The sequence below is a fragment of the Affinundibacterium flavidum genome, from assembly GCF_014284175.1.
Lineage (GTDB): Bacteria > Pseudomonadota > Gammaproteobacteria > Burkholderiales > Burkholderiaceae_D > Undibacterium > Undibacterium flavidum.
The window spans coordinates 286,168-343,838 of sequence record NZ_JACOGA010000002.1 but is presented as its reverse complement, the minus strand read 5'-3'; the positions used below and the strand labels follow the sequence as shown (position 1 = coordinate 343,838).

Sequence of the window (57,671 nt, the reverse complement as noted above, 5' to 3'; positions counted from 1 at the left end):
GAGTGTGGTGAAAACCGAATACGCGCCGAATGGTGCTTTGCTATACGGCATGTATAACGGTGTCGATATCCGCGCTGAATCCCGTTTCGATCAGCTATCGACCACCTTCACGCAACCGACTTTAAGTCTCGACCATCAGTTCAGTCAAACTCTGCGTATGAGTGCCAAGCTCGGGCGCGCTACCTCTAAGTTTGCCAATCCTGTGCAAACCACGACCACATTGGATGCGATCAATGTGAATGGTTATGCGCTGGATTTCCGCAATAATGATCGTCTGCCTGTGATTACCTATCCGTTTGATCCTGCTTCCAGCACGGGCCCTATGACCTTGGCATCGGTGCCACAGGTAACGAGCGGGACACAGGCCGCAACCGTTGCCAATACGACGACCAGCGAAATCCGCATCCGGCCACAAGGAGCGAATAATCGTAATGATGTCGCGCATCTGGATTTCGCTTGGGATGCGATCGAAGATAAGCTCACATTGCGCGCAGGTGTTGATGTGAAGAAGTACACCTTTGACTCCTATGAATCACGCCGCGTCAACCAAAATGACACGATCTTTGCACCAGCGGCAGGCACGACGATCGCGAGTTTAACGACGCAACTCACGGGCTTCGGACGCGGGCAAAATTTACCAACGGGCACACCAACTTCATGGTTGATTCCTGATCTGAATGCGATTGCGAAAGCCTATGATATTTACTGTAATTGTCTAAAGAGTGGACCAGCAGGTGGCCCTGGCGATTTCACTTTATCTTCGATCACGAATGGCAATGCGCGTGGCAATAACCGCGCTGTGACCGAGAATGATAAGAGCGCGTTTGTGATGGGTGACTTCACGAATAATATCGCGGGCTTCCCAGTACGCGGCAATTTTGGCGTGCGCTATGTGCAAACCGAGCAACTTGCTACTGGCTATCAAGCCAATGCTGGCGGCACCGAAGTGACGGTACGTAATTCGTATAGTAATACTTTGCCGTCGGTGAATGTCGCCTTGAATCTGACCAAAGACTTCATTGCCCGCTTTGCAGCCGCCAAGGTCATGGCACGTCCGCAACTTGGTAACCTCAATCCTGGCGGTACTATTTCCACCACCGGTACTTTGTCTGTGACCAGTGGTAATCCTTTATTGCAACCGTTCCGCGCGAATACTTTTGATTCCAATTTTGAGTGGTACTTTGGCAAAAATGCTTTTCTCGGTTTAGGTTTATTCCAAAAGAATATCAATACCTATATTCAAAGCATACGCACGAACGTCGCCTTTAAAGACACGGGTTTGCCTATGTCTTTGTTGCCAGCCAACTTCACGGGGGAAGAAGTATTTCAAGTGACCGCGCCAATTAATACCAAGGGTGGCAAATTGAGTGGCTTTGAATTGAACTATCAACAGCCATTCACTTTCTTGCCAAGTTGGGGCAAGAATTTCGGTAGCTTGCTTAACTACACTTATGTGAAATCCAAAATTGAATATGTCGTGTCGCCAACCAGCGCGGTGACGATTACCGATGACTTGTTAAATCTGTCGCCAAAATCTTGGAACGCGACGCTGTATTACGATGATGGTGCTTTTAGTGCGCGTGTCTCTGCATCTAAACGCTCATCTTTCCTGACCCGTGTTCCTGGTCAGAATAATAATGATGTTGAAGGCAAAAATAGTACGCTCAATGTCGATATGTCCGTCACGTATAAAATCAATGACAAGTGGGAAATCAGTTTTGAAGGTTCTAACTTGACGAATCAAACCAACGACCAGTTCATCAGCCGAGCCCGCGATAGTGTTGTGGTCAATAATGTGACTGGACGTGAATTTTTACTCGGAGCGCGGTATAAATTCTGAGTGTTGCCTTAGATTCGCTAACAAGACGTAACGATGGCGCGGCTTAACGAATGTATTGTTAAGCCGCGCATTTTTTTTACCAAAATAAATTGCACGAGAAAGTAGTGATGAACAGATACACATTATTATTCACAAGCTATGGGCAAATTTGCCGGACTTTGTTTGCAGGTGTCAGCCTGATGCTGCTGGCAGGCAATGCTGGTGCGGCCGATTTGTTTGTCATGCAAAAACAATACGCTTACCCCGCGACGATGTCATGGGTAGAGTCAATACAAGGTGGTCGCGGTGGACAAATCATACGCGTCACGAATTTACAGAAAGAAGGCGCGGGTTCTTTGCGTGCCGCACTCGATACGAAAGGACCACGGATTATTGTCTTTGAAGTTGGTGGTGTGATCGATCTTGAGCGCAGTGTTTTACAAGTGGCTGAGCCGAATGTCACTATCCTTGGTCAAACAGCACCAGCACCCGGTATTACTCTGATCCGTGGCGGGATTAATATCCGCGCACCGCAAACTATCATCCAACATCTGCGCGTGCGTACTGGCGTTGACGGACAGACTAAAGCGAGTGGCTGGGAAGTGGATGGGATCAATGTCTCCGCTGCGCACCATGTCTTAATCGATCATTGCAGTATCAGTTGGGCGATTGATGAAAACATGTCGGCATCGGGGCCGCGCTTTAAAGGTGAAACGCCCGATGACTGGCGCAATGGTACGAGCCATCATGTACTGTTCTCGAACAATATCGCGGCTGAGGGCTTGGCAGAAGCCAGTCATAGCAAAGGCGAGCATTCGAAAGGCAGCCTGGTACATGATAATGTCACGCAGATTGTTTTTTACCGCAACATCTGGGCGCACAATGTAGAACGTAATCCTTTGCTCAAAGGCGGTGTGCAAGCATCCGTCGTGAACAATCTGATCTACAATCCGCGCGCTAAAGCAATTCACTACAATCTGATGGCATTGGAATGGGGTGAGCATGCGTATCAATTGGGTAAATTAAATGTGGTCGGCAATGTGATGCGCGGTGGTCTGTCTACAAAAAAAGGACTGCCTCTGATGAGCCTCGGTGGTGATGGTGATTTAGCGTATTTTGAAAAAGATAATATCGCGGTCGATCAATTCGGTATGCCTTTGCCGATGTTAGGGCGCTATGGGCAGACACGTGCACAACTACTCGTGAAAGAGACGCCGATTGACTGGCCTGAGGGTTTGCAGGCAATGCCCGCCAAAGATGTCGAGACAGAATTGCTGCGATATGCGGGCGCTCGTCCTTGGAATAGGGATGCGGATGACATCCGTATTCTGTACTTCATCGCCGAAGGTCGTGGGACGATTATCAACGACGAACGCGAAGTCAGTAGCTATCCAAAAGCGAAGTTGGTACAGGCCAAGTTTAATGAACAAGATTGGGATATGCTGAATGGAATACCAAAGGCAGTATTGAGATGAATTTGTATAATTTAATTCGTGTCAATTTGAACGCGGGTGCGGATGGTTTTTATGCATGAAATGAGTGTAGTAGGCTGGATTATTTGCGCTATCGCCATCCTGATTACAGGTATTTCTAAATCCGCATTTGGCGGCGCATTAGGCGGTGTTGGTGTACCTTTAATGGCAATGTTTTTGTCGCCGCGTTTAGTCGTTGCGGTCTTACTACCGATACTCTGCGTGATGGATGTATTCGGCGTGAAAGCTTATTGGAAAAAGTGGTCGGTCGCCGAATTGAAAATCATTTTACCTGGCGGGATAGCCGGCATTGTTCTGGGCGCCTTCGCTATGGGCGTATTTTCAGATAAGCATATCAAAGGCATGATAGGCGTCATTGCCGTGGCGTTTATGTTGGATAGAATGTTTCAATTGCGCCAGCGCCTGCGTTGGCAACATGAACCTGGTAAATTATTTGCTCGCATTTGTGCAACGGTATCCGGTGTGACCAGTACGGTAGCGCATGCGGGTGGCCCGCCGATTTTAGTTTATCTGATGGCGAAAAATTTGGCGAAGGAGCAGTTCGTGGCGACTACGGCGGTGTTTTTTACCGTGGTGAATGCAGGCAAATTATTGCCGTATATTGCACTTGGATTTTTTACTCTAGATAGTTTGCAAATCGCTGCTTGCCTGGCGATTTTCGCACCACTCGGTGTATGGATGGGTTTGCATGTATTGCGTGTGATTCCTGAGCGCTATTTCTATTCTTTGGCAACAGCTTTGTTGGGAATTTCTGGTATCAAATTGATTTATGATGCGCTGTGATTTTTCACTAAGGAACTGTCCTTCAATTTCAAATCTCCAACATCAGAACCGTGCCACGTATTAGGTGCACGGCTCGATGATGCCTAACAAAAATTAAGTCGACAAAGTTTCGGTATAAGTTTTGCCGTTAATCTTAATATTTTCTAATTGCAGATTCTGCACATGATGCAAGAACCATGGAGTGTTTTGATTACGCACCGTCCCAAAATCACAGTTGCGTATGCTGACATTTTGTATCGGTAAAATCGCTTGTTTAGTTTTGCCGTTATAGCTAGACGCGACAGGCCCTAATAAGACGAAGGCTTGATAGCCTGAATAATTGCCACCATCGATATTCACCGTGCCGACTTTCACGTTCGAAATGTGAATGTCTGAAATCATCGGTGGACGCGTGCGGACGCTATCGTCAGCGGGGGCATAATCGCAGTCAATAGTGATTACGGCGCCTGCGCTGGATGAAACCGTCTGTGCTGGGATTTGCGAGTCAGGCAAAGGCTTATAGAAACTTGCCATCGTTTTTACCCCATTCGGTATCGTGATATTGCGTACGTAAAAATGGCGCAAAAATCCACCGCGATTCATATTCGTTTTCATACGTATCGCCGTATTGAGAGGATCTTTATCCCAGTGCGTATTACGGAATTCTAAATCTTGTGCGTAGATGTGTTCTATACCTGCCGCCATTTCGCTGCCTAAGGTGACAGCGCCATGTCCGCTATTCATTACGCAATGCTGGATGACGATATTGCGTGTTGGGCCAAATTGCGTATCGCGGTTTTTGCCAGATTTAATGGCGATACAATCGTCGCCAGTATTGAAGGTGCAATGATCAACTAACACCGTATCGCAAGCTTCAGGATCAAAGCCATCACTGTTCGGCCCCATGCTGTCCATATTTACTTTGCTGATGTGGACATTGCGGCACTTGACGGGATGATGTAACCAGAAGGGGGCGGCTTGGATTTTATAGCCTTTTAGTTCGACATTGGTGCAGCCAATCAGCTCTATCATGCAGGGACGTAGATAATGGCCGACGCCAAAAATACGGGCTGAAGTCGGAATGCCGAGTTCAGACAGTACTGGCAAAAAGCGCGAATCGGTACGCCATTTATCACCAACGCCTTGTACCAGTTTTTTTGCTTCTTCTGTGAGTGATGGTGCTAGTTGATCGAGATTTTCTGGATTGTTGGGATTCACATTCACTTCAGAATTGGCGATAGCTCTCTTCGGATTTTTTCTGCCTTTCCATTCCCACCAATTAGAGGAGCCATCTTCAAATAAAGTACCGCCCTGACCATCGAGAATACTGCTCCAATCTTCGCCTGTGATCGCAATATTATTTTCACCATAGGCGTACACCATGGGCGAATAATTTAAGCAGTCATTGCCTTGCCAGCGCGAGATCACCAGTTTGCCATTTTTGCCGCAATCGATATCGCCATACTTTGCATAGTCAGCTGGATTGGCGCTGAAGAATACATGGGCGTTCGCTGCCAGATGCAAGTGTACGTTTGAACGTAAACGGATGGGGCCGGCGCAGTACCAATTTCCCGCAGGGATCAGAACACGACCACCACCCGCTTTATTGCAGGCCTGTATCGCTTGATTGATCGCTGCGTAGCAATCATGTGAACCTGCTTTTGGTGTTAATACATTGCCTTCAATTGCACCTTCAGTATCGGATGCGATTTGCGCATTGACGGTAATGACTTCGCAGGTCTTTGCGCCAAATTTTGTAATCGGAAAATCACGCTTGGCGAACTTGATTGGTTTGGAGAATTGTTTAACGATGTTCGCTGCACGTTGCCATGGATCGCTTTCTGCTGCGGTTGTTAGTTGCGATAGGCTGAGTGCTGGAATTCCGAACAGGCTGGCGGCGCTGGAGAAGCGTAGTAAGCTGCGGCGTTTTACATTGATAGAGTTCGAGTTGGTCATATTTTTGAGTAATTAATTTGTTGAGTATGTAGTGACGCTTTAAACACCCTTCTCCCGCAAGCGGCTAGTTGTAGGAGCGGGGGCAGGGGATGAGGGGAGTTCAGATTAGCTGCGAAAGTATTCATGCGATTAATACGTCAGTTTTTTTGGTCTTGGCTGATAGTGAAAATTTTCATTGCTGAACCACCCTCACCCTAACCCTCTCCCGCTTGCGGGAGAGGGGATTGTTACGCGTTCATTTTGATTCTGACGGTATGAGAAGCGTATCTAAAGACTTTAATCTCTACCGCAATGAATCCGCTTACTTCTTACTACCACTCAAACTAACTTTAATCGGATCCTGATAACGCGCAGCCATCTTACTCAGATACGCATCCCACTCTTCCTTAGTCTTGATATCACCCCAACGTTCCCAATTCGCACCGGCGTAATAGGTCATGGTTTTGCCGCTAGTCACCGGTGCCAAAATTAAGTGATTCAAATTATCTTCGGCATACTCATTGGCAGTCGGCAAAATAATCGCAGTACCGAATGCGCCTTTGGTCGTTTGCTGTATCCATTGCGAAAGTGACGTCGATTTCAAATTCTTTTCTACAGTGATTTTTGGTTCTTGCCCTTTATCTGACGGCGTTTTATTCAAGCCCACCGCAGCAGTTAATGCCGCATTACCCGCGTAGTGAAATGTGTTTTCTATTTTGTCGAGATAATGTCCAGCATCGACCGTAAAACGTTTGGTTTCTGTGATCGCTACACCCGCAGCGTCCCAGCTTTGATAACTGAGTTCAAACACCGTACGTACCGGGCCGTTAGCCAGAATTTTCCATTTTTCATAATTGATGCTGGTGTAGAGTTGCTTACCATCCCAGATGCCAGTGCCGCCACAGCCGCGCGACTTACCGACGTTGTACATGTCTAAGCCTTCGCCTTCATCTTTGTGATAATGGTCGTGACCTTTGTTGTACCAACGATCCACGATAGGGTAGGGCACGCGCTTAAACCAAATGTCGATGCCGCTAGTGACCAAGACTTCTTTGGTAACGCCAACAGGTGCGGGTGCTGCCAATGCCAGGCCATAAGTGCGGTGGCCGATTTTGTCGTTTTCCCAGGCAAAATCATCGAGTCGCTCTGGCACGTGGCGGCCGAAAGCCTTGGTGTCAAATACAGGTGCAACTGTGTCGATTTTTTCTATCGTGAAATCCGCAGCTTTTTCACCAGCGGCGAAGTTGTGTTGGAAGATCAATTCACCATAAGCGATGCCAATGCCTTGCGGATCTTTCGCCTGCGGTGCCACGTTGGTGACTTGATAGGGCAATACTTTGCCGCTCTTGTCTTTGACGGCAATTCTTTGAATTAAGGCACCGGGCAAATAGTTATTTACCTGCGACCATGGAATCGTAATCGTCTCGGAGGGACGCGCATCATTGAGTTGATGCGTGACGGTCACTGTTAACTTTTCTTGTGCTTGACTGGTTTGCGCCAACAAGCTGAGTGGTAACAAGCCCATGCTCAGTGCAATTGCTTTGAATTGAAAACGCATAATGCTGATCCTCAGTGAATTTAATGATGTTCGCGATAATCAGTTTTGTCTGCACCGGTCGGTACATAGTGATAAGTTCTGACTTTATGTTCGACATTGAAAGCCGGATTTTTCAACATCTGCAAAACCTCAGCACCCGCCATCAACATAGGGCCATAGCCATGCAAAGCTTCGACACTGGTCGGGCGGTGGTAGTAGTAGGTTTGGTCGCTGGCAAAGGTTGTGCCTACGCAAATACCTTCGATTTCACCTTTGTCGGTGATGCGTGTCGATAAGCCAGCCCAACCTGCTTGCGCGATTGAACCCCAGGTACTAGGACTAATCCAGCCTTGATTAACGGCATGCGCAATTGCATATACAAACATCGCACTGGCCGAAGTCTCTAAATACGAATCGTGGCGGTCTATCATTTGATGCCACAAGCCCTGTCCCGATTGTTGTTCGGCGATACCTTTCAAACTTAGGCGTAATTGATTTAAAACTTTAGGATAGCCAGGATGATCTTTCGGCAGAACGTCGAGTACATCGGACATCGCTAATACTGCCCAGCCATTCGCACGCGCCCAATAGAAGCGTGGTGCCTCGGGATTATTCGCATTCCAACCGTGTGTGTATAAGTTGTTTTGTGAATTGAACATGTAGGCGGACATTTGCAATACATTGCGTACCGCATCATCAAAGTAGGTTTTGTCGCCCGTTAAGCGCCCGATCTCCGCCAACGCGGGAATACCCATATACATATCATCCGCCCATAGTGATATCGCTTGCGGACGCTTGCGTGCCAGCGTGCCATCGTTTAAACGGAATTGTTGTTTGCTCACCCACTGACTACAAGTTTGTATCATGTTATTCAGATCCGGCCCGACTTTGGCCAGACGTACACGAATTAGTGCTGCACACATGGAACCCACATCATCCAAAGATCGGGGATCTAAAAACCGCGAAAAACTATTCCCACGTTCCAGATGAAATTGCTCTTCCTGCGCTTTGAAATACGGCATGGTTTGCGCAAAGAAACCGAGGTGACGCTCGGTCATATCGGTAAAACGTTTGTCATTGGTCGCCGCGCGCACTTTCAACATCGCAGAATGGACAACACCCATTTCATACACCATGATGCCGTAATCACCCTTGCTCGGCTCGAAGATCGCTTCTTTTACCGGCACTTTAAAATCAGTGATAGCAGCACCAGTCGATTTATTGATGACGCGAGTTGGTGTAGTCGACTCCAGATAAGTGCGTATTCTGTGCAAGGCATCCGTCACTTCTTTGGCGACGGGCTTTTTGTAAGGAATTGGGTAGGTGCCTTCACCAGAATCGGCCAGATTGGGATTGTCGGGATTGCGGAATTTCCCATCTGCCAAGGCGGCGTTTTGAATGAATAAGGTGCAAAGTGCGGCGCACAGAATTTTTGCCTGAAGTTTCATAGTCGTCTCGAGTCTGTTTTATAAAATCGATCAAATTCACATATTTGGTCAGACCATTTTAATGTGGTAAGACCAAATATGCAATGTGGACTAGCCGAATTTTGTATTTTGACGAAGAATATTTTCAAATAAGTATCTAATTTCTCAGCATAAGGGCATAGTTGTCATCATAGTCAATTTGATTTTGACGTAGGTGACGACCTTGTGCGAATGATGCGCAGGTGATGCTTTCAGATGAATTTATCTGGGATTGATTACGTAGAAAATCTTGAATGTTTGTTGCGAAGAGATGAGAAACTGTGGGATGGTTGCGACCTCATAGGCGCTACTCAGAATAGAGATGATCGCGTAAGTATCAAAAATATTTTGAACGTAAGAAAATAAGTCGAGCCGCTATTTTTCATCGTTCCACAATCGCCATTGCAGGCATCTATTTCACATGAATGTGACTGTTCGCTAAGATCAATTAACTGATAGCTTTCACTGAAAATTTCTATTACTTGGTTTTCGCTCATTCTCATTTCAATCTTGCGATATGGGTAAGCAATATAGTAAGAAAAAGCGCTCGATATGGTAATGAGGAGAAGTGATATTCCTCCTAACCAAATGGTGAACATTTTTGTTTTATATATGGTTGATTTAGTCAAAGTCGTCTAAAACGAACGCCCAGTTATGCTTTAGTTTGCTTAGCGCACCACTTCCAAACAAATACAAGCAATAATCGGAAGTAGGAAGTTCGTACTATTTATAAGAATTAAGTTGTCTAAATACGGCATAGAAGAAGTCAACCATATCGCGATGGCTACTGAAATCACATATGTGAAAAAGATTGTTGCTCGATATTTTAACGCGAGTTTTGAAGCGAAAGAAAAAATTAGAATCGCGATAAACAACCCAAGTTCAATCCACATCAAACTCAATATGTCACCACCGCTAGCATAAGCAACTGATGGGATCGCTAAGGGCAAAATAGCTGCGTTAATTTTCATGATCTAGAATGTTTCATGAGCGAATATGACGTATAGCCGCATACAGTTTTTGAAAATAAGTCCAAAGTAAGAAAATGATTGGCGACCAAATCAGTATTGCAAGAATCACCATCGCAAAATCAAGATGCGCAAATAGCGCAAAGTAATAGAATTGTAATGGCCAGTTTAAGAATGATTCCAACGCATTGGAACCAACAAATTCGCGGCATTCAATCATAATCAGCATCGCATCATAAAAGTTGCAGGTAGCAGCCTGATCACGATACTTCGTGGTATTTCAAATGAAGACGTCCGCTGCGAATGCGAATAACGCCAATCCAAAATAAAGCCATGAAAATTTACGTAGTAAGCGGTTCATTGAAAATTAGCCTTAAATAGCGTCGAGTAGAACAAGATGACCGAAATGGTAGAAATACAGGTCAAGGAATTGACTCCGAATGCTTAATCAATCTTTCTGCGGATTCACAAAAAGACCTGCGTCAATTTCGACGGAGAATGGTTCTGCAAATTCGACCGTCCTGCTCTTCTTGAATTTACTGTTGACAAGACAGGGAGCCAGAATTCTGCCAGCGGGCGAGGCGATACTCATTGGTGGCTAATGCCGCTTGTCTTGAGCCGTTGGCGGGTCTAAGAGCATTGGCGAGTCACAAGATTGCTGACTGTTTATGAATTCGGACATTGCTTGTACTTTCTCGTTTAAACGTCTTATCGAGTATGCTGTACAACTGACATAGACGAGAAATGTCACAACGGCGATTGTTCTTAAAGAATTCGATGTGGCGATGTCTTTGTCGAACAGCAGCGCGAGAAAAATAGGCGCACAACTCAAAGCAAGTGATTCAGGCCATCTGGAAATAGGTGTCTTGGCCGCCATATAAAGTGCGTGCTTTTTTAGAGCGCGCCGCCCTTCAATTTCCTTTAGGTTTGGAGATAATGTCTCGTTCATTTCTATTCTTCGGTTGTTTGAATGCGAAAGAAACTCAAGTTATCATAGCCGTAAAGATTAGATAATAAAATTGTAGTCTTTGGAAACACTCGTTTGGTTTGATTTTTTCTCCAGAGTCATTCAAAAACAAGACATAACAACATAGAAAAGCGATGTAATGGGTTGTATAGATTTAATTGGAAAATGACGATCCAAAATCTAGATCTCTACATCGCTACAGCGCCAACTTGTATTAAGAATGCCTTGTGTGAATGTCGTTATTTTCTAATCACTTCATCCATCCATTTTTCTTCAAAAATCGAACGTCGCAATAGAGTGTTCTTGCACAATAAAACGACGATGAAAAGATCGACACATTCTTTAATGATCAATTCGCACTTTTCGCTTCGGCCAGCGCCTTCAAATTACGGAGTGTGATCGGCAGACCAGCGTTCAGCTGTTTAGACAGCATGGGGCCTAGGACAATAGATAGCAAACCCGAGAATGTCACTCTGTGTATGACTTCTGTTGCTCCTGCTATGGCGATGAGTTCGTGTTCGAACAACATACGAAACAGAGGAATTTTTGATTCAACCGTGAAACACCTGCCCGGTTCCACTTGAGTGAAGAGCATAGGAACGCTCATGCCCTTAGGAGGCGTGATTCGACCGCGGCTACCAACGCGAAACGGACCATCAATAAATGCCTGTTTGGTGTCTGGATCCCAGGTGTGCCAGTTTTCGACATCTTCGTAAATTTGGAAGATCGTTGCTGGGGGTGTTGCGATAGTAATTCGGTGTTCAACTTGCATTTTTAACCTTCAGAAATGAGATAGTTGGGTAAGTGAAACGGGTGATTTTATTGGGGCTCAAAGGATTCGTAGACGATCCTACTTGAAGTGAAAAATCGAATCTGATATCGAGTAGTGCGGCAAATTGTACTGATATTTTTAAGCGAAATATTTACACAATTCGTTTGCCTAATTGTTTACATAATGTTGCTTAGATTATGGGTTTGTTCTTCGCTTCGCAATAGGTTTTTAAACCGTTTAATCTTGATTGAATGACCTTGGAAAAATACCGACTAGCGATCACCTCCGATAGCAAAGGAATAGACCACCATTTGGTTTTTATCGAGTAGATAAATTTAGCATGCGTTTCAGTTGGGGAAATGGATTTAAACACCCAGCTACCAGAAAACCCCTGCAGAACGGCAGGGCCTTTCTTCATCGTAATTGCCGCAGTCGTAGGAGGCATCACTTGTACAAATTCCACCTCCATGTATAAGCCGCTTTTTGCCGTCACCGCAACGCAAACACCTTTCTCTATGCGTTGAGCACCATTTAATAGAGCGATATTGTCAGGAAATGGATCCCAGTCATAACGCACGGCATAGTCTTGCGAAACTTGGTACACGAATTCTATTGGTGCCTGAATGTTTGCTTGGAATTCTACACGTGCCATATCTGTTGTTTATAGTTGAATTGATTGAAACAGCGTTTGTAACATCGTAACCAAAGAGTCACGGGATAAAAATTTTGGCACATTGCGATTTCAATATATACGTTGATCTGATCAAGATTCTTGTCACATATTAGCGTGCTGGCCAAGTTTCTACCGGGTAGTATTTCAGTACTGCATGTTTTGGAAGAATTGTATAGCTACACCATTCCTGCTCAATGCCCTGCCAAAATGAGGTAACAGACATATTAATGTCCTTCACAAAAGTGGAGCGGCTAGACATGACAACATATGGATTCTCTTGATACTTAAAGATTTGAATATCACTTCTCGTTGTAGTTGGTTGTATTGGTCCGCGTTGGGCGGCTAAAAGTGCCGCGTTTAAAGGACTGTTCGTTTCAATTGATCCATTTGGCGAAATACTCGCCAGCCACTGTTCCGATGAACCACAACCTGCACTGTTTGAATGATTCAATCGAACAATATGATCGATTTTTTTATCCATATCTAAATCGACTAGAAGATCAACAGTGTGATCAAAAGGGACTGCCAATTTTTGGTTTCTTTTTTTGAGCTTTTCCGTTGAGACTTTTGCGCTCCACGGAAGATATTCAAGATTGCTTTGAATTGCAGCGGTACAAAGTCCTTTATTCAAGTTAACTCGTTGCACGTATGAGAAATGATTTTTCCTAGTTAAGTGACAAAGCGCTCTTTTCGCGCCATCTGGAGCAATCCATGAAATAAGACCTGCTACTGATTCGCCGACCATGAAGCGTCCAGATACAACAATTGGTTCGCCATGTATCAATAACAAATGATCGCAATTTCCCCAGTGCGCCCATCGGAAATGCTCTTGGTCGTCGGGTGGATAAAGTTCAGTTTGTGTACTTTGCGTATCGATGATACTGCATTCCCCGCAACTACCTAAGTCAGACGTCTTGGCAAACACGCGATTCTTGCCTTGAATAGAAACTCTGTAGATGCCATTTATTTGATTTGGAGTAGACTTTATTTCCGAAAATATTTTGCGATCAACTTCTTCTAAGTTCGAAAACCGGATTAAGTTCTCAGACATTTTCCCAGTATTGATCTTGTTAACAATATTTTCGCAAATCAAGTGGGCTTTTTTGTTGCTCATTGAATTCGTCGCGTTCGCTGTTGATGACAAAGAAACGACAATTAGTATGATGAAGGTGCCGATGAAATGCATACTTGTACCTAACTCCGATTTGAATGGCGCTCGTCGATCAGTCAATTTTCAAAGTTAACACATTAGTAAAAAATAGACAATGTAATTTAATATTGAAAATGTCTTGGGCGACTTGACTTTTTTCACTGGCACTCAGATGAAAATGCATAACATGAATAGTGAATAAATTGCTTTGTTAGGCAATCTCTTAATGAAAAAAATTCTCTATAGAATCTATCGACCAACATACAATGTCATCATCCGATCAAAGTAAATCTCGCTCAAAAAAAGCTCAACCCAACCGAAAGCCCACCATGAGTTCAGCACGTGATGTCCTGACACCAGCTTCTTTAGCGATGTTAGAAGTCATTGCTGACACTGGCAGTTTTGCAGCGGCTGCGCGGCGTTTGGATATGGTGCCTAGTGCCTTGACCTATCGTGTGCGCCAGATTGAAGATGCTTTGGATGTCTTGTTGTTTGATCGCACTTCGCGTCAGGCGAAGTTGACTGAGGCGGGGGCGGAGTTATTGCGTGAAGGGCAGAAGCTGTTGGTGGAAGTGGATGCGATAGCGAATCGGGTTAAGCGGGTGGCGACAGGTTGGGAACCGCAATTGACGATTGCAGTGGATAGCATGATAGATCGTAGTACGGTGATGGAATTGTGTGAGAGTTTTTTTCAGTTGAATCCACCGACACGTTTGAAATTGCGCGCAGAAACTTTGTCGGGCACTTTGGAGGCCTTGAGTTCGGGACAGGCTGATTTGGCTTTGGGTGTAGTGATGGATGGAGTGCTCGTGAATAGTCAGAGTGCGACCAGTTTGCAGCGTGAAAACTTGGGTACCGTGTATTTTGCCTTTGCGGTCGCGCCGCATCACCCCTTGGCGCAGCATCAAGAGCCCGTGCCAGATCAAGTGATACGGCAGCACAGAGCGGTGGCGATTGCCGATAGCGTGCAGCGCGGAGCGTCCGTGTCTATCGGTTTGTTGAGTGGGCAAGATGTGTTTACGGTGGCGGATTTGCCAGCGAAGCTAGATGCGCAGGTGCGCGGTTTAGGCGTGGGATTCTTACCCACTTGCGTTGCGCAATCGTATATCGATACCGGACGTTTGGTCGAGAAAAAAGTTGAACGCGCGCAGCAACAGGTGCAAAGTTATTACGCTTGGCGTCGACAGTCAGGCCATCATGTACAGCAGGGGCGTGCTTTGCAATGGTGGCTGGAACAATTGCAATCGCCTACAACGCGTGCTGCTTTGCTGGGTACGCGCCTGCGTTTGCCTTAGTTTGACTGTATTGCCGCATTTGCTTGCGTCGGTAAATGGATGCTCGCCAACATGCAGCGTACCGAACCTCCGGCAGTTTCTATGGTGGGCACATCAATGACCAATAGCTCGGCATATTTCTCTATTTTTGCGATTTGATTTGCATGCAGACTGGCCATCGCGCTCGACGATAGCGCCAGTAATTTTCCGTTTGAGCCTTGTAATTCTAAGCAGTTGCCTGCGAATTGGAGAATTTGTGAAGGGCTCAGATTCACAATTTCTTTACCCGTGCTTTGTAATTGACGACAGAGCTTTTCGCGTTCTTGATAGTCTGGAATGCAGTCTAGACCGACCATCGCAAATTGGCTTGCTACACTGAGCATGACATTGGTGTGATAGATAGGCATGCCTACCAATGCCGCATTAAACGGGTGTGCCTGGTAGTTCACCGCAGTGCATAAGCTAAGTAGCGGTTTTAATTGCGTGCGCTGCGACAGACATGCATAGGCAATGCGGACTTGATGATCAAAAATGACGGAACCTGTGCCTTCCAAAAATGTTTCTGCATCGCCGTAATGCCTTAGGTCTGTGACGCTTTGCAATTGATAGTGCTGCGCTAGAAAGTCGAGAATATCTTGACGTACTTCGCGTTGGCGATTACGGCAGCGCATAGGGTAGAGAAACAGCCTGCCATCTTGATGTGTGGTGAACCAGTTATTCGGAAAAACGGAATCGGGCGTATCGTGTTCTCCTGAGTCTTCGAACAAATGTACCGTGACACCTGCAGCGCGTAATTGCGCGGCCATTCGCGTGACTTCTGCATAGGCATTACGTGCGATGTCTTCTTTCTCATGGTTTTCTGTGTCGCGTTGAAATCGATTGTCGTGCATGGTTTCGCGATTTGAATAGAAGTGATGAGGACGTATCATCACCACCGCGTTTGCGGTGTGACGAATTGCTTCTGGGTGGCTTGCTTGTGGATTAGACATAGAATTTTGTGAGCGCTTAAGCGCACGCCTGAGTCGTGGTTGAAGATGCCTATTGTGGCGGCTAGGCGTGTCAGGCAGAAGTTGGCAGTTTGCGTATTCTTGCTGGATTACATTGCACTTTGCTTAGGGGTTTGTGCAGTTTGTTGAAATGTGTTCGCGACAAGATTGTGATGAGCTGGTGTTTGCTTTAAGCTTGCAGCATATTATGTCTATACGTTTCAACCTCAACCAATTTCCCATCACTTATGGATGATATCGATCATCAATTGCTTGCCTTATTACGCAGTGATGCACGCATTTCTGTCATGAGTCTGGCGCAAAAATTACGTCTGTCGCGCACCACGGTGCAAAAGCGTATCGACAAATTAGAAAGCAGCGGCGTGATTTTGGCGTATACCATTAAGGTGAAATCCGATGCTGAGCCGCATCAGATTCGGGCACAGATGAATATCGCGCTGGAGGGAAATAGTGCGCATGCCGTGCATGCGGCGTTGCGCGCTTTACCGCATGTACATAGTCTGCATACGACGAATGGCAAGTGGGATGTGATTGCTGAAATTCGGGCAGATAATTTAGAAGTTTTAAATTTGGTTTTGGGAAAAATCCGCAGCATTCCGGGGATTGCTACTTCAGAGACGAATATCTTGTTATCGGTGCTGAAGTTGTGAGCAGGCGCTATAAGTGAATGTGATTGGTCTGCGCTATTAGCCTGCGTGATTAGTCAACTCTCTTCGTCAACTTATTAGATCTTGTCGTGTGTGATATCGGCGCATTGCTGAAAACAGAACCATCCTTGTTAATATTTTCAAACACCGTTCGTTTACCTGTGTCGTAATCTTGTCGAAAAATCTGCGCTCTTAGCGAGTGGATCAGGCTTTGTGCCATAATGGACGGCAGGCAATTTTCTATGCCCGCCTCTATTGAATCAATTAATATTCTATTCTGTATGACTTCCTTGAAGTACATTTGTTACCAGTTATTTTCTCAAGTTTTGCGCATTCTTCAGCTGAACTTAGTGTTACCAATAATGCTGTTAATAGTGCTACCTGTCTTTGCAACTCAAACAGCTCAAGCCGCTCATGTCAAAGCATATACAGAAGAGTGGCCCCCATATAATTTTTTGCGGAATAAAGAAGTTTCTGGAATTTCAACCGATATTTTGCGCGCGGCCTGTGCTATTGCGAATGTCGATTGCGATGTGCAATTGGTGCCTTGGACCCGTGCCTACAAGACCGTGCAAGATACACGCAATACCATCGTTTATACGATAGCCAGAATCCCGACGCGCGAACAGCAATTCATTTGGATAGGTCCGATCTTGCCGCGCACTACCTGGATTTACGCACGCTCGCAAGTAGCCGATAAAATTCATACTCTCAAGGATCTCGAACGATTCAAGATTGGAGTGATTCGCGCAGAAGCGTCGTTAACAGAACTGACTGAAGCTGGCGTATCGAATGTACCGATTCGCACTTTCAATTCTAATAGTGATGAAATGCGCATGTTGAAATCCGGGCAAATCGACGTCGTGGTGAACACGGAGATTGGTATGGCGATGAATCAAAAACAGTACAACATCGCCACTACAGATTTGGTAAAACTGATGAAGCTATATGATGGTGGCGCTCTCTACTTTGGCATGAACCTGGAATCCGATCCTGGCTTGGTTGAGAAGTTACAAATCAGCGTCGATAAATTGCGACGAGAAGGCAAGATTAACGCGATCGTTCAGCAATACACCAAAGTGCGATAAAGTACATAGGCGCTTTTTTCTTTGTAGGGCACACATAAACTTATAAGGGCAGCCGCATGTTTTATACACTCGCTGTTTTATTGATTTTTCAATGCATAGGAGAAGCACTGGCGTTTGTATTGCAGAGTAGTTTGCGTTGGAATATCCCGGGTCCTGTGTTAGGCATGCTATTGCTATTTTTTGCGCTACTCGCTTCACCGCGATTGATGGAGCGCATAGAAGAATCTAGCCATCATTTACTCAAACACATGTCTTTATTCTTTATCCCTGCGGGTGCTGGGATTATGGTTTCTGCCAGCGGCATCGCGCAACATTGGTTAGCTCTCTTGATTGCGATTGTGGTGAGTACAGTATTGACGCTGATGGTGACGGCAGCGAGTATGCGGTGGTTGATGCCGACGCATTTCTCGTCTGAACACGCACCTGAGCACGAGGCTGAACATTCATCTCACACCTCAGATCAAACATCAATTAAGCGCGAGCAATAAGATGTCCACGTCTGTCGACCTCGCCGCACTTTGGAAATTATTGGCACATACGCCTTTGTTGGCAATCGCGCTGACTTTGTGCGCTTATTTGTGCGCAATGAAAATCGCCGAGAAACTGCATTTCTCCCCATTGGCAAATCCTGTCGTGATGGCAGTGGCAATGATTATTCTCGCCTTAAGCAGCACTGATATTTCGTATGCGGATTATTTTTCCGCCGCGCAGCCCATTCATCTCATGCTGGGTCCAGTCACGGTGGCGTTGGCGATTCCTTTGGCACGGCAATTACCGCGCCTGCGCAAAATAGCTTTTCCGCTGAGTGTGGGTTTATTGTTGGGATCTTTGACAGCGATCATGTCGGCCGTGTTAATCATCATTTGGATGCGGGGTTCGTATCAACTGGCGTTGTCGATAGGACCGAAATCAGCAACCACACCGATTGCCATAGGTATCGCAGAAAAGATAGGCGGCATTCCCTCGGTAGCAGCGGCAATCGTGATCGTGACTGGGGCGATTGGTGCCTTAGTCGCGCGTTATTTGTTTAACTGGATGCGTATCAGTTCCCCAGAAATTCGCGGTTTTGCTTTGGGTTTAGCCGCACATGGTATAGGCACTGCACGTGGATTTCAGGTCAGTAAAGAAATCGGCACATTTGCCGGTTTAGGTATGGGCTTAAATGGTATCTTGACGGCATTCTTAGCCCCTGCGCTAGTGCCGGTGATAGTTAATTATTTCTTTCGATGATGAAAACTAGTGACGGAAGGCAGCTCACTTTTAAGTGAAAGATGAGGCACTTGGGGTGTGTGCAACTCGCGCTGCACGCACCTTAAAAATTCAAATCAATGACCCACCACCAATGGTGTATATCCGGCTTCCGTGATGCTGTTAGCAAATAAACTGGCTGGCTTATCTGAAACGATTTCAACTTTGTGTGTATTCAGATCGATCGTGATTTTTGCTTGCGTATCGACCTCTTGTATCGCCTTCGTAATTGTGGCTTCGCAGTGCTTACAGGTCATATCGTCGACTTGAAATTGTGGCATTGTGCTCTCCTAAATCATGTTCATATGCATGTTCATATTTTGTGATTGTAAACTGAGTAAGACCACAAGGTTTGCGATGGCGCATGAATTCATTAAATTCACTTGACCTTACCACAGTGGGAAGCTATATCTTGTTGAAGAAACCTCTGCACAAGCTACTGCGCGACCGAATTTTGAATCTGTGAATTTGCAAATGCGCCGCTGTGCCCTAGCACAGGTGCGCTTCTCGATCTAAACTTCGACCGCTTGCTACGGTTGTGCAGAGGTCTCTTGATGTTAGATTTGCTAAAGAAATTCGGTGCAGTACCTAGACAGGAAATGAATATGCAAAAAACATTGAACTTACCGATAGTCGGGATGACATGCGCATCGTGCGTGCGGCGGGTCGAAAAAGCCTTGTTGGCAGTACCAGGCGTGCAGCAGGCGAGTGTGAATTTGGCGACTGAAAAGGCGAGCGTGAGCTTAGATGCCGATGCTGCGAATACCATCGCACAGGGCTTGATCGCGGCGGTTGAAAAGGCCGGTTATGAAGTTGCAGTGCAAACGATTAACTTAACGATCAATGACATGAGTTGTGCTTCATGTGTGGGGCGCGTCGAAAAAGCACTGAAAGCCGTGCCAGGTGTCATCGCCGTCAGCGTGAATCTGGCGACCGAAAAGGCGCAACTGAAAATATTGGCAGGTGTTGAGTTAGCTAGCTTGCTTGCGGCTGCAAAAAAAGCTGGCTATGCAGCGAGCCTGGTGCAAGAGCAAACGCGATCTCAAACATTGGCGCAGCCAGAGCGCAAGGATATCAAAAACTTGTTCGATATTAGCAGTGGTTGGCGAGTCGTGATTGCAACAGTATTGAGCGTGCCTTTGGTCATACCTATGTTGCTCAATCTGTTTGGAATCGAATGGAATTTGGCAGGATCATGGCAAATGATCTTGGCGAGTCCAGTGCAATTTTGGTTGGGCGCGCGCTTCTATCGAGCTGGGTGGAAAGCCTTAGGTGCTGGCAGTGGCAATATGGATTTATTGGTCGCGATAGGCACTAGCTCAGCGTATGGATTGTCAGTGTATTTGTTGTGCGTATCTAGTAGCCATGGCACTCATGGCATGAGCCATTTATATTTTGAATCGGCCGCGGTCGTGATCACTCTAGTATTGCTTGGAAAATGGTTGGAGACACGTGCCAAGCATCAGACCGTAGAAGCCTTGCGTGCTCTGGAATCTCTGCGTGCGACCACGGCATTGTTACGCCGCGATGGTGTTGATATTGAAGTGCCGGTTGCTGAGGTAAACCTTGGTGACATATTGATCGTGCGTCCCGGCGATCGGGTCGCCGTGGATGGTGAAATTATCGAGGGTAGTAGTCATTTGGACGAATCTTTACTCACAGGTGAGAGTCTGCCCGTCAGTAAAGACGTCGGTGCGCATGTGATCGGTGGTTCAGTGAATGCAGATGGCATGTTATTGGTGAAAGCAACGGGCGTTGGTGGCGCTACGATGCTTTCACAAATCATCCAATTGGTTGAAGATGCGCAGGCGGTTAAAGCACCGATACAGGCTTTGGTCGATAAAGTGAGTGCGGTGTTTGTGCCAGTAGTGCTGGGAATTTCTGCGCTGACTTTTTTAGGCTGGGGACTATTCGGTGGTGATTGGCAAATGGCCTTACTCAATGCGGTCGCGGTACAAGTGATCGCCTGTCCATGTGCATTAGGATTGGCAACGCCGACTGCGATTATGGTGGGCACAGGTGTAGCCGCCAAGTACGGGATTTTGATTAAAGATGCACAAGCCTTAGAAACCGCCCACAGCTTGACAGCGATTGCTTTCGACAAAACGGGTACCTTAACAGTGGGAAAACCAGCATTGGTCGCGATCATCAGCCAACACTATGATGATGCGCAAATCGTAGCTTGGGCGGCGGCGGTGCAACAGTACAGCGATCATCCTTTGGCACATGCCGTGATGCACAAAGCGGGCGAGCTGGGTTTAACCGTACCTGCTGTGACCGAGGCGCAGGCGATGCCAGGGCGCGGTGTGCAGGCGCAATTGGGTGAGGATATTATTTATTTAGGCAATCAACGTTGGATGCAAGAGTTGGGTGTGGAATTGGGTTTGGATTTGGGAGTGAAGTTGAGCGCAGCGTCGACTGTCAATTCGACAGAACCAGCAGTATCCTATCTTCAGCTTCTGCAACAGCAACAAAACGCAGGACGTACCGTATCGTGTTTGGCGTTGCAGCGTCATGGGCAATGGCAACTCGCTGGTATTGTGAGTTTTGGTGATAGTGTCAAACCAAGCGCTGCGACGGCGATAGCGCGTCTGCAATCCTTGGGTATCAAGACCATCATGCTCAGTGGTGACAACGCGGGGAGCGCGAATGCTGTAGCTGACGCCTTAGGCATTAACGAGGTGCGAGCCGAAGTGTTACCAGCGGATAAAGCGACAATTGTGCGTGAGTTTCAGCAAGCTGGTGACAAGGTTGGCATGGTCGGCGATGGTATCAATGATGCACCCGCATTAGCCGCTGCTGATGTGGGTATCGCGATGTCGACTGGCACCGATGTCGCGATGCATACGGCGGGTATTACCTTGATGCGTGGCGATCCGGTTTTGGTCGCCGATGCGATTTCGATATCGCAAAGAACATATCGCAAAATCCGCCAGAATCTAGGCTGGGCATTTATCTACAATATCGTTGGTATTCCATTGGCTGCATTCGGCTATTTAAATCCTGTGATTGCGGGCGCGGCAATGGCTTTTTCTAGCGTTAGCGTGGTCTCGAATGCTTTGCTCTTACGTAGTTGGAAACCATGGCAGGCGTCGCAGAAAAATGAGGAGTAGCAGATGAATATAGGACAGCTCGCGCAGGCTTCAGGAGTGAGCGCGAAGATGGTACGTTATTACGAAAGTCGCGGCTTGATTGACATGGCCGGGCGCAATGCGGCGGGCTATCGTCAATATTCGGAAAAGGATGTGCATAGCCTTCGTTTTATCCGCCGCGCACGAGATTTGGGATTTTCTCTAGCACGCATACAGACCTTGCTCGGCTTATGGCAGGATCAAACGCGTCAAAGCGCTGAAGTCAAACAGTTGGCACAACAATACATCGATGAGCTCGATGCGCAAATGGATCAATTGCAGTTGATACGACAACAGCTACAGACCTTGGCGCACGCATGTCATGGTGACGCTCGTCCAGACTGCCCCATTTTGCAAGAGCTGGCAGATACTAGCGCTGCATAAAAAGAAACTGAGTACGGCCAGAGCCTATACCCAGTTTTAGTTTTGGTTTCAGTGTCAGTTTTAGTTTTGTGAAATGAAAAACTTAAGCCTTAGGATTGATACGCACCAGTGTCGATTTGCCGAATAAACTCTCAATCAAATCCACAGCTAAAATTGCCGTCTGATTGCGTAAATCCAACGCAGGATTGAGTTCAACGACATCGAGTGAACCAAGCAAGCCAGTATCGGCAATCATTTCCATGCACAACTGCGCTTCACGATAAGTTGGGCCACCCAGCACTGCGGTACCAACGCCTGGTGCGATGTCCGGATCCAGGCAATCTAGGTCGAAACTGACGTGAATGTGGGTGTTTTCATCAACGCCTTCCAGCGCCTTCAACATCACCGCACGCATGCCATGTTCATCGATATAACGCATGTCGAAAACCGGAATGCCCATATCGTGGATAAATTGACGTTCGCCATCATCCACACTGCGGATACCAATCTGACGGATTTCATCCGGTTGCATCGCTGGCGTATAGCCACCATAGGCAATCAATTGTTCCGGACCATGACCCATCAAGCAGGCTACTGGCATGCCATGGATATTGCCGGTCGGGCTGATGGTGGATAAATTGCTGTCGGCATGTGCATCAAACCACAAGACGCGCAATTTTTTACCATTGTCTTTGCAATGTTTGGCGACTGCACTGATAGAACCGATTGCCAGGCAATGATCGCCACCTAACATCATCGGCATCTGACCAGCTTTTAATGCGCCGCTGACTTCGTCGTAGACAGCCTGGTTCCAATCGATCGCTTCATTCAAGTGACGCAGACCATTCACTGGCGCTTGCCATGGATTAGCTGGCCCATGCAAATTGCCATGATCAATCACGGCCAAATCTCTGGCTTCTAAAGCTTGTACCAGGCCAGCAACGCGTAAAGCATCGGGTCCCATGCCCGCACCTTTAACACTGGCGCCGACATCGGTAGGTGCGCCTATGAGTGAGATAGTTTTCATTCTGGTTTGTTCACTTTCCATAAACTGAGTGCTGGTCTTAGCGACTGCACATCGATACTGTTAAGTACTATTAAGTTCGGACGCATTGTAGTTTGCGCCGATGGCCGTAATGGTACTGGCTTGTTACCTGATTGTGTCGAGAAATTATAGTGCTAACAGTAAGATTTAGATTTCTTAATTATCAGTTATAATCTAATTTTAAGAAATTAAATTTCATTTTTTATTAATAAATGGAATTTAAAGTTTGATGTGTTCGACTGTGCGGAATTTGTGTGTGCTTGGCACATCATGAAAGTGGGAGGGGTGAAAAACGATGGATAGCTATGATTTGAATATTTTGCGCCATTTGCAGGAAGAAGGGCGCATTAGTAATTTACAACTGGCAGAAAAGATACACTTATCGCCGCCACAAACCTTGCGTCGGGTGCGGGCATTGGAAGAAGCCAGTGTCATTCGTGCTTACACCGCACAGGTTACACCGTCTGCGGTTGGCTTGGGGGTGATGGCCTTTGTCAGTCTATCTTTAGATCGCGAACAGTATCGTAATGTGCGGGAGATCGAGCGTCACTTAATGGCCTTCCCCGATATCATTGAATGCCATACGATTTCTGGGGATTTCGATTACTTGCTGAAGGTGGTGGCGAGTGATTTGAAAGCTTTGTCCCAATTTTTGACGGACAAGTTGATGCAAGTGCCTGGCGTAGGTAATTTGCGTTCTATGATTTGTATGGAAGAGATTAAACCGGTCAGTCCCTTGCCCATCAGGTAAGCGATTATGTAGGCGATTGGGTAAGCGCTTAGCGTAATCGTGATTGCGGCTTCTACAACGAAATTGAAAGAAATTCTGACGATTGCGACATGCTGCGGTTAAAATGCCAATTTTGTACGACATTGCGGCAAATTCCTGCACTATCTAGCGTGCACAGTTGCGTTCATTTTTGCTTAGTTGTGCTCATTTGTGCTCAATTGATAGGCAGGCTTCTAAAAAACTCACTAAAGGTGATTCTTCATGTTAAAGAAAAAAATTCTGGCTGCGGCCATCCTCGTTGGTAGTGCATTTTTGAGCGCACATGCAGCTGCACAGATTTCTTATTTTGGCGGTTCTGTTGGTCGTGCGAAATGGAATTTTGATTGTGCAGGTGCAAAGAGTTGCCATACAGCGGCTGGTAGTTGGAAATTGTTTGGTGGCTATGATTTTTCACCAAATTTCGGCGTAGAAGGTAGTTATATCTATCTGAATGAAGTCGGTTTGAGTGATCCTATGTTAAAAGCGACTTTTAATGGTCGTGGCGGCGATTTGGCAGGTGTCGCTAAGACTACAGCGATGAATAATTTTGTTGGCTTCGCGAAGTTGGGCGTGGCTTTTATGAAGGGTGAAGCGATCGTTCACGGTAGTGGCGTATCGGGTTCAGATACACACTATTCCGGCCAGCCTTTGATCGGTTTGGGGGTGCTGTATTATGTCGACAAGAAAATGGCGATTCGTGCCGAAGTCGATCATCGCAATGTGAAAGTGACAGGTTACAGAGATACGACATCTGGCGTGACAAACTTTACGATAGGTTTGCAATCTGAATTCTAAGGATTTGCAGAACGAGTTGTTCTGCAATTGTGCTTGATTTAAGAATGGCATCCATGTATAGACATGGATGCCATTTTGCTTTGTTGTTCGTTGTGCTTGCTATCTTGCTTAGTGATAGCTAATTCACTTGTGTAATTTAGGGTTGCGTTCCGTGTGCAGATATTTTTGCTGAATGCGGGCAAACGTTTTATCACGTTTCATGTCCTCTAAGGCATGATTCCATTTTTCCACCAGAGCTGGTGAGGTCGCTTTCGAGGCTGCAATATACAGTTCACTTTTAAATAATTCAAAAATCAGTTTTACGTCACTGGGCTTAAAACCCGATGCCACCGCCAGGCTTTCAACCCCGAGTTGCGAATCGGTATATACCGCGATGCGACCCATCATCAATTTCTTGAAACTAGAAATATTCGAACTGGCGCGATCGAGATTAGTAAATCCTAAACGCGTTAAAGTCTGGTCGCGGATATCGTCACGATAGACGCCAATCAAGCTGATATTTTTTGCTTGCTCAATATTATGAACTTGCAGTGTTGAATCCGCTTTTGCATATAAGCCGTAAATGTTTGCCATGATGGGACCTATCCACTGATAGGAATTTTCCCGCTCTGGGGTACGCGCCATGCTAAATAAAAGAGTATTCGGATTGTGGTCAATTTTGTCCAGGCCGCGCGCCCAGGGGACGACTTGTATGGGATCGGTATTGCCAGTTCTTTTTTGGATTTCCTGTACGATTTCTACAGTCATGCCTGTTAGCTTACCCTCGCTGTCATAGAACTGCAGAGGTCGGTCTTCTTCACAATAAATCGACAGGGTTTGTGCGTGACTACTCCAGCTCAGTGCATAAAGCACGAGACTGAACCAGATTGAGAGCGAGCGTAGCAGAGAGAGCATGCGTTAAAGTGTACTGGTGAATCTGCTATAAAAGCCAAAAACCCTGAAAATCATAAGGAAATTTAAAAGCTAGTTTTTTTGCTAGCGATGCGAATCTAGAAATTAAATGGTTTCCAATGGTGGAATCTGTCTAGGTTTACGTGAGCTGTCAGTGGCCACATAGGTTAACGTCGCTTCAGTGACTTTAACTGTATCGGCTTGCAGGCGATTTCTTTCTGCATAGACTTCGACTGACACAGTGAGCGATGTATTTCCAACCTTTACCACTTCAGCATAGAAGGATAAAAGATCACCGACAAACACCGGTTGCTTAAACAAAAAAGAATTCACAGCAATCGTCGCTACTCTGCCATTTGCACGGCGTGCTGCAGGAACGGCGCCAGCGATATCGACCTGTGCCATGATCCAGCCACCAAACACGTCGCCATGAATATTGGCATCGGATGGCATAGGCATCACACGTAAGGTTGGCATACCGGCAGGGAGTGAAGTTTTTGGGCTATCTGACATGGTTTTCTCGCTTTAATAAAATGGAGGTGCGAAGTGGAAGTGCAAAATGGAAGTGCAAAATCGACGTGCAAAATGGAATTACAAAATGGGAAGTGCCCTATGAACTCAACGATGCAGTGAAGAATGACTGAACGCGTTACAATCGCTAGTTGTAATGCAATCTCAAGCTAATTCGTTCATCGTTCTTAATTTCCTAGTTTGATTTTTTTAGCTCGACGTTTCTTTTTTATATTGCCTGATGCATATTTTTCAGTTCTTCCTGCAGTGCTTTCTGCACTGATGCAAAAATGCTGTAGCGCAATATAGTTCAATCATATAGCAAATTTCTTTTCTTGATCATAAGCCATGCGCCGAAATTCACAAGCTTCTGCACCTGCCAGCCCTAGCGCCGTACGCGGTGATTGGTCTACCGTTAAAACTTTACTACCGTATTTGTGGGCCTATAAGTGGCGCGTATTGCTTGCCTTAAGTTTCTTAGTCGGCGCGAAGTTGGCGAATGTGGGCGTGCCGCTAGTCCTCAAAGAATTAGTGGATCGCCTTACCGTCAATCCACTCAGCCTGACCACTTTGATGGTGTTGCCGATTAGCGTCTTGATTGCGTATGGCGTGTTGCGCCTGTCGACGACTTTGTTCACGGAGTTGCGTGAATTTGTGTTTGCCAAAGTCACGCAAAGGGCAGTGCGCACGATCGCCTTGAAAGTATTTCGCCATTTACATGCCTTGTCCTTGCGCTTTCACTTAAACCGGCAAACTGGTGGTATGACGCGAGATATCGAACGTGGCACGCGGGCGATTTCTTCTTTGGTGTCATTCGCTTTGTTTAGTATCGTACCGACGCTCTTAGAAATTGGCTTGGTGCTGACTTATTTGTTCGTCAAATACGATCATTGGTTTGCCATTATTACCATTGTCGCCTTGATCGCTTACATCGTTTTCACGATTGCAGTGACTGAGTGGCGCACTAATTTTCGCCGCACCATGAATGAACTGGATTCGAAAGCCAGTACCAAGGCAATTGATTCCCTGCTCAATTACGAAACCGTGAAGTATTTTGGGAACGAAGAATATGAAGCCCAGCGCTACGATCAGGGTTTGCAAAGTTACGAAAAAGCGGCGGTAAAATCACAAACAACATTGTCCATGTTAAATGCCGGACAGTCCTTGATTATCGCCACGGCAGTCACGCTGATCTTATGGCGCGCAGCACAAGGTGTGATCGATCAAAGCATGACCTTGGGCGATTTGGTACTCGTTAATGCTTTCATGATTCAACTCTACATTCCTTTGAACTTTTTAGGCGTCTTGTACCGTGAAATCAAACAGAGTTTGGCAGACATGGAAAAACTGTTTAACTTGATGGACCAAAACAAAGAGATCGCCGATAAAGAGCAAGCACCGGCCTTAGCCTTGGCAGATCATGCGTCACCTGATGTGGTATTTCAGCGGGTGAATTTTAGCTATGAAGAAAAACGTCAGATCTTGTTTGATGTTGATTTCAAAATTGTCGCTGGTACGACGACTGCGGTGGTCGGGCATAGTGGTTCGGGTAAATCGACTTTATCCCGTTTGTTGTTCCGTTTTTACGATATTCAATCCGGTGCGATACAGATCGCTGGACAAAATATCATGGATATTACTCAGCACTCTTTACGTCAGGCGATAGGTATCGTGCCGCAAGATACGGTTTTGTTTAATGACACGATAGGCTACAACATTGCCTACGGCAAACCAGGTGCTACGCAAGAGGACGTGATTGAAGTCGCGAAGGCCGCTTACATACACGACTTTATTCAAAGCCTGCCTGATGGTTATGACACCATGGTTGGGGAGCGCGGATTAAAATTGTCGGGCGGTGAAAAACAGCGCGTGGCAATTGCCCGAACCTTGCTCAAAAATCCTGCGATCATGATTTTTGATGAAGCGACTTCAGCACTCGATTCTAAGTCTGAACAAATGATACAAGCGCAATTGAAACAGATCGCCAAGAGTCGTACCAGCTTGGTGATTGCGCATAGACTGTCCACCATTGTCGATGCACAGCAAATTTTGGTGATGGATAAAGGCCGCATTATTGAGCGTGGTACGCATTTAGAATTGATGGCCTTGGCGGGTGCGTATGCGCAGATGTGGGAACGTCAACAACATAACAATGCGGTGACGAGCGAGTTGGACGTCATTGAAGCTGCCCATGCTGACCATGCTGTCAATGCCTAGTTTTATATTTGCAAATGAAATCGCTTTTTCTGGATAAGTAATATGGAAACAAAATGGCTAGAAGATTTTGTCTCGCTGGCAGAAACCAATAGTTTTAGTCGCTCGGCCGAATTGCGGCATGTGACGCAACCTGCGTTCTCACGCCGCATACAGTCTTTAGAGGCGTGGTTGGGAGCAGATTTGATTGATCGTACTTCTTATCCAACGCGCTTGACGACAGCAGGCGAGATATTTTTCGAGCAAGCGATCGCCATGCTCGGGCAGATCAATAATGCACGCGCTCTATTGCGTGGCAAACGCACTTCAATTCAAACCACGGTGGATTTTGCAGTTCCACACACACTCTCGCTGACTTTTGTGCCGAAATGGCTGAGCGATTTGCAGCAAAATTTCGGTGATATCAATAGTCGCTTGCTGGCTCTGAATGTGCATGATGCCGTGATGAGTCTGGTCGAAGGTGGCTGTGATTTGATGCTCTGCTATCACCATCCACAACAGCCGCTCTTACTCGATCCTGCGCAATACGACATGATCAGTATGGGCAGCGAAACGCTGCGGGCGTACGCACGTTGCGACAAAAGTGCGCAAGCTGATTTTATGTTGCCCGGCACAATAGAACAGCCTCTGCCATTTTTGGCCTACGCGAATAATGCTTATTTGGGGCGTATGGTGGATTTGATTTTGACGCAAACCAAACAAGCACTGCACTTGGATAAGTGCTATGAAACGGATATGGCAGAAGGCTTAAAAATGATGGCTTTAGAAGGCCGTGGCATTGCTTTTTTGCCAGAGTCAGCTGTAACACGTGAACTCAAACAAAAGCAATTGGCACGTGCTGACGGTGGCTCTGATGCCTGGGAAGTCAGCATGGAAATTCGCCTGTATCGTGAACGCCCGTCTGAGCAAAAGCCAGGTAAACCCGTGGTCGCGAAATTATGGGATTACCTGACGCAAAAATCGCAATTGGCGAATAAATCAAAAACGGTACGTTCACAGCGCTAGTGTGTTAGTGCACTTACGCACCTAGGCATCAACGCATGTTCGTTTGTACTGAGCAATTTATTGATGTGTAGTGCATTTCCGTTGCTCTCTTCAGACCGACTGTCTATGATGGCACTTATGTATAGATACTTACTCGCTTTCCCATACCTGTGCCATTTGTACAGGATTCGCTATGCAGTGGAGTCTGCATGAATTTTCTCGAACACTTGCAAGCAGCTGTACGCCTGTTATGGTCAGCCGATGCGGATTTATGGAAGATCATTGCAGTCTCATTGCACAGCGCGATTTCTGCTTTGCTGTTGGCAACGCCTTTGGCCTTGGTGTTCGCCTATTGGCTCGCTAGTCGCCGCTTTTTCGGACGGCGTTTTTTGCTGTGGCTAATTCAAGCGAGTTTGTCATTTCCGACCGTATTGATCGGTTTGCTCTTGTATTTGCTCTTGTCGCGCCAAGGTTATTTGGGGGCTTGGCATTGGCTATTTACCAGCAAGGCTTTGGTAGTAGGGCAGGCATTGATAGCATTGCCTATTTTGATGGCGTTTGCCTTCACCGCTTTGCAGGCACTTGATCCGCGTTTGGCGGAGACGGCAATTTGTCTCGGCGCTTCACGTTGGCGAGTGATGTTGACGATCTTTCGCGAAGCACGATTTTCCTTGATGGCGGCAATTATTCATGCATTTGGGCGCGTGATTTCTGAAGTCGGCTGTGCGATGATGGTAGGTGGGAATATCGCCGGAGAAACCCGCACCATGACTACCGCCATTGCACTAGAAACCAGCAAAGGCGAATTCGCCCAAGGCATTGCTCTCGGAATGATATTGTTATTACTCGCATTGACGATGAATGCTTTGCTGCTGATTTTTCAGGGCGATGCAGGGCAGTCGGGAGCGCGCTTATGAGCCTGCAATTGGTGTCATCAGTCGCTTCGACCAGTCCCGTAAAATCAGACCAAGACTTGTTAGTCATCCATCACCTGCGCAAATCTTTCGACGACAAAATTCTGCTAGATATCAAGAATCTGCATTTGAAAACTGCCAGTGCGTATGTCTTGACGGGGATGAATGGCGTCGGCAAAACCATTTTGCTAAGAATTTTGGCAGGGCTGGAAAAGCCAGATGATTGTAGTCTTGATTTTTTAGGTCAAACTCATCAACTCTCAGCTTATCCCAAGTTGATGCGCGAAGCTATCGTTTATGTACATCAGCATCCGGTGATGTTTAATATGAGCGTGGCGGAGAATATTGCCTATGGTTTGCGTGCGCGTGGTTGGGCGAAAAAGCGGATTCAAGAAACGACAGAGCAAGCATTGGATTGGGCTGGACTTAGCGGTCTGCGACATCGAATGCCCGCTGGTTTGTCCGGTGGCGAAAAGCAAAAAATTGCTTTGGCCCGTGCCAAAATTCTCCAGCCACGTTTGTTAATGTTAGATGAACCGACCGCGAACTTAGATGGTGCGGCGCGTGAGCAAGTGATTGCCTTAATTCCAAGCTTGGTCGCGCAAAATAGCTCAGTCGTCATGGTCTGTCATGACAAAGATCTGATTAATTTGCCGCAAATATGTCACTATAAATTGCGCGATGGGCGGATTGAAGATCGTAGCGATAAACATAGCCATGAAACCTGAAAATGGAAAGTAACGATGAAAAAAATAATCACAGCTAAAAAGTTCACACACTTTTTATTGGTAATGGCAATGACAGTAAGCACCGCCAGTGTTTTGCCGGCCTCGGCACAAGACATACTCAAGATGTCGACAACCACCAGCACCGAAAATTCCGGCTTACTAAAATTTCTCTTACCAGCATTTGAAGTAGACACAAAAATCAAAGTGCAGGTAATTGCAGTTGGTAGTGGCAAAGCCCTGGAGCTGGCAAAAAATGGTGATGTGGATGTGACACTGGTACATGCGCGTGATGCGGAAGACCAGTTCGTCGCTGCAGGATACGGTGTCAATCGGCGCGATGTGATGTATAACGATTTTGTGGTCGTCGGTCCTGAGCAAGATCCTGCTGGTGTAAAGAAAGAAACGGACTTGCTGGCTGCTTTAAAACGCATCATCGCATCTCAAGTGCGCTTCATTTCGCGTGGCGATAATTCCGGCACGGATGTCATGGAACAAAAATACTGGAAGCAACTAGGTGATAAACCGAAAGCGACTGCTTATGTCTCCGCAGGACTTGGCATGGGTGAGGTGTTAACCATGGCAGCCGAGATGCAAGCCTACACCTTGAGCGATAGGGCTACCTATGCGGCCTACAAAGCGAAGACGGGTTTGAAAATTGTTTTGCAAAGCGATAAGCGTATGTTGAATCCCTACGGCATTATCGCCGTCAATCCACAAAAATATCCTGACATTCATTATGCAGCGGCGATGAAATTGATTAACTGGATTACCTCTGATGCGGGCAAAAAGAAAATCGCAGAATTCAGGGCGAATGGCGAACAAGTTTTCTTCCCCTATTAATTGATTTTGAACACCTAGACACCTGAGCCACAAGCATTCCCCACATGTCATTCGACGGAGTCCATAATTGAGCAGCGCTATCAAACAAGAACATTTTGAACATACTGGAAGTGACACAGAATTGGTGAGGGATCTACCAGCTTATCCAGGCATTGCACCGGACAGAATCATCCTGGTCAACACGGCACAGGATTTAAGGCTTGCGCATCAACACTTGATGCAAGCGAAGACCTTGGGCTATGACACTGAATCTAAGCCAGTCTTCACGGTTGGTCATAGTTCGGATGGTCCACATCTGATTCAATTGGCGACCGAGTCCCATGCTTTCCTTTTCCCTTTAGTCAAAGCTGAACAAAGAGCATTAAGCCACGCGCTGTTGAAAGAAGTGTTGGAATCAAATCAGATTCGCAAAGTAGGTTTTGGTTTATCTGATGACAATCAAATGCTGATGAAAAAATTGGCCATCAAGATTACCAATGTACTCGACTTATCACGTAGCCTGAGTGACAACCGAAAAAAGCAAATGGGCGCGAAACGTGCAGTCGAAAAATATTTTGCACAGGTACTACAAAAATCTAAACGTGTGTCCACGTCAAACTGGGCGGCAGAGCATCTGAATGATAAGCAATTGAAATATGCAGCAGATGATGCGCAATCGGCTTTGTTGGTCTATCTCGCAGCTAGTAAATTAACTGAATAGACTGAACTACAGGATCTAAATTAGGTCATAGTCTACTTATGCTTTAGCGAAAAAGGAATTTCATGAATAGTCGTCATCATTTTTTATTAAGCTTCGCTATCCTTGGCTTAAGTGCTACAGCTAATTTCGCACATGCTGATGGTTTATCTGATTTAAAAACCGCGTTGAATCGCTTGCAAGGTCAAACACCTTTGAAGGCAATTGTCGAAGCGAAAACTTGGAATCGCCAAGGTGACGGCAAAGATCTGGAAGAAACTCATGGTCATGCCAGCGTCAGTGTGGAAGAGAGCACGCGCGGCTTGCAGGTTTTATACAGCAAAGACATGTTGGCGAAATTGGAAAACGAAGAGCGTCAGCGCGAAAAAGACAGCAAAGCGAAAACGCCGACTTTGTCCGCTTTGAATGAAGTGAATTCGTCAGCATTACGACCTATGATTTCCGCCGCGGCGAGTTTAAATCGTAGTTTGGAGAAAGCAAATTTTAAAGGTGAAAAAGCCGATGTCTTTAACGGCAAGCCTGCACGTCTATTGAATTTTGAAATGTCTATGGACAAGCTCAGTGAAAAAGAGCGCAAGTACATGAAGAAATTCGATGGGCAACTCGATATCTGGATCGCTGCCGACGGCACGCCACTAGCCAGTCGTAGTTCTCAAGCAGTTTCTGGTCGCGCCTATATCGTCATCAGTTTTGAAATGAAGAGTGAAGAAGATTGGGTCTATGGCACAGTCGGTGATCGTCTGGTTGCATTGAAAAAAGAAAGCAAAAATAGCGGTTCTGGTATGGGTGAGAAAGGCGAAAGTAAAGTGACTAAGACTTTGCAAATTCAGACTTTGTAAACGATCCATTTCCCCCTAAAAATAGCATCAACAATAACAGCAAAAATTAAGGATGAAGAATAATGAAAAAAATCACACAGCAATCTGTTCAATCTGCACTCGGCTTTAATGCCACAAGTTTGTTACGACCCGTCACTGCCTTGGTATTAGTGCTTGGACTGCATGCGGTAAGCGTGCCGCAAACTGCGATGGCGCAAGTGAACAGTACGAAAGAAACAACGAGTGCTGTGCAAACGACAAAAAAATTAATTACACATGACGTCTACGCGAACTGGCGCAGTATACAAAATGCTGTATTGAGTCGAGATGGCCTGTGGGCGGCTTACGCCTTGCTTGGTCAAGAATCGGATGGCGAAATTGTCGTGAAAAATTTACGCGATGGCCGCGAGTGGCGAGCCGAGCGTGGTAATGCGCCGGTGTTTAGTTTTGATGGAAAATATTTGGCATTCGCCATCGCACCGACGCGGGCAGAATTAGAGAAAGCCAAGAAAGCGAAAGTCAAACCAGAGGATGCACCTAAGGCGGGTGTCGGTGTGATCGATTTGGCGACTGGCAATCTGGAAAAAATCGAAAGAGTAAAAAAGTTTAGTTTCGCGGAAGAAGGCGGTAGTTTACTGGCGGTACTTTCAGAGCCAGCGAAAGACTTGAAAAAAGATAGCAAGAAAGACGAGTCTGCCAAAGCCGATGCGGATGCTAATGATTTGTCAGATGACGAAGATCAACAGGCGATGGCAGGAGCAATGGGGGCCGCAGGTGCAGCCAAGAAAAAAGAACCGGGTACAGAATTGATTATCTGGGATCTGGCTGGTAATAAAAAAACCTCGATGAAAGACGTGGCCGATATCCTTTGGAATAAGCAAGGTAACTTATTGGCTTATACCGTATCGGTGAAAGAAGCTATCAAGGACGCAACTAAGGACGCAGCTAAAGAAGCATCGAAGGACTTACAAAAAGAAGTCGCGCAAGAAAGTAAAGACGCTGCTAAACCTGATACGAAATCAGCCTCGGCAGCAAGTGAGGGTGTGTATTTATGGTCTACTGAAACTGCCGAATCCAAAGCGGTTCTGCAAGGTGCAGGTAGTTACAAGCATTTGAGTTTCGATGAGCAAGGCAAGCAATTGGCGGTCCTCAGTAATCGCGATGACGTCGCGAAGAAAAAGGATAGTAAAGATGCCGGCGATGCGATGATATACAGCCTGTTTTACTGGCGTGCTGGTGACGTCGCCGCACGCTTATTAGTCAATACAGAATCAAATGGCATGACGAAAGAATGGGCGCCAAGTGAGCATGCGGATTTGAGTTTTAGTAAAGACGGTCAGCGCTTGTTCCTAAGCACAGCAGAAATTCCAAAAGTAACGCCTAAGAACGCACCCGAGCCTATGAAGGTCGATCTCTGGCATTGGAAAGACCCTGAATTGCAGGCGATGCAAAAGGTCAATGCCGAGCGCGATAAACAAAAATCGTACCGTGCAGTCGTGCATTTAGCAGAAGGAAAATTTGTGCAGTTGGCGAATAAGCTGATTCCGCAAGTGATGCTGAACGATAACGCGCAGTTTGCGATGGGTATCAGTAGCTTGCCTTACCGCCAGGCGATGTCTTGGGATAGCCTGCATTACGACGCGTATGCGATTGATATGCAAAACGGCCAGGCGAAATTACTGATAGAAAAAACACGATTCATGCCGCAGTTTTCACCTGCAGGTAAGTACATCATCAATTTCGACGCTGAGAAAAGCGCATGGTGGGCTTACGCTATTGCTGACGGTAAGAAAAGTAACTTAACTGCGCAAATCAAAACGCATTTTGAAGATCAGCAACGCGATACACCAGAACCCAAAAATGCCTTTGGTGTAGCGGGTTGGAGCGCCGACGATGCGAGCGTGGTTTTGTACGATCAATTTGATTTGTGGGAAGTGAATCTGCAAAGTAAAGCGTATCGCAATCTGACAGCTGGATTCGGTCGTAAGAATTTATTGGAACTGCGCTACGTGCATTTAGGCGATCCACGCCAGTCACCGTTGACCAAGGCTTTGCCAGTCGATCAGCCATGGATCTTAGCAGCGACCCATGATGTCAATCAATCGACTGGTTATTACAGCCTCGATCCTCAAGTTCCTTCGACGCAGACCGTGAGCGAGCCTAAGCGTTTAATTCATGCAGACAAATTAATTTCTGGATTGATCAAAGCAAAAGATAGCGATACGACTTTATTTACCCAACAAACTTTCACTGAGTTCCCAGATTTATGGAGCGCAGATTTGCGCTTTGCGAATGCACAGAAGATCAGCTATGCCAATCCTCAGCAGGCGCAATACAACTGGGGCACGCAAGAGATGATTGATTACACCAGTGCCGATGGTAAGAAGCTCAAAGCCTTGGTCGCGAAGCCAGAGAATTTTGATCCTAAAAAGAAGTATCCGATGATGGTCTACATCTACGAAAAGATGACAGACAATATGCATCGTTTTGTGCCACCAGCACCGGGGCAAAATATTAACGTGACGCGTTACGTCAGCAATGGTTATATCGTATTGCGTCCCGATATTGTGTACAAAACAGGTTATCCTGGACAAAGTGCTTTAAGTACTGTCGTGCCAGCAGTACAGCAGGTGATCGCGAAAGGCTATGTTGATCCGCAACGTGTCGGGATTCAGGGACATAGTTGGGGTGCTTATCAGATTAGTTACATGATTACCCGCACGAATATTTTCCGTGCAGCGGAAGCCGGTGCATCGATGGCGAATATGATCAGCGGCTATGGCGGGATTCGTTGGGGTACGGGGATGAGTCGCGCATTTCAATATGAGAAACAGCAAAGCCGTATCGGCGGAACACCTTGGGATAGCACCGCAAAATACGTGGAAAATTCTCCGATATTTTCTGTCGATAAAGTGAAAACACCGTTCCTGACCGTGCATAACGACGATGATGATGCGGTGCCTTGGTATCAGGCGATTGAATTCTTTTCGGCGATGCGCCGTTTGAATAAAGAAGCCTATTGGTTTAACTACAATGGCGAGAAACATGGCCTGCGCGATCGTGACAATATCAAACACTTTACGGTACACATGGGCGAATTTTTTGATCACTATCTGTTGAACAAACCACGTCCGGAGTGGATGGATAAACCTGTGCCGTATTTAGAACGCGGTAAGCGGGATGTGATGGGGCAGTTTGTGCCAGCGAAGGCGGCAGAGAAAGTCGTGGACGATAAGAAGTAGCTTAGGATAATTGTTGTAAGGCTAAAAAAAGAGCGCGGGATAGAAAATATCCCGCGCTCTTTTTTTCTTAATTTTTTTGAGTTTGACTTAGTTTTAGCTCAGTTTGGATCTGGTTGTGTTCGGCTAAAGCAGATTAAGGTTGGCTGGCGCGTTGAAATGCATAGTCTTCCTGCCAAACGATATTTCCATCCCGCACTTTGCGTATTTGCGCTTGCATGCGCTCAGCGCTGAGTTTGGTGTAACTCAGTGTGGTACCGACTTCATTACCGATACCTTCGCAAATCAATTGCTGCGCATCGGCCTGTATTACCTTCAGGCGTAGGGGTTCGTCTTTGCCACGTGTGGCTTTGTCAATTGCCGGGCCAAAAAAATGTAAGCGCACAATCAGATCCTCGCCTTGTGCTTCTATCAGTAATAATTCAAACGCTTTGCTGTTATTACCCTCCAGCGTACGAGAAATGCCGAGCAGAGAATCACCTTGCAAAGACCAGTGTTCGTCGATGTTTTGCTTGGCACTGTTGGCTTGCCAATTGCCAGTCATCCAACGCAGCAGTTGCAGATCAATCCTTGCCTTACTGCCAGTTGTGATTGCTTGAGGATAAGCTAGTGCAGACATTATGCAACAAAGAAAAAGCGTGGCAAGGGCGAAGTTTTTTTTCATACTTTGCATAGCGATTTCCTCAGTTGAATGATGTGACTATTGTGCGTTGCCGACTTCATTGGCTTCGTGTAATTTAGCTGCGATTGTTTAGTTGCAATTATTTAGCTACGTAAAATTTCCATCGGTGCCGACAATGCAGGGTCGCCGCTATGGGAGAAATACCACATGATCGCGACTAATGCGCCGACGGTGAGCAAATACCAAATCGTTGAGAAAATCTGACCATAACGGTCCAGTGGTAATAATGCGCTTTGATGCCGCATTTTCCATTCCATGACGATTTCTATGCTGCCTATCAACATAAAAAAAGCCAAGAAACTTAAGCCCAAAGTATAGCTGCCGACGATGCCGATGACAGAGCCTAGAATCAGCGCCGCCAGACCAAACTTACCATTGATAGAAAAGCCTACGCTCTTCAAAATATGTCCGCCATCGAGTGGCAAGATCGGTAACAAGTTAATCAGATTAATTAAGGCATTAAAATTTGCCAGACCGGCAAAAAATACATTGCCTGTTATCCAGTATGCCAGCATTAGTAACAGTGACAAGCATAGGCCAAAAATCGGCCCCATGATAGAAATCGTGACGTCTTGCCAACGCGTGTTGATTTTGTCCTCGGTCAGTGCCAAACCACCCATAAATGGAATAATGTAAATCCCTTTTGTTTTCATGCCGAAGTAGTGCATCGCACGGATATGACCATATTCATGCACCATCAGGCAGGCAATCAAAGCGACCGCAAATTGAAATGAAAACAACCAAGAGTAGGCAGCAAGACTAGCCAGCCCGAATAGCACTTTGATGATTTTTGCGCTCTTCAGTAATTTAAAGGCGAGCGAGCCTATGCTGAGTAGATTGAATTTCTGCGGCACTTCAGTCTGCACAGTCGGCACCTGACGTTCTATGTCTTTGGTGTTTCGTTCACCTTCACTGACGACTTGTTCGTTCACGAGTAAACGGTAGTTCAGTGAAAATGGTTGCCAGCGTAAATTGCTTTCGAGGCGGATCATGAAGACCTTGGCTGGCTCTTGCTCACTCATGGCTTGCGCTGGTCTTGCTTGCTTGCTATCAGCCGAAATTTGTTCAGCGGCGGGGAGGGCTTGTACACGAATTTCAAACTCATGCGCATACATACCTTCGTTCTCGGCACTCGCATTTTTTTGCGCAACTAAATTATTATCCCAAAATAATTGCTGCCAGCCAGCTAAAGAGCCTTCTAATCTGAGAGGTCTTCCCAGACAATCGATGTTCAGTAGTTCCAATTTAATTCCATGAAAAAGCATTCAATAAACGCGAATTCTATTAGAAAATTGGGCTTTTGACGGATTTTTCTGTGCAGTTATCTTGCGGCGGTTTAGCACCCATAGGCACTAGCAAAATAGAAATTCAATCAAAACCCCTGAACACAGAGGCACTGTGTTGAGAGGTTTGGTTTTAATATCTACGCAAGTCAGGTACAGCGCCTTTGGCGGTACCTGCCCGCTGTGTTGTAAGGCTTAGTCTTTATGGGCACCCATCGCCGCCATAATTTCTTGATGCCCTTGTGCCATGCCGTTTTCAGGAATGCTTTGCGCTTCGGTGTTTTTTACTTCCTGCAAGCGTGCTAATAATTGTTCGTCAATATCATCACCACGTCCCAAGAATAGGCCTTGTGTCAAACTAATGTGCGCTGCCTCGAAACTTCCCGCGCCAGCACATAAAATCGTGCGGTTTGGTGCATCTTGCGCGGCTAACACTAACATGGCGGGAACCACATCACTAGCCTGTATCGCATTGAGCATCGCTTCTGGATAGAGGCCATTGGTCATACGGGTTGCTGCTGTTGGCGCCAAGGCATTGACGCGGATATCGTGTTTAGCACCTTCGATGGAGAGGGTCTGCATTAAGCCGACTAAACCCAGCTTTGCGGCGCTGTAGTTCGATTGTCCAAAATTGCCGTACAGTCCAGACGACGATGTGGTCATCATAATGCGACCATAATTTTGTGCGGTCATAATAGGCCACACCGCTTTACAGCAATTCACGCTACCCATCAGATGCACTTCTATCACCAGACGAAAATCTTCAAGCTCCATTTTGCCAAATGACTTATCACGCAAAATGCCAGCGTTATTAATCATGATGTCGATGCGACCCCATTTATCCATGGTCTCTTGTACCATAGACTGCACTGCCGCAAAGTCAGTCACTGAGGCACTGTTCGCCATTGCTTCACCGCCCGCGGCGATGATTTCATCGACCACGGCTTGTGCTGCACTAGCAGATCCGCCAGAGCCATCGCGTGCGCCACCTAAATCATTGACGACCACTTTTGCTCCGCGCTTAGCGAGCGCTAATGCGTGTTCGCGACCAAGACCGCCGCCAGCACCAGTGACAATAGCAACGCGACCTGAAAAATCTAAGCTCATGGGTTCTCCTTTGTTTGTTATTAAATAAGAATGAGGGATCAAATTGCCTAACGAAGTGGTTCGACTACAGCAGTGGTTCTACTACAGCAGTGGTTCGACTACAACACCGATGCACTTCTCGATCCAAACTTCGGCTGCTTGTTATGGTTGTGCAGACTCCTCTTGGATAAGCTGGCACGTTTCTTTCTTCATTTAGATTATTTTATCGGACTTAGGTCTGAATATCGCAGTCTAGTTTTAGTTTGCTGGCTCTATTGTAAAAAATACGTGTAAGCAGACTGGCTTGTGCTGCGTATTTACATGTAAAAAATTGTTGGCGGCGTTGAGCAGGTGATGTTGGCTGTTGTATTTACTAAAGGGAAATCTCTATACGACCTACTACGCGGCCGAAGTTTGAATCTACGATGGATGCATTGCTCTAGCGCAGGTGTGCTTCTCGATTCAAACTTCGACCGCTCGTGACGGTTGTGCAGAGGCCTCAAATAGTGTTTCTAAAAAATTAAAATGTTCAGTCGTGCTAAGCGCGAGAAAATCTTTCTCGCAATTACCCAGCACAACAAAGTTTGGATTTTTAGAGGCGTCATAAAGAAAATGTATCTTTATTAGATGTTATCGCTTATGTTTTGAATGAAGTCCTTTTGGCTAAGGTATAGGCATTTGATCGCTGACAAATCAGTTAATTTCGATAGGAATTACGATGACGTATACAAGCGGGAAATTTGAGCAAAAATCCAGTTCACCCGAAAGCATTTGGGCGATCTATCAGTTGGGACGCTGGCGTGATATCAATACACTTGCTGTTGCATTGCCAGCCCTATTGGGACTGCTGGCACTTATCGGTTGGATTTTTTCAATTCCAATCTTGAAAAGCCTGCTGCCTGGTGCGATTGCGATGAAAGCAAATACTGCGTTGGGCTTAGTAACTTCAGCAAGCGCCCTGTTCTTACTCTCTACGCTCTCCATGCACCCCATGCTCCCTAAGCACCATTCCATATCGCAAGCTGTCGTGCGGCGTATCGTAGCGCAAGTATTGGCCGGTTTGACCCTGTTGATCGGTTCAGCGACCTTGGGTCAACACCTGTTTGGCTGGGAGCTCGGAATTGATGAGTTGTTATTTCGTGATACGGTCGACACATTGTGGGGCACACATGGCCGTATGGCGCCTCTGACTGCATTGGGTTTCATGTGTATAGGGATATCTATACTGTTGATGTCTTGGCGGATTTGGCGTCTCGTGACGGTTTTGTTGTCCTTGTCTATCGTATTTATTGGTGCGATTTCTGTGCTCGGTTATGTATGGAATGCCAGCGAATTGGTCACTGATAGAATTTTGCCACCGTTAGCAATTAATACCGCCATCGCTTTCGTAATGCTGGGAGCTAGTATTTTGTATAGTAGTTTGCGGGGAGAGCAAACCGAGGTGGAAAACAGCCTGGTTGAGAAAAAAATCCTGCTGGCTTTTCTCAGTGCATTTGTATTGTTAGTGATCGTTGGTGGCTATGCTTATCGTACCTCGGCAAAATTAGCGAATTCTATGCAACAGCTAAACCACATCCAGCGTATGCGCGTAGAGTTAGGGCAGTTATACGGCACGATGGCAGATATCGAAGCGCTACAACGACACTATTTAATTACAGCTAATCCCGTTTATAAAGACGAGTTTCAACGCCTGGCTACAGTGTTTTCTGCGCAGTTACAAAGGCGTTTGCCGGACACGATTGATGATCCGGAATATCGCCAAGCTTTTCTCAATTTGCGTAGCTTGATGAGTCAGCGCCTAACCTCTTTACAAACACAGCTTGCGCAGCTTAATCCACCAAGTCGTGCACAGCCACAACGAGACATAAACGACGATGGTATACGAGTGATGTCGGGTATCCGCGGCATGATAGACAATGTGTCAGAGTTGGCGACAAAGCGTGTCTCACAGGGCGAGCTTGCCTTGTCTGAAAATCGTTTGCTGACCTTGATCTTATTGTTATCGACGCTGGTGCTATTGATATTTATTTTTGCGATTTTGTTTTTTGGTGTGCGTAGAGAAATTCGTAACCGACAACAAATTGAAGCGCAATTGCGAGATAGTTCGGTGCGTATGCAAACCTTATTAAGCTCGGTCGTTGATGGCGTGATCACGATGAATCAATTCGGTGTGGTGGAAAGCTTTAATCCTGCTGCCGAGCGTTTATTCGCCTATTCCGCACATGAAGTGATAGGTCAGAATCTTAGTATGTTGATGCCGGAGCCACATCATACTTTGCACGACGATTATTTGTTGCGTTATCGAAATACCGGCGATCCGCACATTTTAGGTAAGCATCTTGAAGTCACGGGGCGCCGTAAAGATGGTACTGAAATCGCCCTTGATTTAGGTGTCAGTGAAATGGTTTTGAATGGCGAACGATTTTTTACCGGCATCGTGCGCGATATCAGTGTCAGTAAAAAAGCCGAGATAGAGTTGCGTGCAAGCGAAGAGCGCTATCGCATGTTATTTGACACCATGGATGAAGGCTTTTGCGTATTAGAGATGATTTACGATGAGCGTCAAAAAGTGGTCGATTATCGTTTTATCGAAATTAATAAAGAGTTTGAAAAACAAACCGGTTTGCAAAACGCCTTACATAAAACTATTTTAGAATTAGTGCCAGATCACGATGTGGTTTGGTTTGATATTTTTGAAAACGTAGTAAAGACTGGGGAGTCAATACGAGTGCAAAATCCCGTCGAGGCGATTCAACGCCATTTCGACATTTTTGCGTCCAAGATAGATGGCGATGATAGTCATCGGGTCGGTGTGATCTTCAAAGATATTACTGACAGGCAGCGCGATCAAGATGCTTTGTTGGCGGCCAAAGAGCAAGCCGAGTTAGCCAATCGCACTAAGGATTCGTTCCTCGCTACGATGAGTCATGAAATACGCACGCCTTTGACGGGTATGTTGGGTATGTTGGAACTACTCTCTATGTCACATTTAGAGGCAGAGCAATTGACGACCTTAAATTCTGCCTGGAGTTCTGCGCGCGCTTTATTGCGCATTGTGAATGACATCCTTGATTGGTCAAAAATTCAAGAAGGTAAATTGCAGTTGACTGCGCAAGCCAGTTCGATCCCGCAGTTATTGCAAGATGTCGTGAATACCTATTCACGCGTGGCCAGTTTGAAAACCCTGGTTTTGCGCCAAACGACGGATAGTCAGATAGCGGCAGCGCATTTAGTTGACCCGCTGCGACTATCGCAAATTTTGAACAATTTTGTGAGTAATGCGATCAAATTTACTCCGCATGGAGAAGTCGTAGTACGGGCAGAATTAATCGCACAATTGCCTGATGCGCAACGCATTCGTTTTTCTGTGCGCGATACGGGAATTGGTATTTCCAAAGATGTGCAGGAGCATTTATTTCAACGCTATCAGCAAGGTGGATCAGGTACCGCAAGGATGTATGGCGGCACAGGTCTGGGGCTGGCCATTTGTCGTACCCTAGCGCATCTGATGGAAGGTGAAATTGCACTAGAAAGTGAACTCGGACAAGGAGCGACTTTTAGCCTCATTGTCGATTTACCCGTCACTGCCTTGCCAGAGGTTGCGCTGCAAAGCATGCACCATGAGTTAGAGCAAAGGACGGTCACGCCGCTGTATACGCATAAGGAATTAGCGCCTGTCGTATTGGCGGTTGATGATCATCCAGTCAATCGCAATCTCTTAGCGCGGCAGTTGGCTTTGTTGGGATTGCAGGTGGAAACCGCCGAAGATGGACGCAAGGCTTTGGCATTGTGGCAGACGGGGCGCTTCGCATTGTTGATTACGGATTGTCATATGCCAGAAATGGATGGATACGCCTTGACCAAGGCTATACGCGAACTGGAGGCAGCGCGTGCGGGGGCAAAAACACTCATCATTGCCTGGACTGCGAATGCTCTGGGTGATGAGTACAAAATCTGCATGGATGCCGGTATGGATGAATTATTGGTCAAGCCAAATAATTTATTGCAGCTTAAAAAAGCTTTAGAGAAGTATTTGTACACGCCAGCATCGCAGCGTTCGCCTGCTGTTTCAGCGACAAATGCACTCACTTTAAATAGTAGTATTACGAATACAACTGACGCGGATGTCGGTGCGCAACCAATTATTGATTTCGCTAAATTTTCTCAGGTGGTGCCTGATCGTGCTGAACATCTACAAGTATTGCAAGACTTTTGTGACTATATGCGGGTAGACTGTGCTGAGCTTCCTCGCTTGCAGCAAGCGGCAGATTTTCATGCAATCCAAAGTAGTGCACATCGCATGAAAGGATCGAGTCGTATGGTGGGGGCAGAACCTTTAGCGGGGGCTTGTCTTGCCTTGGAAAATGCCGCTAAGCAAGTTGATATCGTCGCTGTGCAGCAAGCATGTAAAGACTTAGAGCAGACCTATACACAATTCGTCGATTATCTTGATGCACTTAGCTGTGGCGCACTCAAAGAAAGTGGGGTGTCAGATGAACATTCATGACCTGCATATCTTAGTCGTTGAAGACGATACTTTTCAGCGCCGCACGCTCTTAAGCATGTTGCGCTCGCTAGGTGCGACCACGGTTTCTGAATCGGCTAATGGAAAAGTGGCGCTGGATCTCATACGTCAATCGGCCGCGAAACCTGTCAATGTCACGATTTGTGATTTACAAATGCCCGAAATGGATGGCATGGAATTTTTGCGACATTTAGGGCAAGAAGGCTATGACGTTGCGATTATTATTGCGAGTGCGTTAGACAGTAAATTGTTAACATCGGTTGGGCGTATGACCAGAATGCACGGTATTAAATTACTCGGCACAATTGAAAAACCGATTACGCTGGAACGTCTAAAAGAACTTTTAAATCGGCATGATTTGTTGGTCAGTAAGTGGCAACAACCGCATGACGCCATAACGTTTTCGATTGCCGAAATTAGAGAAGGAATAGAGCTGGCGCAATTTGAACCTTTCTTCCAACCAAAAATTGATTTGCGCACTGGGCGTCTGGTTGGTGCTGAAGCTTTGGCGCGGTGGATACATCCCGTGCATGGGGTGATTAGCCCATATGCTTTTATTCCCTTACTAGAACACAGCGGTGATATTGATGCGTTGACTTTCCTGATATTGGAAAAATCTGCGCGCGCATGTAAAACCTTGTTAGCACAAGGTCACCCTTTAACTATTTCAGTTAATCTATCCTTGAGTTCCTTGGACAAAGCGGGGCTGGCAGAAAAAATTGTTGAGATCGTTAATAACGCTGGTATCGACGCTGATTGCATCGTTTTAGAAGTGACCGAATCAGCGGTCATGACCGAAGTCGCGATTGCTTTAGAAAATCTGGCGCGTCTGTCCATGAATGGATTCGCGCTCTCGATTGATGACTATGGAACTGGTTATTCCAGTTTGCAGCAGCTCACGCGTATTCCATTTAGTGAACTGAAGATCGACCAATGTTTTGTTAAAGATTGCACCGACAATCCAGAGATGAGCATCGTAGTGAAGTCCAGTATCGATTTGGCGCATAAGTTAGGGATCAAGAGTGTTGCGGAGGGCGCAGAAACGCAACAAGATTGGGATACGCTGAAGATGATGGGGGCGGATACAGTGCAGGGCTATTTTATCGCTAAGCCGATGTCACAAGCGATGTTTTTGGATTTTACTCAAAACTATATCAGTCAGTTAGAAGTGGTAAATGTGCCGACTCCGGACGATAGTCAAAATCACATTCTGGTGGTTGACGACGATGCTTACATGCGTGAGCTCATCATTGGTGTGTTGCAAGATTTGGGCTTTACCGACGTCGTGGAAGCGGATAGCCCTATCATTGCGATGCAATTATTTGAGTTGCATAGCTTTGATTTGATTATCACCGATGTCAATATGCCAGAAATGAATGGTTTGAAATTCATCAAATTGCTCCGAGCAGGGCGCACATTGGCGAAACGTGAAACCAGAGTCATTGTGATCACCGCATTTTCGCAAACCGAAATTTTAGGCGCGGCACTGGCGCTCGATATTAATGGTTTCTTGACCAAACCTTTTACATCGAGTCAGGTGCAGAAAAAAATAGAAAAAGCCATGTCAGAAAAGCTGCATTTACATCACCCTTTTGCCTATGAAGCTGTTGGCACTGAGTTTAGAGTTTTGGCGAATCAGACCAGTGTGGAGATGAATTCAAATGAAACAACAGAGCGTCGTCCTGCCACCGATTTCGCGGCTAGCTTGGCGAGTAACGCGGTGTTAAATTTAGCTTCTAATCCACGCGATTTGAGAACTGAAGAAAAAAATCTGCAATGGAGTGCTTACGATATTCCTTTGCAGGAATTACGCCCGGGTATGATTTTGTATGAAGATATTTTCTTGATGGACGGCACTCAGCTCTTGTTTGCTGGCCATGCACTGACGGAATTGTCGATCAATCGGCTGATGGATTTGAAGGATTTTTTGATCGGTATGAATATTGTCGTACAAGGAGCGCCGCGATCAGCGTCGAAACAGCAAGAACCTTAGACGCGTAAGAACTCTTCCTTTTGCCCCATCCAACGCTGCAAGTGCGCTTCGACCGTAGGCAAATCATGTGCCAGTAATTGCACCGCCAGATTGCGCGCTTTTTCAACCAGATATTGGTCTTTCTCCAGATTGGCAAAACGTAGTAAAGCCTCGCCTGATTGCCGTGCCCCTAAAAATTCACCGGGGCCACGCAGTTCTAAATCTTTACGCGCAATTTCAAAGCCATCGGTGCTTTCGCGCATAGTGAGCAATCGTTGTTTTGCGGTATGTCCAAGTGGGCCTTGATACAGCAATAGACATACACTGGCAGCGGCGCCGCGACCAACCCGCCCGCGCAATTGATGCAGTTGTGAGAGACCAAAGCGTTCGGCGTGTTCGATCACCATCAAACTCGCATTCGGCACATCGACGCCGACTTCAATCACCGTGGTGGCGACTAAGACTTGCACTTCATTGCGAGTGAAGGCATCCATCACGATTTGTTTTTCGGCGGGCTTGAGTTTGCCATGGACCAAACCAACACGACAATCGGGCAGCGCTGCGCTTAGCATCGCGTGGGTGTCGGTCGCGGTTTGTAATTGTAGCGCTTCGGATTCTTCGATTAACGGGCATACCCAATACACTTGCTTGCCTTCTTGCGCGGCGGCGTGTACCCGCTCTATTACTTCATCGCGGCGATTTTGGTCGACTACGCGCGTGACGATAGGCGTGCGTCCTGGTGGCAATTCATCGATCACAGAAACTTCCAGATCGGCGTAATACGTCATCGCCAAAGTGCGGGGAATCGGTGTTGCTGACATCATGAGTTGATGCGGAATTTTGCCTGCTTCCGCTTTATTCCGTAGCGTGAGTCTTTGCGCGACACCAAAGCGATGTTGTTCATCGACGATGACTAAACCGAGTTTGGAAAATTGCACCGCATCTTGAATTAAAGCATGGGTGCCGATCACGAGTTGCGCTTCGCCTGAAGAAATCAGCGCTTGCGCTTTTTCCTTTTCTTTCTTCTTCAGGCTACCAGTCAGCCACGCCGTTTTTACGCCCAAAGGTTCTAACCAGCCCGCGACTTTACGAAAGTGCTGTTCCGCCAAAATCTCCGTCGGTGCCATCAATGCTGCTTGATAGCCACTATCAATCGCCTGTGTTGCTGCGAGTGCTGCGACGATGGTTTTGCCGCTGCCGACATCACCTTGCAATAATCTTTGCATAGGAAAGGCTTGCTTGAGATCGGTGCGAATTTCTTCCAATACGCGTTCTTGTGCGCTTGTCAGATTGAACGGTAAGGTCGCTAAGAATGCGTGTGTCAATGCGCCTACAGTCGGCAGTGCCGTCGCGCCTTGCGACCGACGCGATGCTTGGGCACGCTTGAGTGAGAGTTGTTGCGCCAACAGTTCATCAAATTTCATGCGCTCCCACGCCGGATGTTCGTGTTCTAACAGCGCATATTGATCGACATCAGGTGGTGGGTTGTGCAGTAACTTCACCGCTGATTCAAAATCCTGTAAGCCCAGTTCTTGCAGTAGCGTAGGGGAGAGCGTGTCATACCAACGCACTTTATTGAGCGCACTGCTAATCGCTTTGCGCAGCATGGTTTGTGAGACACCATCGCCTGCGTGATACACCGGTGTCAATGAAGTCGGCAGTGCTGCACCCTCATTCACCATCTTATACGTCGGATGCACCATTTCGGCGCCAAAAAAGCCATGACGCAGTTCACCACGCGCCCTGACTCGCATGCCGACTGCCATCTGCTTGATCTGACTGCCGTAAAAATTCAAAAAACGTAAGACGACTTGTCCTGTATTGTCGCTAATCGTGACGACTAATTGCCGGCGTGGACGGTATTGAATATCGCATTCAGTGACTTCGCCTTCGACTTGTACCGAACTACCACCGCGAAAACCCGCATCGCGCATAGACACCACTTCGGTTTCATCTTCATAGCGCATCGGTAAATGCAGGGCGAAATCCATGTCTGAGCGCAGGCCTAGCTTGGCGAATTTTTCATCCAGGCGTACAGGTTTTGCAGGCGCGGCTTTCTTCTTGCTGGCAGGCTGAGTAGGTGCGCTTGCTGACATAGGGTAAAATGGCGGGTTGGTCGGAAAAGTTATGCGTGAAAGCTAATTCGCGTGATTTTACTGGTTTTTTATACAGTAATGTTAATTTTAATTGTGGGGCGAGTTCTTCGTGACTTGACTCTTTTCCTTCAAGGCATAGGTATCCACACAAGTCGGAGTGCGATGAAATACTCCTTCCCCGAAGTTTTACGAAATGGGGAAGGCTGGGATGGGGATGGGTTTTAGCCTTGCTATAGAAACCGCTGGTTGCGTCACTATACCCATCCCCACCCTAGCCCTCCCCTTGAAAGGGAGGGGACTTTCAGTGGCGCTCCAACTTGTGTAGATTCCAATAACATGGTCTAGAAATGCGCTGCGTGCTCAGCGCCCCTGTGGCAAAGAAGTTTTAATTTTGGTGTAAATATGTACTCACTCAGTGATTTTGATTTTGAACTCCCACCCGAGCTGATCGCGCAAACTGCTTTGCCTGATCGTACCGCGTCGCGTCTCTTGCACGTGAGCGATACAGGCATCGTTGACCGTCAATTTTCTGACATTGTGGATCAACTCGATACCGGCGACTTGTTGGTATTTAACGATACCCGTGTTTTGAAAGCACGTTTTTTCGGTGCCAAAGAAACTGGTGGCAAGGTCGAAATGCTAGTCGAGCGTGTCATCAAGAACACGGCGGATGAACACATTGTGCATGTGCAATTGCGCGCCTCCAAGTCGCCGTTGGCTGGTAGTAAAATTCGTTTAGCCGATGCGTTTGATGTCACCGTCGGTGAACGTGCAGGTGAATTTTTTACCCTACATTTCCCCGGTGATGTGTTTGAACTCATCGAGAAATATGGCCGCTTGCCGCTACCACCCTACATTAATCATGAAGCGGATGATTTCGATGAGCATCGCTATCAGACAGTGTACTCACGTGTCCCAGGTGCGGTCGCTGCACCCACCGCGGGTTTGCATTTTGATGAAGCGCTTTTGGAAAAATGTAAAGCCAAAGGCATACAACTGGCCTTCGTTACCTTGCACGTCGGCGCGGGTACGTTCCAACCAGTGCGTACCGAAGATTTAAGCAAGCACGACATGCACAGCGAGTGGTACACCGTACCTGAAGAGACCGTCGCGGCAGTGCGTGCGACTAAAGCCGCAGGCAAGAATGTGATCTGCGTTGGCACCACCAGCATGCGCGCCATAGAATCCGCCTCACAAACTGGTGAGCTTTTGGCAGGCAGTGACGATACGCGTTTATTTATTACACCCGGCTATCGTTTTAAAACCGTGGATCGCTTAGTAACGAATTTCCACCTGCCAAAATCAACATTAATGATGCTGGTCTCAGCGTTTGCAGGTTACGATGCGATACGTGAAGCCTATGCGCATGCAATCGCGCAGAAGTATCGTTTCTTCAGTTATGGGGATGCGATGTTGCTCACGAATCGCTCTGGTACACACCAATAAATCCAATCTCAGGGCGCATTACGGCGTTGCCAATGCTCGCAATACCGACGTATTGCTGTGCTTGGCGCCTTGTACTGCATCCCTGACATTGAATTTCTAGGTGTGTACAGTGTAACAAAACGAAGTAGAGAAAAATAAAACAAAAAAACTCTGCTATCTCCGCGCCTCTGCGGTTAAGCTTTTAATTTTCTTAGTTCCCATTTTTATTTAGGTCGGTAAATCCTATGCTGCAATTTCAACTACTCAAAAAAGACAAAACCACAGCCGCGCGTCGTGGTCGTATCACCGTCGATCATGGTGTGATCGAAACACCTATTTTTATGCCAGTTGGCACTTATGGTTCAGTGAAAGCGATGTCGCCACTCGAACTGAAAGAAATCGATGCTCACATTATTTTGGGCAATACCTTCCACCTGTGGCTGCGTCCGGGTTTGGATGTCATTAATAAATTTGGCGGCTTGCATGATTTCATGGGATGGGACAAACCTATCCTGACCGACTCGGGTGGATTCCAGGTTTTCTCACTCGGCGCGATGCGTAAGATTACCGAAGAAGGCGTGAAATTTGCGTCACCGATTAGCGGTGAGCGCTTGTTCCTGTCGCCAGAAATTTCTATGCAAATTCAACGTGCTTTGAATTCAGACATCGTCATGCAATTTGATGAATGCACACCGTATGAAATCGATGGACGTCCAGCCACTAGCGAAGAAGCGGGTAAATCCATGCGCATGTCTTTACGCTGGGCGCAACGCTCGATGAACGAATTCAAAGGCGGCGAAAATCCAAATGCCTTGTTCGGCATCGTACAAGGCGGCATGTTCGAAAACCTGCGTGATGAATCCTTGGCAGCTTTGAATGAAATGGGATTTGATGGTATCGCTATCGGTGGCTTATCAGTCGGCGAACCAAAAGAAGACATGTTACGCATTCTCTCGCACGTAGGCCCAAAACTGCCAGAAAACAAACCGCATTATTTAATGGGCGTCGGCACACCAGAAGATTTGGTCGCTGGCGTCGCCAACGGCATCGATATGTTCGACTGCGTGATGCCGACACGGAATGCCCGTAATGGTTGGATTTTCACCCGCTTCGGTGACGTCAAAATTAAAAACGCCCGCTACAAAGAAGACAAAGCGCCGTTGGATGAAACTTGCACCTGCTACGCCTGCAAAAACTTCTCCCGCGCTTACTTGCATCATTTACACCGCACTGGCGAAATCCTGGGTGCGCGTTTAAACACCATCCACAATTTACATTACTACCTCGACTTGTTCCGTCAGATTCGCTTGTCTTTGGATGAAGATCGCTTCCCAGAATTCGTCGCGCAATTCAAGGCCGATCGATCGCGTGGGGTGTGAAATAAATTTGATTTGGAAAATTAGTAAAATACCTTGAAAAAGCCCGCGAACATGCGGGCTTTTTTTTGCCTCAAATTACAACATACTCTAGTTGTTAAGTAGTAAATCCGGATTAAATATCGAATAGTATTGATAAAAAATTACATGCACTTTATCGTGTAAGCGTTTTTAACGTTAACCTATTTAACGATATGAATTCACAGAAAAAAATAATTTGGAAATTTGGTTTCAAAGTGATTTGCGTCGTTTCTTTGGGCTTTGCAACTTTTTCCTCATCTAATGCACTTGCCTGCAGTGTGGTTTTTTATGACACCAGAGGATTTCAAAGCTCACATCATCTGCCTGCAAATGCGCGTGGCGTTCTATTTCGTTGGGAAGCGGCTGAAGTAGCTCATATCGGAAATGCGCGCATAGTGAATAAGCTGCCAGTACCGCTGAGTGCTAAGCAATTCGCTGTTTCTGAATCTGATCGCCTTACCCCAATCTCCGTGGTGATTAAAAAAGTTGAATTGCCGTCAAATAATAAATCTGACGACAAATATTTTTATATAGCCGACCCTGAATTAAAAGCATGCTTTGATACGCGCAATCTAGGGTCGCAATCAGAAACATGTGCCGCACCTGAAATGCGCATAGCGAATGGGGACGATATCGCAAAGTTCTTGGATCAAGGAAAAATTCGGGATGTTTCCATAGAATTCCAGCGGGAAAACGGGCTTTTTCGAATTGAGCCAGTCTTGGGATTTAACGAAGGAAAGCGCTATAAATTTAAATTCATAGATGAAGTTCATCAAAGCCATATGTCATCAAATAATACTGAAGCAGAAGTGGAGATAGATGCTCCTTTATTGCTATCAGCGGCAGATAGACTGACTTTAGAATCGGATCTTGTACCAACTTTAAGCTGGCGCGGAGACGGATTTGGCCTGAGTAGTGCATGTGGTGATGGCATACGTCCACATCCTATTTTTCAAAAGGAAATTGAATTTCATTTGCCCCAAGCCTTTGCCCCGTATCGTAAATTTATGTATTTTCGCTCGGAAGAATTGACGACACAATCCGAGTTATCCGTGCCAGCAGCACCCCTGCGGACGGTAGCATCAGCTTCAGATTTATCGCTTCTGAATCAAGCTATTGTTCAGCATATTGATGGTTTTCTTCAAACCAGAAATGGAAGTAGTAAAGTATTCGCTCACGCACTTTGTAGCGCCAGAGCGCATGCTACTCCGAGAACAATAAGTTTGCGTGGATATACCGCTTTGTTGGAAATGGGCGATACCCTCTTAACATCAGCACCTATAGAAATTAATTTTCTTGGCGCCGCCGATAACATTTGTTATGGCGCACCACTTTTGGAACGTGTACTGGCCGAAAACGCCGCTCCACAAATCACTGCAGCCGTGTGTGATTTAACGGCAGGTCCATTCAGAGATGTTGATCCTGTGCAGATACTGACTTTACTTCATCGCGTTCCTATTACTAATACGCCCAATGGCAACGACGAACGACGATTCTGTTTAGCTGATGCTCTGGTACACACCGCTAGTCAAATTAAGGATTTGGACTCGGCGAGCGCTGAACGTGTCTTCAGTCAACTGTTGAGTTTGACGGGAAAGTCAGTTGATGGAGATTCGTCAAATTTAGATGACATCAGAAAGTTTTCTAATCAGCTTCAGAGTCGAATCAATGCAGCGAGTAAAGACTCCGATCTAGATGCGAGCGTTTTTTCTAGTACGGCAAAAATCTTGGCGAAGCGATATGTAGCGTATGGAAGAACAAATTCCAACGAAGATTTTTCTTTAGCTCGTACCTTGAAAGGAATGGGAGTTAGCGCTCAAGATGCTATACCTGTTTTGCTAGGTAGTCTAGATAACGTGACGACATCGCCCCCTTGGGAAATTTTTCGTGTGATGTTGGCGATTGCGCCAAAAGATCATCGCGTGATCGCTGCAACTCTCGATGCGTCAGATAAAAATCGGGATGCTAAGTCAGCTCTGACTCGTATTAAAGTCGAGACTATCAATAATGCCGAAACCTTATTGCTGATCGCCGAAAAGTCGCCTTATGACGACCAAAGAAAAACCGCCTTCCAGCTACTTTTTAAGAAGCCTGAGTATAGCCACCGTGTGAGCTTAGCCTTAATGTCGCTTGCATTTCAAGATAAGCGTGACGTGCAAAATAGAGAATTGATTGCCCGCCTGCGTAAATTGAAAAATGACGATCAGCGATGTATTGAAATTTTCTTTTCTGTCCCAGGATTTTCTGATGAAAAGACATGGTGGTTAAAGCAAATGGGATCACGAGCTGCCATTTCAGCACCGAGATTATTGAAAGAATTCTCAATGTGGAATGATGCAGTTTATTACTTCAATTTAATTGATACTTTGAAAGTCATCGATGTGACAAAACGTAGTCTGCGTAAAGCCTACCAAATAGCGCGACAATCTGAGGTTGCTGAAATCCGGGATGCTGCAAAGTCGGGGCTGGTAGAGTTGAATGCCGGGCGTAGGAAATAAACTGAGCAGTATCGGATTTACGCATGCTTCTTCTGTTGATGAAACTATAGGACTTACACAAACTTGCATTGCCTAGAGCTTCGTTGCGTAGGGCGCGCCGCGCGCACCACACACATAGGTTGCTGCCTCGGTGCGCACGGCGCACCCTCACCCATTTATTCTTGATGCCAGTACGGCTTCCACCTTTATCGAGCACTGCAAGGGATGGCAAGGAAGCCAGCATCAGTTTTGCGTAAGTCCTAGATCAATTAGTTGTTTATTAATTAATTAAAATATGAACTTTGGTCGAAAAATAGGGTGTTAATTTGTTTGTAATTTGCTCATATGATACAAATCAGCGAGTTTCGGTGGTTTTATCTTCATATTCATCTAAACCAGCATTCTCTACGCATTGATTTGTCGTTTGTGCGCCTGCCTAATGCTAGAATGTTGCGCTTTGTTGCCTAGCATGAAAATGCTGATCATTTTGACAAAAGTGTTGTAGGGCTTTAAATCTTCAACATTGCCCCAAGATGCGTGCAAGTGACTGATTTGTTTTAAAAAAATTATTAAATGGAGTTCTATCGTGTTTATTTCTAATGCTTATGCTCAAGCTGCTGGCGCGGCGCAAGATACCTCTTTGATGAGCTTCTTGCCTATCATTTTGATGTTTGTGGTTTTGTATTTCGTCATGATCCGTCCACAAATGAAACGCCAAAAAGAACAAAAAACGATGCTAGACGCGTTAGCAAAAGGCGATGAGGTAATCACTGCTGGTGGTATCGCGGGTAAAGTGACGAAAGTCTCTGATACCTTCGTCTCTGTTGAAGTGAGCAATGGTGTGGATATTCAAATCCAAAAAAGTGCAGTGACGACACTGTTACCAAAAGGCACACTGAAATAATATCTACTTGTGTAACACAAGGGGCAAATGCAAAGTTTGCCCCTTCGTTATTTTGGTTTATTAGATTTATGTTGTTCCTGTGTTGTTCTTACTATGCTGTTCTTAATTAGACTCTCGCTATGAATCGTTATCCTCTCTGGAAGTACATCATCATATTGATCGCTCTGGTCTTTGGTGCTTTGTATACTGCACCGAATTTCTTCGGTGATTCGCCCGCTGTGCAAATTAATAGTGCCAAGGCCACTGTGAAAGTGGATAACAGCATGATCGCGCGGGTTGAACAAATATTGAAAGAAGCAGGCGTCAGCTCAACTGGTTTCTCGTATGATTACAATGGCATACAGGGCTCTATCCGTGCGCGCTTTGTAAATACAGACGTGCAGTTCAAAGCGAAAGCTGCTTTGGAAAAAGGTTTAAACGCAGACCCTACTGATCCTGTGTATACCGTCGCTTTGAATTTATTGCCGAACACCCCAGAGTGGATGCAAAAGCTGCGCGCTTTCCCTATGTATTTAGGTTTGGATTTGCGCGGTGGTGTGCATTTCTTGATGAAGGTCGATACTTCCGCGGTATTGACTAATCGTGTGAACGCTCTCCAATCTAGTATCCGCAGCACTTTAAAAGACAAAGAAGTACGTCACGCAGGTATTTCGCGCGATGCATCTTCGGTCACGATTAAATTCCGTGATGCGGAGACACGTACTAAGGCACGTGAAGTCATTACACGTCAGTTGAGTGATGTGAATTTGTTTGACAGCGTTGCTACGCCCGAGAATACCGATTTGACTATGAAAGTCACGATCAAACCAGAAGCGCTGACGAATTTGATGAATGAAGGCGTGAAGCAAAATATCGCGGCGCTCTCCAAACGGGTCAACGAAATTGGTGTTGCAGAACCTATCATTCAACAGCAAGGTGCGGATCGTATTGTCGTCCAATTGCCTGGTGTACAGGATGTGGCAGGTGCCAAAAAAATTATCGGTCGCACGGCTACTTTAGAAGTACGTCTGGTTGATGAGAGTGTAATTGGTCCTGTTGATGAAAATACCGCTGTTCCTTTTGGATCTGAGATGTTTAAAGTGGGTCGTGGTGGCCCAGCAATTTTGTACAAAGAGCCGATTGTCACGGGTGATTCGATCACCGGCGCACAAGCGAGTTTCGACAAAAATCAACAGCCTGCAGTTACTTTAGACTTAAACAGTGATGGTGGACGTCGTATGACTGACGCGACGCGCACTAACGTGGGCAAGCGCATGGCCTTTGTTTTGTTTGAGAAGGGTAAAGGCGAGTTGTTGCAAGTGGCGACGATACAAGATGTGTTGGGTAAAACTTTCCAGACCACGGGTATGCGTTCAACTAACGATGCAAATGAACTGGCTTTGCTGTTACGCGCTGGTGCTTTAGCAGCACCGATGGAAATTATCGAAGAACGCACAATCGGTGCGCAACTCGGTGCAGAAAACATCACTAAAGGTATTCATTCTACGATGTACGGTTTTGCCGCGATCGCTGTGTTCATGATTATCTACTACATGATTTTTGGTTTCTTCAGCGTGTTTGCCTTGGCGGTTAACTTGTTGTTGCTGGTTGGCATTTTGTCGGTGATGCAAGCGACTTTGACCTTGCCGGGTATGGCAGCGATTGCCTTGGCACTGGGTATGGCGATTGACGCCAACGTCTTGATCAATGAACGTATTCGTGAAGAACTGCGCGGTGGAAATTCACCGCAGAATGCGATTTTGCAAGGTTTCGACCGCGCTTGGGCGACGATTCTCGATTCCAACGTGACGACTTTGATCGTTGGCCTGGCCTTGTTGGTGTTTGGCTCCGGTCCAATTAAAGCCTTCGCGATTGTGCATTGTCTGGGTATTTTGACTTCGATTTTCTCTGCGGTATTTGTGTCTCGCGGTGTGGTCAATCTTTGGTACGGACGTAAGAAAAAATTGGCTTCTGTTTCGATTGGCCAGATTTGGAAACCTGCTGAGTGATCATTCTGAATACCAGCACTTAGTCAATTACAGAAAAGATTTAGGAATTTATCATGGAATTATTCCGTATTAAACGTGACATACCTTTCATGCGCAATGCGCTGATTTTTAATGTCATCTCCGCTTTAACCTTCGTCGCGGCTGTTTATTTTCTTGTGACGAAAAGTTTGCATTTGTCGGTGGAATTTACTGGCGGCACTTCAATGGAAGTCAGTTACAGCCAAGCTGCTGATAACAATAAAATACGCACCACAATTCAAGCTTTGGGTTTGAATGAAGTTGTAGTGCAGGCATTTGGTAAAGCGCAAGATGTTGTAATTCGCTTGCCTTTGCCTAAAGTTGCCGAGGGTGCGGCTAAGCCAAGTGAAAAAGAACTCAATGCGATGATTACGGCGCAAAATGAGCGCGTATTGAATGCCTTGAGAGCCGATCACCCTGATGTAAAATTGCAGCGTACAGCTTTGGTCGGAGCACAAGTCGGTGATGAATTGGCACATGACGGCCTGATGGCTTTGTTATTCGTGATCGTCGGCGTGATGGCTTATCTGGCGATACGCTTTGAATGGAAGTATGCGGTGTCTGCGATTGTTGCGAACTTGCATGACGTGGTGATTATTCTCGGCTTCTTCGCTTTCTTTGAATGGGAATTTGATTTGGCGGTACTCGCGGCGGTATTAGCGGTCTTGGGTTACTCAGTCAATGAATCCGTGGTTATTTTTGATCGTATTCGTGAGAACTTCTTGAAGCTGCGTAAAGCGACCGTCACTGAAGTCATCGATAACGCGATCACCAGTACGATTTCTCGTACCGTGATTACGCACGGTTGTACGCAGATGATGGTGTTGTCGATGTTGTTCTTCGGTGGCCCGACTTTGCATGGCTTCGCGATTGCTCTGACGATTGGTATTTTGTTCGGTATTTATTCTTCTGTATTCGTGGCGGCGGCAATCGCCATGTGGCTGGGTGTGAAGCGTGAAGACTTGATCAAGCCAGTTAAAGAAAAAGACGATACCGATGGAGCTGTTGTCTAAAGCAAAATATTTTGCAGCAGTTTCGTAACAAAAAGTATAAAAGAACCAAGCCAGCCTAAGT

At 46.3% G+C, this 57,671-nt stretch carries 45 protein-coding genes (1 of these 45 running past the window's edge); 28 read left to right on the top strand and 17 right to left on the bottom strand.

Annotated elements, in window-relative coordinates; translation table 11 throughout:
- The 3 genes from H8K55_RS03235 to H8K55_RS03225 all read left to right on the top strand — a co-directional run.
- Nucleotides 1-1,840: the 3' portion of a TonB-dependent receptor gene (locus H8K55_RS03235; protein ID WP_186940577.1), read on the top strand. Its footprint begins 1,103 nt before the window's first position; only the last 1,840 of its 2,943 coding nucleotides appear in the window; its start codon lies off the left edge, out of view; its stop codon occupies nt 1,838-1,840.
- A gap of 107 nt (nt 1,841-1,947) precedes the next feature.
- The gene (locus H8K55_RS03230) at nt 1,948-3,294 is read left to right on the top strand and encodes a pectate lyase family protein (RefSeq protein WP_186940576.1); all 1,347 of its coding nucleotides are present in this window, start codon (nt 1,948-1,950) and stop codon (nt 3,292-3,294) included.
- Between the two features lie 51 nt (nt 3,295-3,345).
- Nucleotides 3,346-4,095: a sulfite exporter TauE/SafE family protein gene (locus H8K55_RS03225; protein ID WP_222612333.1), complete on the top strand. Its 750-nt coding sequence runs from the start codon at nt 3,346-3,348 to the stop codon at nt 4,093-4,095.
- A 93-nt stretch (nt 4,096-4,188) separates the two neighbouring features.
- On the opposite strand, the gene H8K55_RS03220 is transcribed toward H8K55_RS03225, so the two are convergent.
- The 8 genes from H8K55_RS03220 to H8K55_RS03185 form a co-directional block, all read right to left on the bottom strand.
- On the bottom strand, nt 4,189-6,030 hold the full coding sequence (locus H8K55_RS03220) for a glycoside hydrolase family 28 protein (protein ID WP_186940575.1): 1,842 nt from the start codon (nt 6,028-6,030) through the stop codon (nt 4,189-4,191).
- Between the two features lie 301 nt (nt 6,031-6,331).
- On the bottom strand, nt 6,332-7,567 hold the full coding sequence (locus H8K55_RS03215; protein ID WP_230408464.1) for a DUF4861 family protein: 1,236 nt from the start codon (nt 7,565-7,567) through the stop codon (nt 6,332-6,334).
- Nucleotides 7,568-7,587: 20 nt separating this feature from the next.
- A complete protein-coding gene (locus H8K55_RS03210) occupies nt 7,588-8,994 on the bottom strand; it encodes a glycoside hydrolase family 88/105 protein (protein ID WP_186940574.1) in 1,407 nt (468 codons plus the stop codon).
- Nucleotides 8,995-9,680: 686 nt separating this feature from the next.
- Complete coding sequence (locus tag H8K55_RS03205) at nt 9,681-9,983, bottom strand: hypothetical protein (RefSeq protein WP_186940573.1); 303 nt, start codon at nt 9,981-9,983, stop codon at nt 9,681-9,683.
- Nucleotides 9,984-10,578: 595 nt separating this feature from the next.
- Nucleotides 10,579-10,929 carry a hypothetical protein gene (locus H8K55_RS03200; protein WP_186940572.1) on the bottom strand — a complete coding sequence of 117 codons (351 nt, stop codon included), beginning with the start codon at nt 10,927-10,929 and terminating at the stop codon, nt 10,579-10,581.
- Nucleotides 10,930-11,296: 367 nt separating this feature from the next.
- On the bottom strand, nt 11,297-11,719 hold the full coding sequence (locus H8K55_RS03195; protein WP_186940571.1) for an SRPBCC family protein: 423 nt from the start codon (nt 11,717-11,719) through the stop codon (nt 11,297-11,299).
- A gap of 190 nt (nt 11,720-11,909) precedes the next feature.
- Nucleotides 11,910-12,371 (bottom strand): SRPBCC family protein, encoded by a 462-nt coding sequence (locus H8K55_RS03190; RefSeq protein WP_186940570.1) that lies wholly within the window; start codon nt 12,369-12,371, stop codon nt 11,910-11,912.
- Nucleotides 12,372-12,501: 130 nt separating this feature from the next.
- Complete coding sequence (locus H8K55_RS03185; protein WP_186940569.1) at nt 12,502-13,578, bottom strand: hypothetical protein; 1,077 nt, start codon at nt 13,576-13,578, stop codon at nt 12,502-12,504.
- Nucleotides 13,579-13,871: 293 nt separating this feature from the next.
- Between H8K55_RS03185 and H8K55_RS03180 the strand changes: the two genes are divergently transcribed.
- Complete coding sequence (locus H8K55_RS03180) at nt 13,872-14,837, top strand: LysR family transcriptional regulator (protein WP_186940568.1); 966 nt, start codon at nt 13,872-13,874, stop codon at nt 14,835-14,837.
- Here H8K55_RS03180 and ctlX read toward each other — a convergent pair.
- Nucleotides 14,834-15,805: a citrulline utilization hydrolase CtlX gene (ctlX, locus tag H8K55_RS03175; RefSeq protein ID WP_230408463.1), complete on the bottom strand. Its 972-nt coding sequence runs from the start codon at nt 15,803-15,805 to the stop codon at nt 14,834-14,836. The genes H8K55_RS03180 and ctlX overlap by 4 nt on opposite strands.
- A gap of 245 nt (nt 15,806-16,050) precedes the next feature.
- Between ctlX and H8K55_RS03170 the strand changes: the two genes are divergently transcribed.
- The 4 genes from H8K55_RS03170 (at nt 16,051) to H8K55_RS03155 (ending at nt 18,788) form a co-directional block, all read left to right on the top strand.
- Nucleotides 16,051-16,473 (top strand): Lrp/AsnC family transcriptional regulator, encoded by a 423-nt coding sequence (locus H8K55_RS03170; protein ID WP_186940567.1) that lies wholly within the window; start codon nt 16,051-16,053, stop codon nt 16,471-16,473.
- A 359-nt stretch (nt 16,474-16,832) separates the two neighbouring features.
- Nucleotides 16,833-17,558 (top strand): substrate-binding periplasmic protein, encoded by a 726-nt coding sequence (locus H8K55_RS03165; RefSeq protein WP_222612332.1) that lies wholly within the window; start codon nt 16,833-16,835, stop codon nt 17,556-17,558.
- 56 nt (nt 17,559-17,614) lie between these two features.
- On the top strand, nt 17,615-18,046 hold the full coding sequence (locus H8K55_RS03160) for a CidA/LrgA family protein (protein ID WP_186940565.1): 432 nt from the start codon (nt 17,615-17,617) through the stop codon (nt 18,044-18,046).
- Nucleotide 18,047: 1 nt separating this feature from the next.
- Nucleotides 18,048-18,788 (top strand): LrgB family protein, encoded by a 741-nt coding sequence (locus H8K55_RS03155; RefSeq protein ID WP_186940564.1) that lies wholly within the window; start codon nt 18,048-18,050, stop codon nt 18,786-18,788.
- Between the two features lie 95 nt (nt 18,789-18,883).
- On the opposite strand, the gene H8K55_RS03150 is transcribed toward H8K55_RS03155, so the two are convergent.
- A complete protein-coding gene (locus H8K55_RS03150) occupies nt 18,884-19,087 on the bottom strand; it encodes a heavy-metal-associated domain-containing protein (protein WP_186940563.1) in 204 nt (67 codons plus the stop codon).
- Between the two features lie 324 nt (nt 19,088-19,411).
- Here H8K55_RS03150 and H8K55_RS03145 point away from each other — a divergent pair, with 324 nt between their 5' ends.
- Together H8K55_RS03145 and cueR are read left to right on the top strand one after the other, a co-directional pair.
- Complete coding sequence (locus H8K55_RS03145) at nt 19,412-21,919, top strand: heavy metal translocating P-type ATPase (RefSeq protein WP_329604992.1); 2,508 nt, start codon at nt 19,412-19,414, stop codon at nt 21,917-21,919.
- Between the two features lie 3 nt (nt 21,920-21,922).
- Nucleotides 21,923-22,321, top strand: a complete 399-nt coding sequence (cueR, locus tag H8K55_RS03140; RefSeq protein ID WP_186940562.1) for a Cu(I)-responsive transcriptional regulator — start codon at nt 21,923-21,925, stop codon at nt 22,319-22,321.
- A gap of 82 nt (nt 22,322-22,403) precedes the next feature.
- Here cueR and rocF read toward each other — a convergent pair whose 3' ends face one another.
- Complete coding sequence (gene rocF / locus H8K55_RS03135) at nt 22,404-23,348, bottom strand: arginase (protein WP_186940561.1); 945 nt, start codon at nt 23,346-23,348, stop codon at nt 22,404-22,406.
- A 292-nt stretch (nt 23,349-23,640) separates the two neighbouring features.
- Between rocF and H8K55_RS03130 the strand changes: the two genes are divergently transcribed.
- Entirely contained in the window at nt 23,641-24,096 is a 456-nt protein-coding gene (locus H8K55_RS03130) for an Lrp/AsnC family transcriptional regulator (RefSeq protein ID WP_186940560.1), read from the top strand.
- 240 nt (nt 24,097-24,336) lie between these two features.
- Entirely contained in the window at nt 24,337-24,909 is a 573-nt protein-coding gene (locus tag H8K55_RS03125) for an outer membrane beta-barrel protein (protein ID WP_186940559.1), read from the top strand.
- Nucleotides 24,910-25,032: 123 nt separating this feature from the next.
- Here the strand turns inward: H8K55_RS03125 and H8K55_RS03120 are convergent, their stop codons facing one another.
- Both H8K55_RS03120 and H8K55_RS03115 read right to left on the bottom strand, forming a co-directional pair.
- Nucleotides 25,033-25,803, bottom strand: coding sequence for a substrate-binding periplasmic protein (locus H8K55_RS03120; protein ID WP_186940558.1), 771 nt, complete (start codon nt 25,801-25,803; stop codon nt 25,033-25,035).
- A gap of 102 nt (nt 25,804-25,905) precedes the next feature.
- The gene (locus tag H8K55_RS03115; protein ID WP_186940557.1) at nt 25,906-26,313 is read right to left on the bottom strand and encodes an acyl-CoA thioesterase; all 408 of its coding nucleotides are present in this window, start codon (nt 26,311-26,313) and stop codon (nt 25,906-25,908) included.
- A gap of 345 nt (nt 26,314-26,658) precedes the next feature.
- Here H8K55_RS03115 and H8K55_RS03110 point away from each other — a divergent pair, with 345 nt between their 5' ends.
- The 8 genes from H8K55_RS03110 (at nt 26,659) to H8K55_RS03075 (ending at nt 36,747) form a co-directional block, all read left to right on the top strand.
- Entirely contained in the window at nt 26,659-28,527 is a 1,869-nt protein-coding gene (locus H8K55_RS03110; RefSeq protein WP_186940556.1) for an ABCB family ABC transporter ATP-binding protein/permease, read from the top strand.
- Nucleotides 28,528-28,569: 42 nt separating this feature from the next.
- Nucleotides 28,570-29,529: a LysR substrate-binding domain-containing protein gene (locus H8K55_RS03105; protein ID WP_186940555.1), complete on the top strand. Its 960-nt coding sequence runs from the start codon at nt 28,570-28,572 to the stop codon at nt 29,527-29,529.
- Between the two features lie 188 nt (nt 29,530-29,717).
- Nucleotides 29,718-30,425, top strand: coding sequence for an ABC transporter permease (locus tag H8K55_RS03100; RefSeq protein WP_186940554.1), 708 nt, complete (start codon nt 29,718-29,720; stop codon nt 30,423-30,425).
- Nucleotides 30,422-31,150 carry an ATP-binding cassette domain-containing protein gene (locus H8K55_RS03095; protein ID WP_186940553.1) on the top strand — a complete coding sequence of 243 codons (729 nt, stop codon included), beginning with the start codon at nt 30,422-30,424 and terminating at the stop codon, nt 31,148-31,150. The genes H8K55_RS03100 and H8K55_RS03095 overlap by 4 nt, the downstream gene beginning before the upstream one ends.
- A 15-nt stretch (nt 31,151-31,165) precedes the next feature.
- On the top strand, nt 31,166-31,990 hold the full coding sequence (locus tag H8K55_RS03090) for an ABC transporter substrate-binding protein (RefSeq protein ID WP_186940552.1): 825 nt from the start codon (nt 31,166-31,168) through the stop codon (nt 31,988-31,990).
- A gap of 67 nt (nt 31,991-32,057) precedes the next feature.
- Nucleotides 32,058-32,690, top strand: a complete 633-nt coding sequence (locus H8K55_RS03085; protein WP_186940551.1) for a 3'-5' exonuclease — start codon at nt 32,058-32,060, stop codon at nt 32,688-32,690.
- A 62-nt stretch (nt 32,691-32,752) separates the two neighbouring features.
- Entirely contained in the window at nt 32,753-33,526 is a 774-nt protein-coding gene (locus tag H8K55_RS03080) for a hypothetical protein (protein ID WP_186940550.1), read from the top strand.
- Nucleotides 33,527-33,588: 62 nt separating this feature from the next.
- Nucleotides 33,589-36,747 carry a S9 family peptidase gene (locus H8K55_RS03075; protein ID WP_186940549.1) on the top strand — a complete coding sequence of 1,053 codons (3,159 nt, stop codon included), beginning with the start codon at nt 33,589-33,591 and terminating at the stop codon, nt 36,745-36,747.
- A 133-nt stretch (nt 36,748-36,880) separates the two neighbouring features.
- On the opposite strand, the gene H8K55_RS03070 is transcribed toward H8K55_RS03075, so the two are convergent.
- The 3 genes from H8K55_RS03070 to H8K55_RS03060 form a co-directional block, all read right to left on the bottom strand.
- The gene (locus H8K55_RS03070; protein WP_186940548.1) at nt 36,881-37,363 is read right to left on the bottom strand and encodes a DUF6265 family protein; all 483 of its coding nucleotides are present in this window, start codon (nt 37,361-37,363) and stop codon (nt 36,881-36,883) included.
- Nucleotides 37,364-37,509: 146 nt separating this feature from the next.
- On the bottom strand, nt 37,510-38,670 hold the full coding sequence (locus H8K55_RS03065) for a site-2 protease family protein (protein ID WP_186940547.1): 1,161 nt from the start codon (nt 38,668-38,670) through the stop codon (nt 37,510-37,512).
- Nucleotides 38,671-38,904: 234 nt separating this feature from the next.
- Nucleotides 38,905-39,816 (bottom strand): SDR family NAD(P)-dependent oxidoreductase, encoded by a 912-nt coding sequence (locus H8K55_RS03060; RefSeq protein WP_186940546.1) that lies wholly within the window; start codon nt 39,814-39,816, stop codon nt 38,905-38,907.
- 697 nt (nt 39,817-40,513) lie between these two features.
- Between H8K55_RS03060 and H8K55_RS03055 the strand changes: the two genes are divergently transcribed.
- Together H8K55_RS03055 and H8K55_RS03050 are read left to right on the top strand one after the other, a co-directional pair.
- A complete protein-coding gene (locus H8K55_RS03055; RefSeq protein ID WP_186940545.1) occupies nt 40,514-44,302 on the top strand; it encodes an ATP-binding protein in 3,789 nt (1,262 codons plus the stop codon).
- Nucleotides 44,289-46,313, top strand: a complete 2,025-nt coding sequence (locus H8K55_RS03050; protein ID WP_186940544.1) for an EAL domain-containing protein — start codon at nt 44,289-44,291, stop codon at nt 46,311-46,313. The genes H8K55_RS03055 and H8K55_RS03050 overlap by 14 nt, the downstream gene beginning before the upstream one ends.
- Here H8K55_RS03050 and recG read toward each other — a convergent pair.
- Nucleotides 46,310-48,388 (bottom strand): ATP-dependent DNA helicase RecG, encoded by a 2,079-nt coding sequence (recG, locus tag H8K55_RS03045; protein ID WP_186940543.1) that lies wholly within the window; start codon nt 48,386-48,388, stop codon nt 46,310-46,312. The two genes, H8K55_RS03050 and recG, sit on opposite strands and share 4 nt — an antisense overlap.
- Nucleotides 48,389-48,790: 402 nt before the next feature.
- On the opposite strand from recG, the gene queA reads away from it, so the two are divergent.
- The 6 genes from queA (at nt 48,791) to secF (ending at nt 57,610) form a co-directional block, all read left to right on the top strand.
- Nucleotides 48,791-49,834, top strand: coding sequence for a tRNA preQ1(34) S-adenosylmethionine ribosyltransferase-isomerase QueA (gene queA / locus H8K55_RS03040; RefSeq protein ID WP_186940542.1), 1,044 nt, complete (start codon nt 48,791-48,793; stop codon nt 49,832-49,834).
- Between the two features lie 224 nt (nt 49,835-50,058).
- A complete protein-coding gene (tgt, locus tag H8K55_RS03035) occupies nt 50,059-51,192 on the top strand; it encodes a tRNA guanosine(34) transglycosylase Tgt (RefSeq protein WP_186940541.1) in 1,134 nt (377 codons plus the stop codon).
- A gap of 191 nt (nt 51,193-51,383) precedes the next feature.
- On the top strand, nt 51,384-53,708 hold the full coding sequence (locus H8K55_RS03030) for a hypothetical protein (protein WP_186940540.1): 2,325 nt from the start codon (nt 51,384-51,386) through the stop codon (nt 53,706-53,708).
- A gap of 562 nt (nt 53,709-54,270) precedes the next feature.
- Nucleotides 54,271-54,591, top strand: coding sequence for a preprotein translocase subunit YajC (gene yajC, locus H8K55_RS03025; RefSeq protein WP_186940655.1), 321 nt, complete (start codon nt 54,271-54,273; stop codon nt 54,589-54,591).
- A 119-nt stretch (nt 54,592-54,710) separates the two neighbouring features.
- Nucleotides 54,711-56,579, top strand: coding sequence for a protein translocase subunit SecD (secD, locus tag H8K55_RS03020; protein ID WP_186940539.1), 1,869 nt, complete (start codon nt 54,711-54,713; stop codon nt 56,577-56,579).
- Between the two features lie 53 nt (nt 56,580-56,632).
- The gene (gene secF, locus H8K55_RS03015; protein ID WP_186940538.1) at nt 56,633-57,610 is read left to right on the top strand and encodes a protein translocase subunit SecF; all 978 of its coding nucleotides are present in this window, start codon (nt 56,633-56,635) and stop codon (nt 57,608-57,610) included.
- The last annotated feature ends 61 nt before the right edge of the window (nt 57,611-57,671 follow it).

What these genes read in the sequence shown, in the direction of transcription:
- H8K55_RS03230 (WP_186940576.1), top strand. Translation starts at nt 1,948, where the DNA reads ATGAACAGATACACATTATTATTCACAAGCTATGGGCAAATTTGCCGG.
- H8K55_RS03225 (WP_222612333.1), top strand. Translation starts at nt 3,346, where the DNA reads ATGCATGAAATGAGTGTAGTAGGCTGGATTATTTGCGCTATCGCCATC.
- H8K55_RS03220 (WP_186940575.1), bottom strand. Translation starts at nt 6,030, where the DNA reads ATGACCAACTCGAACTCTATCAATGTAAAACGCCGCAGCTTACTACGC.
- H8K55_RS03215 (WP_230408464.1), bottom strand. Translation starts at nt 7,567, where the DNA reads ATGCGTTTTCAATTCAAAGCAATTGCACTGAGCATGGGCTTGTTACCA.
- H8K55_RS03210 (WP_186940574.1), bottom strand. Translation starts at nt 8,994, where the DNA reads ATGAAACTTCAGGCAAAAATTCTGTGCGCCGCACTTTGCACCTTATTC.
- H8K55_RS03205 (WP_186940573.1), bottom strand. Translation starts at nt 9,983, where the DNA reads ATGAAAATTAACGCAGCTATTTTGCCCTTAGCGATCCCATCAGTTGCT.
- H8K55_RS03200 (WP_186940572.1), bottom strand. Translation starts at nt 10,929, where the DNA reads ATGAACGAGACATTATCTCCAAACCTAAAGGAAATTGAAGGGCGGCGC.
- H8K55_RS03195 (WP_186940571.1), bottom strand. Translation starts at nt 11,719, where the DNA reads ATGCAAGTTGAACACCGAATTACTATCGCAACACCCCCAGCAACGATC.
- H8K55_RS03190 (WP_186940570.1), bottom strand. Translation starts at nt 12,371, where the DNA reads ATGGCACGTGTAGAATTCCAAGCAAACATTCAGGCACCAATAGAATTC.
- H8K55_RS03185 (WP_186940569.1), bottom strand. Translation starts at nt 13,578, where the DNA reads ATGCATTTCATCGGCACCTTCATCATACTAATTGTCGTTTCTTTGTCA.
- H8K55_RS03180 (WP_186940568.1), top strand. Translation starts at nt 13,872, where the DNA reads ATGAGTTCAGCACGTGATGTCCTGACACCAGCTTCTTTAGCGATGTTA.
- ctlX (WP_230408463.1), bottom strand. Translation starts at nt 15,805, where the DNA reads ATGTCTAATCCACAAGCAAGCCACCCAGAAGCAATTCGTCACACCGCA.
- H8K55_RS03170 (WP_186940567.1), top strand. Translation starts at nt 16,051, where the DNA reads ATGGATGATATCGATCATCAATTGCTTGCCTTATTACGCAGTGATGCA.
- H8K55_RS03165 (WP_222612332.1), top strand. Translation starts at nt 16,833, where the DNA reads ATGCTGTTAATAGTGCTACCTGTCTTTGCAACTCAAACAGCTCAAGCC.
- H8K55_RS03160 (WP_186940565.1), top strand. Translation starts at nt 17,615, where the DNA reads ATGTTTTATACACTCGCTGTTTTATTGATTTTTCAATGCATAGGAGAA.
- H8K55_RS03155 (WP_186940564.1), top strand. Translation starts at nt 18,048, where the DNA reads ATGTCCACGTCTGTCGACCTCGCCGCACTTTGGAAATTATTGGCACAT.
- H8K55_RS03150 (WP_186940563.1), bottom strand. Translation starts at nt 19,087, where the DNA reads ATGCCACAATTTCAAGTCGACGATATGACCTGTAAGCACTGCGAAGCC.
- H8K55_RS03145 (WP_329604992.1), top strand. Translation starts at nt 19,412, where the DNA reads ATGCAAAAAACATTGAACTTACCGATAGTCGGGATGACATGCGCATCG.
- cueR (WP_186940562.1), top strand. Translation starts at nt 21,923, where the DNA reads ATGAATATAGGACAGCTCGCGCAGGCTTCAGGAGTGAGCGCGAAGATG.
- rocF (WP_186940561.1), bottom strand. Translation starts at nt 23,348, where the DNA reads ATGGAAAGTGAACAAACCAGAATGAAAACTATCTCACTCATAGGCGCA.
- H8K55_RS03130 (WP_186940560.1), top strand. Translation starts at nt 23,641, where the DNA reads ATGGATAGCTATGATTTGAATATTTTGCGCCATTTGCAGGAAGAAGGG.
- H8K55_RS03125 (WP_186940559.1), top strand. Translation starts at nt 24,337, where the DNA reads ATGTTAAAGAAAAAAATTCTGGCTGCGGCCATCCTCGTTGGTAGTGCA.
- H8K55_RS03120 (WP_186940558.1), bottom strand. Translation starts at nt 25,803, where the DNA reads ATGCTCTCTCTGCTACGCTCGCTCTCAATCTGGTTCAGTCTCGTGCTT.
- H8K55_RS03115 (WP_186940557.1), bottom strand. Translation starts at nt 26,313, where the DNA reads ATGTCAGATAGCCCAAAAACTTCACTCCCTGCCGGTATGCCAACCTTA.
- H8K55_RS03110 (WP_186940556.1), top strand. Translation starts at nt 26,659, where the DNA reads ATGCGCCGAAATTCACAAGCTTCTGCACCTGCCAGCCCTAGCGCCGTA.
- H8K55_RS03105 (WP_186940555.1), top strand. Translation starts at nt 28,570, where the DNA reads ATGGAAACAAAATGGCTAGAAGATTTTGTCTCGCTGGCAGAAACCAAT.
- H8K55_RS03100 (WP_186940554.1), top strand. Translation starts at nt 29,718, where the DNA reads ATGAATTTTCTCGAACACTTGCAAGCAGCTGTACGCCTGTTATGGTCA.
- H8K55_RS03095 (WP_186940553.1), top strand. Translation starts at nt 30,422, where the DNA reads ATGAGCCTGCAATTGGTGTCATCAGTCGCTTCGACCAGTCCCGTAAAA.
- H8K55_RS03090 (WP_186940552.1), top strand. Translation starts at nt 31,166, where the DNA reads ATGAAAAAAATAATCACAGCTAAAAAGTTCACACACTTTTTATTGGTA.
- H8K55_RS03080 (WP_186940550.1), top strand. Translation starts at nt 32,753, where the DNA reads ATGAATAGTCGTCATCATTTTTTATTAAGCTTCGCTATCCTTGGCTTA.
- H8K55_RS03075 (WP_186940549.1), top strand. Translation starts at nt 33,589, where the DNA reads ATGAAAAAAATCACACAGCAATCTGTTCAATCTGCACTCGGCTTTAAT.
- H8K55_RS03070 (WP_186940548.1), bottom strand. Translation starts at nt 37,363, where the DNA reads ATGTCTGCACTAGCTTATCCTCAAGCAATCACAACTGGCAGTAAGGCA.
- H8K55_RS03060 (WP_186940546.1), bottom strand. Translation starts at nt 39,816, where the DNA reads ATGAGCTTAGATTTTTCAGGTCGCGTTGCTATTGTCACTGGTGCTGGC.
- H8K55_RS03055 (WP_186940545.1), top strand. Translation starts at nt 40,514, where the DNA reads ATGACGTATACAAGCGGGAAATTTGAGCAAAAATCCAGTTCACCCGAA.
- H8K55_RS03050 (WP_186940544.1), top strand. Translation starts at nt 44,289, where the DNA reads ATGAACATTCATGACCTGCATATCTTAGTCGTTGAAGACGATACTTTT.
- recG (WP_186940543.1), bottom strand. Translation starts at nt 48,388, where the DNA reads ATGTCAGCAAGCGCACCTACTCAGCCTGCCAGCAAGAAGAAAGCCGCG.
- queA (WP_186940542.1), top strand. Translation starts at nt 48,791, where the DNA reads ATGTACTCACTCAGTGATTTTGATTTTGAACTCCCACCCGAGCTGATC.
- tgt (WP_186940541.1), top strand. Translation starts at nt 50,059, where the DNA reads ATGCTGCAATTTCAACTACTCAAAAAAGACAAAACCACAGCCGCGCGT.
- H8K55_RS03030 (WP_186940540.1), top strand. Translation starts at nt 51,384, where the DNA reads ATGAATTCACAGAAAAAAATAATTTGGAAATTTGGTTTCAAAGTGATT.
- secD (WP_186940539.1), top strand. Translation starts at nt 54,711, where the DNA reads ATGAATCGTTATCCTCTCTGGAAGTACATCATCATATTGATCGCTCTG.
- secF (WP_186940538.1), top strand. Translation starts at nt 56,633, where the DNA reads ATGGAATTATTCCGTATTAAACGTGACATACCTTTCATGCGCAATGCG.